General features: G+C 40.8%; 41 protein-coding genes and 2 other annotated features. Of the genes, 6 read left to right on the plus strand and 35 right to left on the minus strand.

Annotated features, from left to right (window positions below; all coding sequences use genetic code 11):
- Positions 1–143: 143 nt before the first annotated feature.
- Together ACFVSW_RS25785 and ACFVSW_RS25790 are read right to left on the minus strand one after the other, a co-directional pair.
- Positions 144–1,229, minus strand: coding sequence for a M42 family metallopeptidase (locus ACFVSW_RS25785; protein WP_387319479.1), 1,086 nt, complete (start codon positions 1,227–1,229; stop codon positions 144–146).
- Positions 1,230–1,304: 75 nt separating this feature from the next.
- Positions 1,305–1,796: a dUTP diphosphatase gene (locus tag ACFVSW_RS25790; protein WP_387319480.1), complete on the minus strand. Its 492-nt coding sequence runs from the start codon at positions 1,794–1,796 to the stop codon at positions 1,305–1,307.
- 88 nt (positions 1,797–1,884) lie between these two features.
- On the opposite strand from ACFVSW_RS25790, the gene ACFVSW_RS25795 reads away from it, so the two are divergent.
- Entirely contained in the window at positions 1,885–2,262 is a 378-nt protein-coding gene (locus ACFVSW_RS25795) for a sigma-w pathway protein ysdB (protein WP_387319481.1), read from the plus strand.
- A gap of 19 nt (positions 2,263–2,281) precedes the next feature.
- Here the strand turns inward: ACFVSW_RS25795 and ACFVSW_RS25800 are convergent, their stop codons facing one another.
- The 18 genes from ACFVSW_RS25800 to ACFVSW_RS25885 form a co-directional block, all read right to left on the minus strand.
- Positions 2,282–2,542, minus strand: coding sequence for a DUF1294 domain-containing protein (locus ACFVSW_RS25800; protein ID WP_387319482.1), 261 nt, complete (start codon positions 2,540–2,542; stop codon positions 2,282–2,284).
- Positions 2,543–2,605: 63 nt separating this feature from the next.
- Entirely contained in the window at positions 2,606–2,965 is a 360-nt protein-coding gene (rplT, locus tag ACFVSW_RS25805; protein WP_387319483.1) for a 50S ribosomal protein L20, read from the minus strand.
- Between the two features lie 38 nt (positions 2,966–3,003).
- The gene (gene rpmI / locus ACFVSW_RS25810; protein ID WP_024028564.1) at positions 3,004–3,204 is read right to left on the minus strand and encodes a 50S ribosomal protein L35; all 201 of its coding nucleotides are present in this window, start codon (positions 3,202–3,204) and stop codon (positions 3,004–3,006) included.
- 16 nt (positions 3,205–3,220) lie between these two features.
- A complete protein-coding gene (infC, locus tag ACFVSW_RS25815; RefSeq protein WP_387319519.1) occupies positions 3,221–3,724 on the minus strand; it encodes a translation initiation factor IF-3 in 504 nt (167 codons plus the stop codon).
- A 134-nt stretch (positions 3,725–3,858) separates the two neighbouring features.
- Positions 3,859–3,990: a sequence feature (ribosomal protein L20 leader region), on the minus strand.
- 243 nt (positions 3,991–4,233) lie between these two features.
- Positions 4,234–6,168 carry a threonine--tRNA ligase gene (gene thrS / locus ACFVSW_RS25820; RefSeq protein WP_387319484.1) on the minus strand — a complete coding sequence of 645 codons (1,935 nt, stop codon included), beginning with the start codon at positions 6,166–6,168 and terminating at the stop codon, positions 4,234–4,236.
- A 72-nt stretch (positions 6,169–6,240) separates the two neighbouring features.
- Positions 6,241–6,492 (minus strand) — a binding site (T-box leader).
- A gap of 87 nt (positions 6,493–6,579) precedes the next feature.
- Positions 6,580–7,461, minus strand: a complete 882-nt coding sequence (ytxC, locus tag ACFVSW_RS25825) for a putative sporulation protein YtxC (RefSeq protein WP_387319485.1) — start codon at positions 7,459–7,461, stop codon at positions 6,580–6,582.
- Between the two features lie 161 nt (positions 7,462–7,622).
- On the minus strand, positions 7,623–8,549 hold the full coding sequence (dnaI, locus tag ACFVSW_RS25830) for a primosomal protein DnaI (protein ID WP_387319486.1): 927 nt from the start codon (positions 8,547–8,549) through the stop codon (positions 7,623–7,625).
- Between the two features lie 12 nt (positions 8,550–8,561).
- The gene (locus tag ACFVSW_RS25835; RefSeq protein ID WP_387319487.1) at positions 8,562–9,950 is read right to left on the minus strand and encodes a replication initiation and membrane attachment family protein; all 1,389 of its coding nucleotides are present in this window, start codon (positions 9,948–9,950) and stop codon (positions 8,562–8,564) included.
- Positions 9,951–10,052: 102 nt separating this feature from the next.
- Positions 10,053–10,514, minus strand: a complete 462-nt coding sequence (nrdR, locus tag ACFVSW_RS25840; protein ID WP_387319488.1) for a transcriptional regulator NrdR — start codon at positions 10,512–10,514, stop codon at positions 10,053–10,055.
- A 100-nt stretch (positions 10,515–10,614) separates the two neighbouring features.
- Positions 10,615–10,995 carry a hypothetical protein gene (locus ACFVSW_RS25845; protein ID WP_387319489.1) on the minus strand — a complete coding sequence of 127 codons (381 nt, stop codon included), beginning with the start codon at positions 10,993–10,995 and terminating at the stop codon, positions 10,615–10,617.
- A gap of 109 nt (positions 10,996–11,104) precedes the next feature.
- Positions 11,105–11,479: an adenosylmethionine decarboxylase gene (gene speD / locus ACFVSW_RS25850; protein WP_387319490.1), complete on the minus strand. Its 375-nt coding sequence runs from the start codon at positions 11,477–11,479 to the stop codon at positions 11,105–11,107.
- Between the two features lie 496 nt (positions 11,480–11,975).
- Positions 11,976–13,007 carry a glyceraldehyde-3-phosphate dehydrogenase gene (locus ACFVSW_RS25855; protein WP_387319491.1) on the minus strand — a complete coding sequence of 344 codons (1,032 nt, stop codon included), beginning with the start codon at positions 13,005–13,007 and terminating at the stop codon, positions 11,976–11,978.
- A gap of 164 nt (positions 13,008–13,171) precedes the next feature.
- Positions 13,172–13,777: a dephospho-CoA kinase gene (gene coaE / locus ACFVSW_RS25860; protein ID WP_387319492.1), complete on the minus strand. Its 606-nt coding sequence runs from the start codon at positions 13,775–13,777 to the stop codon at positions 13,172–13,174.
- A gap of 21 nt (positions 13,778–13,798) precedes the next feature.
- Positions 13,799–14,434: a sporulation membrane protein YtaF gene (ytaF, locus tag ACFVSW_RS25865; protein ID WP_387319494.1), complete on the minus strand. Its 636-nt coding sequence runs from the start codon at positions 14,432–14,434 to the stop codon at positions 13,799–13,801.
- 205 nt (positions 14,435–14,639) lie between these two features.
- Complete coding sequence (gene mutM, locus ACFVSW_RS25870) at positions 14,640–15,467, minus strand: DNA-formamidopyrimidine glycosylase (RefSeq protein ID WP_387319496.1); 828 nt, start codon at positions 15,465–15,467, stop codon at positions 14,640–14,642.
- A gap of 26 nt (positions 15,468–15,493) precedes the next feature.
- Positions 15,494–18,130: a DNA polymerase I gene (gene polA, locus ACFVSW_RS25875; RefSeq protein ID WP_387319497.1), complete on the minus strand. Its 2,637-nt coding sequence runs from the start codon at positions 18,128–18,130 to the stop codon at positions 15,494–15,496.
- A gap of 5 nt (positions 18,131–18,135) precedes the next feature.
- A complete protein-coding gene (gene pnpS, locus ACFVSW_RS25880; protein ID WP_387319498.1) occupies positions 18,136–19,560 on the minus strand; it encodes a two-component system histidine kinase PnpS in 1,425 nt (474 codons plus the stop codon).
- Entirely contained in the window at positions 19,557–20,273 is a 717-nt protein-coding gene (locus tag ACFVSW_RS25885) for a response regulator (protein ID WP_387319499.1), read from the minus strand. Before ACFVSW_RS25885 ends, pnpS begins: the two co-directional genes overlap by 4 nt.
- A 195-nt stretch (positions 20,274–20,468) precedes the next feature.
- On the opposite strand from ACFVSW_RS25885, the gene ACFVSW_RS25890 reads away from it, so the two are divergent.
- Positions 20,469–21,401, plus strand: coding sequence for a nuclease-related domain-containing protein (locus ACFVSW_RS25890; protein ID WP_387319500.1), 933 nt, complete (start codon positions 20,469–20,471; stop codon positions 21,399–21,401).
- Positions 21,402–21,919: 518 nt separating this feature from the next.
- Here ACFVSW_RS25890 and ACFVSW_RS25895 read toward each other — a convergent pair.
- From ACFVSW_RS25895 to citZ, 4 genes are all read right to left on the minus strand, one after another.
- Positions 21,920–22,396 (minus strand): MaoC/PaaZ C-terminal domain-containing protein, encoded by a 477-nt coding sequence (locus ACFVSW_RS25895; RefSeq protein ID WP_387319501.1) that lies wholly within the window; start codon positions 22,394–22,396, stop codon positions 21,920–21,922.
- A gap of 82 nt (positions 22,397–22,478) precedes the next feature.
- Entirely contained in the window at positions 22,479–23,417 is a 939-nt protein-coding gene (gene mdh, locus ACFVSW_RS25900; protein ID WP_387319502.1) for a malate dehydrogenase, read from the minus strand.
- Between the two features lie 68 nt (positions 23,418–23,485).
- Positions 23,486–24,754 carry an NADP-dependent isocitrate dehydrogenase gene (gene icd / locus ACFVSW_RS25905; protein ID WP_387319503.1) on the minus strand — a complete coding sequence of 423 codons (1,269 nt, stop codon included), beginning with the start codon at positions 24,752–24,754 and terminating at the stop codon, positions 23,486–23,488.
- A gap of 129 nt (positions 24,755–24,883) precedes the next feature.
- Entirely contained in the window at positions 24,884–26,002 is a 1,119-nt protein-coding gene (gene citZ, locus ACFVSW_RS25910; protein WP_387319504.1) for a citrate synthase, read from the minus strand.
- A 514-nt stretch (positions 26,003–26,516) separates the two neighbouring features.
- Between citZ and ytvI the strand changes: the two genes are divergently transcribed.
- A complete protein-coding gene (ytvI, locus tag ACFVSW_RS25915; RefSeq protein ID WP_387319505.1) occupies positions 26,517–27,632 on the plus strand; it encodes a sporulation integral membrane protein YtvI in 1,116 nt (371 codons plus the stop codon).
- A 47-nt stretch (positions 27,633–27,679) separates the two neighbouring features.
- Here ytvI and pyk read toward each other — a convergent pair whose 3' ends face one another.
- The 7 genes from pyk to dnaE all read right to left on the minus strand — a co-directional run bounded on the left by pyk (position 27,680) and on the right by dnaE (position 38,137).
- Positions 27,680–29,443 carry a pyruvate kinase gene (gene pyk, locus ACFVSW_RS25920; RefSeq protein ID WP_387319507.1) on the minus strand — a complete coding sequence of 588 codons (1,764 nt, stop codon included), beginning with the start codon at positions 29,441–29,443 and terminating at the stop codon, positions 27,680–27,682.
- 32 nt (positions 29,444–29,475) lie between these two features.
- Entirely contained in the window at positions 29,476–30,435 is a 960-nt protein-coding gene (gene pfkA / locus ACFVSW_RS25925) for a 6-phosphofructokinase (RefSeq protein WP_387319508.1), read from the minus strand.
- A gap of 302 nt (positions 30,436–30,737) precedes the next feature.
- Entirely contained in the window at positions 30,738–31,715 is a 978-nt protein-coding gene (gene accA, locus ACFVSW_RS25930; RefSeq protein ID WP_387319509.1) for an acetyl-CoA carboxylase carboxyl transferase subunit alpha, read from the minus strand.
- Entirely contained in the window at positions 31,709–32,587 is an 879-nt protein-coding gene (accD, locus tag ACFVSW_RS25935) for an acetyl-CoA carboxylase, carboxyltransferase subunit beta (RefSeq protein WP_387319510.1), read from the minus strand. The genes accA and accD overlap by 7 nt, the downstream gene beginning before the upstream one ends.
- A 175-nt stretch (positions 32,588–32,762) precedes the next feature.
- Complete coding sequence (locus ACFVSW_RS25940; protein WP_387319520.1) at positions 32,763–33,350, minus strand: FadR/GntR family transcriptional regulator; 588 nt, start codon at positions 33,348–33,350, stop codon at positions 32,763–32,765.
- A 56-nt stretch (positions 33,351–33,406) separates the two neighbouring features.
- Positions 33,407–34,645, minus strand: coding sequence for an NADP-dependent malic enzyme (gene ystJ, locus ACFVSW_RS25945; protein ID WP_387319511.1), 1,239 nt, complete (start codon positions 34,643–34,645; stop codon positions 33,407–33,409).
- A gap of 126 nt (positions 34,646–34,771) precedes the next feature.
- On the minus strand, positions 34,772–38,137 hold the full coding sequence (dnaE, locus tag ACFVSW_RS25950) for a DNA polymerase III subunit alpha (RefSeq protein ID WP_387319512.1): 3,366 nt from the start codon (positions 38,135–38,137) through the stop codon (positions 34,772–34,774).
- Between the two features lie 156 nt (positions 38,138–38,293).
- On the opposite strand from dnaE, the gene ytrH reads away from it, so the two are divergent.
- Together ytrH and ytrI are read left to right on the plus strand one after the other, a co-directional pair.
- Positions 38,294–38,632 (plus strand): sporulation membrane protein YtrH, encoded by a 339-nt coding sequence (gene ytrH / locus ACFVSW_RS25955; RefSeq protein ID WP_024028593.1) that lies wholly within the window; start codon positions 38,294–38,296, stop codon positions 38,630–38,632.
- A complete protein-coding gene (ytrI, locus tag ACFVSW_RS25960; RefSeq protein WP_387319513.1) occupies positions 38,629–39,129 on the plus strand; it encodes a sporulation membrane protein YtrI in 501 nt (166 codons plus the stop codon). The genes ytrH and ytrI overlap by 4 nt, the downstream gene beginning before the upstream one ends.
- Positions 39,130–39,349: 220 nt before the next feature.
- Here the strand turns inward: ytrI and ACFVSW_RS25965 are convergent, their stop codons facing one another.
- The gene (locus ACFVSW_RS25965; protein WP_387319514.1) at positions 39,350–40,294 is read right to left on the minus strand and encodes a DHH family phosphoesterase; all 945 of its coding nucleotides are present in this window, start codon (positions 40,292–40,294) and stop codon (positions 39,350–39,352) included.
- A gap of 88 nt (positions 40,295–40,382) precedes the next feature.
- On the opposite strand from ACFVSW_RS25965, the gene ACFVSW_RS25970 reads away from it, so the two are divergent.
- Positions 40,383–40,694, plus strand: coding sequence for a YtpI family protein (locus tag ACFVSW_RS25970; RefSeq protein ID WP_387319515.1), 312 nt, complete (start codon positions 40,383–40,385; stop codon positions 40,692–40,694).
- Between the two features lie 230 nt (positions 40,695–40,924).
- Here the strand turns inward: ACFVSW_RS25970 and ACFVSW_RS25975 are convergent, their stop codons facing one another.
- From ACFVSW_RS25975 to ACFVSW_RS25985, 3 genes are all read right to left on the minus strand, one after another.
- The gene (locus ACFVSW_RS25975; RefSeq protein ID WP_387319516.1) at positions 40,925–42,244 is read right to left on the minus strand and encodes a DRTGG domain-containing protein; all 1,320 of its coding nucleotides are present in this window, start codon (positions 42,242–42,244) and stop codon (positions 40,925–40,927) included.
- A 119-nt stretch (positions 42,245–42,363) separates the two neighbouring features.
- Positions 42,364–42,606 (minus strand): hypothetical protein, encoded by a 243-nt coding sequence (locus tag ACFVSW_RS25980; protein ID WP_387319517.1) that lies wholly within the window; start codon positions 42,604–42,606, stop codon positions 42,364–42,366.
- A gap of 87 nt (positions 42,607–42,693) precedes the next feature.
- A complete protein-coding gene (locus ACFVSW_RS25985) occupies positions 42,694–43,374 on the minus strand; it encodes a metal-dependent hydrolase (protein WP_387319518.1) in 681 nt (226 codons plus the stop codon).
- Between the last annotated feature and the right edge of the window lie 119 nt (positions 43,375–43,493).

Here is a 43,493-nt window from a genome sequence, read left to right on the forward strand (position 1 = left end):
CGCAGGCGCTTTAGCGCCGAGGAGGCTCACCGCCCGCCCCGCGGAAAGCGAAGCGCCTGGAACGGAAATCAACATTCACTTTTAACACAGCCTTTATATAAAAAATCCCCGGTCAGAAATTACAGCCGGGGATTCCAAACCTATTATTCAAACGTAATCTTATCAACCGTCTCACGGTCTAGGCGCTTAATGACTTCGACAATTAACTTAACAGCGTTTTCGAAATCGTCGCGGTGGAGCATGGCAGCATGTGAATGGATGTAGCGAGTCGCAATTGTAATCGCAAGCGCTGGAACTCCATTATGCGTCAAATGGATGGAACCAGCATCCGTACCGCCTCCGGGAATAGACTCGAATTGATACGGGATGTTCAATTCATCGGCTGTATCGGTAACTAAATCACGCAAGCCTTTATGGGCTACCATAGACGCATCATAGACCACTACTTGCGGTCCTTTGCCCATTTTACTCATTGCTTCTTTTTCAGAAATTCCTGGTGTATCGCCGGCAATACCGACATCGACCGCAAAGCCGATATCCGGCTGGATTTTATAGGTTGCCGTTTTAGCACCACGGAGGCCAACCTCTTCTTGAACCGCCCCAACACCATAAACAACGTTAGGATGCTCAACACCCTTTAATTGCTTCAATACATCAATTGCGATGGCACAGCCAATCCGGTTATCCCAGGCTTTGGCTAACAGCATTTTTTCATTGTTCATGACCGTAAATTCAAAATATGGTACAACCATATCGCCAGGACGGACGCCCCACTCCGCAGCTTCTTCACGGCTTGATGCCCCGATATCAATAAACATATCTTTAATTTCGACTGGCTTCTTGCGGGCTTCCGCCGACAGTATATGCGGAGGCTTAGAACCGATAATACCGGTTACATCGCCCTTTTTCGTCACGATCGTCACGCGCTGTGCGAGCATAACCTGGCCCCACCAGCCGCCAACCGGTTGAAAACGAAGGAAGCCTTTGTCATCAATTTGGGTGATCATGAAGCCGACTTCGTCTAAGTGGCCGGCTACCATGATTTTCGGGCCGCCCTCTTTTCCTACCTTTTTGGCAATTAAACTGCCAAGTCCATCAGTAGTAATTTCATCTGCAAATGGCTCTATGTATTTCTTCATTACTTCGCGGACTTCACGCTCATTGCCGGGAATTCCTTTGGCATCAGTTAAGTCTTTTAACATCGTTAATGTTTCATCTAAATTTGCCATCCAATAGCCCCCTGATTTATGTATTTGTACGACATTCATTATACAGAAAAAAACTGCAAATTTACAAATTTTCTGCTAATAGTTATTCTGCTGTCTTTGATAATTTACTTCGTTTTTCCGGAAATATGCCTGTTCTATTTCTCCCTCCGTAAATCCCAGCTGTTCCGCTAATACTAAATAGGCGGCAAACAAGTCTATGTAACTCGATAAATTTTTCGCTTGCTGAAAAATATTTACCAGTTCATAAACACGAAGGAACTGATCGGTAGCATCTAAGGACAACCCATGCATCTTCAATTCCATCTGTTCTGCATCGAATCCACATTCAATCCCTAGTGACAAAATAAAATGGATTCCATCCACAAACTCTTCGAGAATCACATCTTTAGCAGAAGATGGCTTCACACTCCAAAATTTAAAACAGCGGGTTTCATTAGCTAATTCACCTATTTCTACAAGCAATGCAACCACCTTTCTGTTAAATAAATCTTCGTTCAGCAGACCATGCTTTTCTTCAATATGGCGATCCAACGCCTTTTGCATTTCGAATAGTTTTTCAAATTGCATATCAATCATTACTCCTTAAAGAAAAATTATTGAAACTTTTTTCATCATGGTTCGTATTAAAAGAAAAATAGGTGTAGGAGGCTTGGCCATGATTTGGTTACTGCGCTTCGTATTGTTGTTTTTCATTTTTTTCTTATTTTATGCTGTCGTAAAAATTCTTTTTACATCGAGCAGAAAACTTGAATCTGCCCGTAAACATAACCGATTTTTATTAATCGATAATGACGATGTTAGAAAAAACTTTATGCTCACCTATAAAGGTGCGGTGTTTGCCGGTGAAAAATACATGGGAACTGCAGATAACACCTTTGACGTTGTCTCGATCTCGATTTGGCCTGAGAGTACGATCTCTCTTAAAGGGCTTGTAAAGGATGACTTTTTTTATATTGATAAAAAAATACTTGAGAACTATCCAAATGCCGAAATCAATTGGAAAAGCCCTGTGAAGGAATTTTTACAGCAATAGCCGCCTGCATCGCGGCTTTTTATATTAGCCATTTAACGAAAAGAATAAGTTCAATAACTGCAAGAACGGGGAAGCCAATTTTAAACGATAAATGCTTTGTTTTATGACGATAAAGCTGCATTCCGGCCGTTGCTCCAACAGCTCCTCCAAATAGCGCCACAAGCCACAAGGTCCGCTCGCGAATTCTGTACTCGTGCTTTTTCGCCCGCTTTTTATCCTCTCCCATAATCCAAAGTCCAACAATATTCATGATAAAAATGACAGCCAACATTACTTTCATATCCTACCGCCCCTTTATGAGAAAAAGCCATCCTCATCATAAGAGAATGGCTTTACTATATAATTACTTGTTGTTTTGTTGCTTTGCAGCGTTCGCTAATTCAGCAAATGCGTTTGCATCGCTTACTGCTAATTCAGCAAGCATCTTGCGGTTTACTTCGATACCAGCAAGCTTTAAGCCGTGCATTAAACGGCTGTAAGAAAGACCGTTCATACGAGCTGCTGCGTTGATACGAGTAATCCAAAGTTTGCGGAAGTCGCGTTTTTTCTGGCGACGGTCGCGGAAAGCATACATTAATGATTTCATAACCTGCTGGTTAGCAACTTTATATAATGTATGTTTTGAACCATAATAACCTTTTGCTAATTTTAAAACTTTTTTACGACGCTTGCGCGTAACTGTACCGCCTTTTACACGTGGCATGTAATTTCCCTCCAATATTGAAATCGATCACTTCTTGATTACTTAACGTAAGTTAACATTTGACGAACGCGTTTGAAATCTCCTTTAGAAATAAGAGATGCTTTACGAAGTTTACGTTTTGCTTTTGTAGATTTGTTTGCGAATAAGTGGCTTGTATAAGCATGGTCACGTTTTAACTGACCAGAACCAGTTCTCTTGACACGCTTTGCAGCGCCGCGGTGAGTTTTCATTTTTGGCATTGGGATATCCTCCTTATTACTTTTCGATTTTAGGTGCTAGGACAAGGAACATGCTTCGTCCATCCATTTTCGGATGTGACTCGATGGTCGCAACTTCCTTGCAAGCTGTGGAGAAACGGTCTAACACACGTTGACCAATTTCTTTATGGGTAATCGCCCGGCCTTTGAAGCGGATTGAAGCTTTTACCTTGTCGCCTTTTTCCAAGAACTTAATTGCATTGCGAAGCTTTGTATTAAAGTCATGCTCATCAATTGTCGGGCTCAGACGAACTTCTTTTGTAGTGATGATCTTTTGATTCTTACGAGCTTCTTTTTCTTTCTTTTGCTGCTCGAATTTAAATTTGCCATAGTCCATAATCCGGGCTACCGGAGGCTTTGCGTTTGGCGCTACAAGTACCAAATCAAGATTCACTCGTCCGGCAATCTCCAACGCTTCGAATTTGGTTTTAATCCCTAATTGTTCGCCGTTTTGATCAATCAGACGAACTTCACGAGCGCGAATACCCTCATTTAACAACATGTCTTTGCTAATAATTAGCCACCTCCAAGGTTTTATCACGAATACTTTCGTCTAGGTCAAGAAACATCTGAGTAAACATCATGACCGAATCGACAGGTATGAAAAACTTTTTATCAGTGTTTTTGCTTAAGTACACAAATAAAAAAGTGCGGATGAATACACCCACACTTTACAGAACATAAGTAAGAAACAAAAAGTTCAAGTAAAACCTGCCAACTGCTCATATGCGTTAATCAGGTGAGAAGCGGGTGCTTCTTCTTTTCCCAAAACAGTATTCAATTTTCACCTTAGTAACTATAACATAAGCAAAGATGTAATGTCAAATAAACTATTAACAAATGACAACGAAATTTAGTTTAACAAGAATCTAAAGAATTTTCAACTGTTTTTTTAAAACAAAAAAAGAGGAGGCCCTCTTTCTTTGGCCGAAAGGAAAGTAAAACTTTCCTTTCAGGCATAAGTGCAACTACGTCTCTGTCTTCGCCAATCGAGGAGTTTTCTATATTTTACTATCCTTTTTTCACTTCAGCCATTATTGCGGCTAAAAATTCAGCAAATGGCTTTGTCTCAGAGTTTTGCTCACCATATTTGCGGATATTTACGGCCTGGTTTTCTACTTCTTTGTCGCCGACGACAAGCATGTATGGTATTTTTTGCATTTGTGCTTCACGGATTTTATAGCCTACTTTTTCATCACGGCCATCCAGCTCAACACGGAAACCTTCGTTTTGCAGCTGTTCTTGAACTTGTTTTGCATAATCATAATGCGCACCCGGCGATACTGGAATAACTTGAACCTGCACCGGAGCGAGCCATGTTGGGAATGCTCCCTTGTATTCTTCGATTAAGAAGGCTACAAATCGTTCCATTGTTGATACGACACCGCGGTGGATAACAACAGGACGATGCTGTTTGCCATCTTCTCCAACATAAGTTAAGTCAAAACGCTCAGGCAACAAGAAGTCTAATTGAACAGTAGAAAGTGTTTCTTCCTTACCTAAAGCAGTCTTTACTTGAACGTCTAGTTTAGGACCATAGAAAGCCGCTTCGCCTTCCGCTTCAAAATAGTCAAGACCCAAGTCATCCATTGCTTCCTTAAGCATGCCCTGCGCTTTTTCCCACATTGCATCATCGTCAAAATACTTTTCAGTGTCTTGAGGATCACGGTAGGATAGACGGAAGGAATAATCATTTAAATTAAAGTCTTTATATACAGCTAAAACAAGGTTAACTACCCGCTTAAATTCATCTTTAATTTGGTCAGGACGGACGAAGATATGGGCATCATTTAACGTCATTCCCCGTACACGCTGCAGTCCTGATAAGGCGCCGGACATTTCATAGCGATGCATGGTTCCAAGTTCAGCGATTCGAATCGGCAGTTCACGGTAGCTGTGAATTGCATTTTTGTAGACCATCATATGGTGCGGACAGTTCATTGGACGAAGGACTAATTGCTCGTTATCCATGTCCATAACCGGGAACATATCTTCTTGATAATGGGCCCAGTGACCTGAAGTTTTATAAAGATCAACACTGCCCATCACAGGAGTATAAACATGGTCATACCCTAGTCGGACTTCCTTATCAACAATATAGCGCTCGACGATGCGGCGGATTGTTGCCCCTTTAGGAAGCCATAACGGTAATCCTTGACCAACTAATTGGGAATTAGTGAACAGGCTCAATTCTTTCCCAATTTTACGGTGATCACGCTCTTTTGCTTCTTCAAGCAGACGAAGGTGTTCCGCTAAATCTTCTTTTTTGAAAAAGGCAGTACCGTATACGCGCTGCAGCATTTTATTATCGCTGTCACCACGCCAGTAGGCACCAGCAATGCTCAATAATTTAAATTCTTTAATTTTCCCCGTTGATGGGACATGTACACCTCGGCAAAGGTCCACAAATTCACCTTGTTGATAAAGTGTGACCGTCTCCCCCTCGGGTATCGCTTCAATGAGTTCAAGCTTATAAGGATCATCCATTTCTTTAAAAAGCTGAACAGCCTCATCCCTGCTTACTTCTTTGCGAATAATCTCAAGGTTTTCGTTGACGATTTTCGCCATTTCTTTTTCGATTTTCGGCAGATCTTCAGGTGTTAATGATTCCTCAAGATCCATGTCATAATAGAAGCCGCCTTCAATGACCGGCCCGACGCCAAGATTGACGTTAGGATAAAGCCTATTAACTGCTTGGGCCATTAAATGCGCCGTGCTGTGACGCAACACTTCTAAAGCATCACTGGAATCAGGAACAACGATTTCTATCGAACCATCCTCAAAGATTGGACGGCGAAGGTCGACCAATTGACCGTTCCATTTGCCGGCAATCGCCTTTTTCTTAAGGCCGGGGCTTATGGAAGCGGCGATATCTTCTGTTGTGGTTCCATGCGGGAACTCCTTTACTGCCCCATCTGGAAACGAAAACTTAACAACGTCTGACATAACAACTCCTCCTTAAATTTGAGCGCCATTTAAGGTCGCTTTTCTAATAAAAATAAAAAAACCCGTCCCAGGAATAGGGACGAGTTTTGAATAACACGTGGTTCCACCCAATTTTTCATTTTCAATAAAATACGTAATTGAAAAAGACTTTGGTCAGGTAACGGCTGTAGCCGTCAACAATTACTTGCCTCACAAAAAGCTGAAGTGTTCACTGCTGAAGTTCAAAGGTGGTAAGTATATTTTTCGTGTTAGGAGACTTTCAGCCGCGGACTCCCTCTCTATTAAACCGTAAAAAAATACTGTTATCCTTATCATTACTGTTGCTGTAATATTTATTATGTATGTTATTATAATGACTTCGAATTTAAAAAGCAAGGTACATAAAACTAAATATTGTCATAATTTTATTCTTTATGCCTGATTTTCTGAAGAATTTTTTTCAGATGCCCATTTCCTTTGCTCACGGAGGGCTGCAAACGTTTTGATGGTCACTCTTTCTTCAAAGATATTTTTGATTGTTCTAACCAGCGGTTCGTCAGGGTCTTTCGTGTAAATAAAAATAGATGTCGGTGCCAGCGATAACAGCGGTGCAATTGATACAGAATCAACATATACAGGATGATTAACTAATAATTTTCGATCAATCATTCTTGTTAATTCCCCTCTTTTTATCTCGACAAAAAGTTCATTATAAAAAGTAATTTCCTCATCAAATAATAAATGAAGAATTGCCATTTTCGGCTCCCGGCTTGCCAAAAACTCCCGCAGCATTTGCACAAACATTTGATATTCCTGTTCCATTTTATATTCATCAATCGCAATCTCTACATAGCTTTCTAAATTCTGCAGATAGGGACGCAGGCGGAATTTCAGGAAAGATTCAAACGAAAATGAGATATCATCGTGAAAAATATGATCGATTGCTGCCATAATATAATCCGGCTCGAAACTTGTTTCCTTTATAAAAACAGCGAGGTCCTGTCTTTGACCATCAAATACAGAGTAAATAATCTCGATTATTTGCTGCTGCTCTTCTAAATCCTCATAGTAAAATTGTTCTTTTAATATCTCTCTAAACCAGTCATCGCGTTTGACATTGGTAATAAAATCATAAAATGCAGTTTTAATCCAATCAAACATATCAATGGAAATGCCGCCATCTAAAATTTTTACTATATGTCGATCTTCTAAAAGAAGAATATTTTGATTATCCGGATTTAGCGGTAAATACTTCAGCAAGTGGTTATAGAACCTTCGTGCCTCCTGCTTGCTTCGGAAGATGATTTCTGCCAACCAAAACCCCCCTTTTCAGCCAATCTCTGTTTTAATATATATGGGGGACTTGGCCAAAATAGAAGTTGGCAGACAGCAGCATTTCAATATTTACTGTAAATAAATTAAAGAAAAAAAAGAAACACTGATATTCTTCAGTGTTCCTGGCTATTATTTTTAACTTATCTGCGATTCGGCCCATCGACCTGCACCGGCTCGCTCAAGGTTCGAATTCGCTCCATAATTCGTCTTGCTTTCATTTTCTCTTCTTCCCCCCGCTGGCTGTAGGTCAAATGATGCTCCAGCCCTTGGAAGTCAAAATTAGAGGTGAAGAATGTTGGCAGGCTCTCAAGCATCCGGAACTGGAGGATTGGTCCCAGTACCTCGTCCCTTGTCCAGCTTGACATGGCTTCAGCACCAATATCATCTAACATGAGGATTGATTCCTTTTTCAGTGCTTCAATTTTTTCGTTTAAAGTGGAATCAGCAATTGAACTCTTCATTTCCCTCAGCAGTTCCGGGACATACACAATCATCGAGGCTATTTGTTTTTTCGCTAGTTCATTAGCAATCGCCCCTAGCAAATAGGATTTCCCCACTCCGAATTTTCCGTAGAGGTATAGGCCTTTTGCTTTTTTACCGGCTTCATAATTCATTAAGAAGGTTGCGGCCTTATCACCGGCATCGAGCCTTCCTGAATCCCCTTCAAAGTCCTCGAAGGTCGCTTCCAAAATATCTCTTGGTACATAAAGGCTTTTAATTAGCTTTTCATTTTTCTTCTTTTCATCGGCCATGACTTTTCTTGGGCAACGTTTATAAATAACATCAATTGAGTTTCGGGCAAACACTAATTCAGGGTGATAGCCCTTCATAAAGTTAATACATTTTTCAAGACTTTCGCAGTGATCGCATTCCTTGCTCTGATTTGTGTATTCAAATAGTTTGCTCATGCTTTTTTCAATCATCTCTTGCGTCATCTCGGCTTGATGCTTAGCTAAAAATGCTTTAATATCCGGATGTTGAAGGACTTGTTGACGCTGCTGCTGATAACGTTTTTGAAAATTTTCATTCGAGGCCAGCCGCTGTAATGTTTTGTTTATTTTCTCCACAATCTGTCACCTCTACTTCCTGAAGGCCTTTAATTTTTCTTCTATGGCACGCTTTTTCGCTTCATCTTCTGTTTTATTTCCTTGTGAAGCATCTTTTGCTGCTGCTTCAGAGCTTTCATCAAACCACTCAGGGATTAGCTCTTTCCTTATAGGCTTTTTGTTAGTACTCTTTCCAGCCTTTTTTCTTTCATTTTGTGCATTTTTATTATCTTTTGCGAGATCCATCGCTTTTTTCACCGTTTTTACCTGCAGCCGCGCCCAAGTACTGGCAACGGCATCGACATAGTTCTTTGAAAATTTCATTTTCGTTTCTATCAGGACAACATCAATTAAAACATTTACCACGCCAGGAGGAAGCTTATATTTAATCATTACTTCTTCCAAAAGCTTCAAATTTGCCTCTGAAGGCTCTACTCCACCTGAGCGATCTTTAAAAACGGTTAGCGGGGAGGTAGTTTCGTAATAACGGATTAATATTTCTTCCTGGGTCTTCGGTTCAGATAATTGAACTTGGAAGGCAGCCGGCTGGGTTCGGTTAATCAGACTCGGCAGCTGGTCATAATTGACAAATTGATACCAATCTCGAGCCCCTTTTCTTAATTCCTCAATATCAATCTCATCATTCGGATTAACAGCGCCTAAAATGAAGTTCTTCATTTCAATCGGATTAATTTTATAAAGAAATGCAAGATTGCTAATCACAGTCTTGACCTTAGTGGTTAGTGCCTTTTTCGGGACAAGCGATTCATTCAGACCTGCTTCTAATAATTCAAAATCGAACGTGCTATGATCAATTTGAATCGGGGTTGCTTCGTTTCGCCCGATAAACTGCTGATTTTCACCCGCTTCAATATCTTTTGAAATATCCTGGAGATACTGAAGACTAGCAGGTGTGGCCGATTCAAACACATCCTGAAAGGCTTTTGTCACATCCTGATATTCTTTTTCCTCTTGTATGAGCTGGTCGGTAAAGAATCGTTTTAACCGAGCAAAATGATTTTTTCCTATCTTTCGATAGAGATATATATTTAGCATCCCATCTAAAAAGAATTGCTCTGGGTTCAATGGAGGGTTTAGCTCGTAAATAAACGACCGCCCATTCTCATCCGTTTTAACAAATGTTTTTATTAACCCAATACCCTCAAGCTTGAGTCTCGCTTCGTAAATATCCTTTAAATTCATTCCTAATAGATTCATCAAAAGATGGTGGGTGGAGGATTCCGACCAAAGCCGATTTTCCTCCAGTTCTGCCCAGAGAGTCATATACAAACTAAAGCAAGTTGAGCCGATCAAAGGCTGATATAGAAACGTCAGCACTTTTCGGTCATACTCGTGCAAGAGCCCATTAGCCGCTACAAGATAACGGTCGATAGGAAGAATTTCCTGCCAATGCTGCGCCATATCCACCCAACCTTTCCCCAATAATTTTAATAACTGTCTAGCTTTACCGCTAAGGCACTTCCGCTTTTCTAATAAAAAAGAGCCAAAGCCCCCTTTAGCTCCTTAGGATTGTTCTCTTTTGATTAATTCTTTTAATTCATCAATAAACACATTGATATCTTTAAATTGACGGTAGACAGAAGCAAATCTTACGTAGGCGACTTCATCTACATGTGCCAGCCTGTCCATCACCATTTCGCCAACTGCTTCACTTTTAATTTCGGAAATCCCCTGGCTGCGAAGCTCCTTTTCGACACCATGGGTGATATCTTCTAATTCCTTTAGGGCAACAGGCCGTTTCTCACAGGCCTTAATTAACCCCCTTAGTATTTTATCACGGCTGAATTCTTCTCTTGTCCCTTCCTTTTTTACGACGATTAAAGGAATCTCTTCAATTTTTTCAAAGGTAGTAAAGCGATAGCCGCATTCTTCGCATTCCCTCCTTCTCCTTGTTGCACGTCCTTCGTCAACAGGCCGGGAATCAAGCACGCGTGTACCATAATTTTGACATGAGGGGCATTTCATTAATAATCAGCTCCAAATCTACACAATCAAACCCGAACAAAATCCTTACCTTTATTTTATGAAAAAGAGGATTCTTATACAAGTAAAAGTGTTATCCGTTTTATCTTGTTCCTAAGGATGTATGCACTCGATTAATCCGCTCGTAATAGGAGATAATCCGCTTTTTTAAGTCGGGATAAGCACCGAGAAGTGAAAATTTTTCAGATGATATATTAAAATCAACTGCAGTTTCCAGCGGTTTTACAGATACTATTGTCACGATCAAGAAGCAGGAAAACGGTTTACTGACTTCGACTGCAATTTCTCCATGCTCTTTCGAAACGGTCGTCACCCGGCAATCGGCATCCTCATGAAATAACTTTTCAACTGATGCAAACAACTGATTGAAGGTTGCCTTATAATAATGCGTTTTCAAAGATTCGTCAGTTTGTCGGTCAGACGTTTCAATTTGCTTCTTAAATCGAGTAAATAAATTAACCATACTATCCCTCCATTATTCGTTCCTTTTCTCTTAGTTTACAACATTATCGGCGAAATATAAAAAGAGGTGTACTATTACATACACCTCTTAGCTACAATTTTTATTAGAATTACAGAGCCTTTGCCTGATTTACATTTACAGGACCCATGCCGCGTGGAATTTCAATATTTTCACGTGTTTCGGCATTTAAAGCTTCAGCAATATAATCAGCCGCTACATTCGGATTTAGATCGCCGCATGTATAGACATCAATGCTTGCATATCCATGTTCCGGAAAGCTATGAATGGTAAGGTGTGATTCAGAAATAATAACCACTCCACTTACACCCTGCGGAGCAAATTTATGAAAAGCTACCTCCCGAATTTCTGCACCTGATTTAAGAGCCGCATCAACAAAAGTTCTTTCAATAAAATCAATATCATTCAATTTTTCAAAGTCGCATCCCCAGAGTTCAGCGATGACATGACGTCCCATTGTTTCCATATTTAATTCCCCCTAACCTTTTTGAGATCCCTCTTGAAATCCGTTATTGACGGTATCTTTGAGCGGCCACGGGGGAAAGTTAGTCCAAAGAGGTCCTAACCCTTTAAGCAGCTAATCGGCACCTAATTTCAAGAAGTTCACGATGACTAGTATACTTTGTTTATATTTATTTTGCAACCTATCAAAAAAAAATTTATACACGAAAAGCGCATGAATAAAAAAACAGTAATTTCAAAACTATTCTATGCATAATTGTCCTAAATGGAACAAAAAAATGCTGTCGATAGACAGCATTTTTTTATTTCTTTTGCTTGTTAAAAGTGCATGTTGATTTCCGTTCCAGGCGCTTCGCTTTCCGCGGGGCGGGCGGTGAGCGCCTGCGGGGTCTCACCTGTCCCGCTGCTCCCGCAGGAGTCTCGCGCCTTCCACTCCAATCAACATTGTGCTCAAAATCAACAATGTTCTTTAACACAACCAATTCTTTTGCCTAATTGAACTATCCGACCTTCACCTGCGTCGTTTTTGCCAGTTTTTCTGCTACATATAGAGTTAGATCAACTACACGCGAGGAATACCCCCACTCATTGTCATACCACGCTAACACTTTTACCTTCCTTGTTCCCATCACCATTGTCGAAAGTCCGTCAATGATAGCAGAATGTTCATTGGTATTAAAATCAACAGATACTAATGGTTCCATTGTGAAGTCTAATATTCCTTTTAATGAACCGCTGGCCGCTTCAATGAAAGCCTTATTGATATCATCAACCGTCACATTTTCATTTAAGTCCACAACTAGATCCACCAGCGATACGTTTGGTGTAGGAACGCGCAGTGACATCCCGTGCAATTTCCCCTTCAGCTGTGGTAGAACAAGTGACAATGCTTTGGCAGCCCCCGTTGTCGTTGGAATAATCGATTGTCCACATGCACGTGCCCTCCGTAAATCTTTATGCGGATTATCGATATTTTTTTGGTCATTTGTGTAGGCATGAATGGTGGTCATTAAGCCGCTTTCAATTCCAAATTTTTCATCTAACACCTTTGCTACCGGTGCAAGGCAGTTTGTCGTACAGGAGGCATTTGAAATAATATCATGCACCGAAATATCAAGCATTTCATCATTAACACCCATCACAATAGTAACATCCTCATTTTTCCCCGGAGCTGTCAAAATTACTTTCTTGGCTCCTGCTTCCAAGTGAAGAGCGGCCTTTTCTCTGGCATTAAACTTTCCAGTAGCCTCAATCACGATATCTACCCCAAGTGTTCTCCATGGAAGCTCCTCGGGATTGCGATTACTTAATAGCTTGATTCTTTTTCCATTCACGATTAACTCATTATCTAAAGGGATCACATCTCCCTGAAAAGGTCCATGGTTTGTATCATATTTAAGTAAATGAGCTAATGTTTCTGCCGGATAGCTCGCATTTATGGCCACAATCTCCAGCTTTTTTTCCAGGATTGCTTTTCTAAAAACCATCCTTCCAATTCTCCCGAAACCATTAATTGCAATTCTCGCCTTCATTTGACGGCCCCTTCCGTATTTATGTTATACTTATGACTTGTTTTGATGGTATTAGTATAACATAATTAGGTTTAATTGTGATGAACAAAAGGCGGATTTTTTAAATGTTCAATAATTCTGATAATAAATAACAAAAAAAGAGATGGCTGAACACCCTCTCTCGTTTATTTCGAATATATTCGCCAGCGATTTAATAAATCGGTGAGCTGTTTTTTTGTTTCTTCTAGTGTTCCATTATTGTCAATGACCTCATCTGCTAGCTTTACTTTATCAGCCAGAGGCATTTGCGAGCGGACCCTTGCCTCGGCATCATCGTTGGACAGTTGATTCCTGTCGATTAACCGTTGTAATTGTGTTTCGCTGTCCACGTAAACAAGAATCGTTTTATCCACCATATAGGTTAATTTACTTTCAAATAATAAAGGAATATCAAGAACAATGACGCTTTCGCCGTTCTGTTTGGCTACTTCAATTTGTTCCGTCATCCTTCTTCTAACTTCGGGATGGACGATTTCGTTTAAGAGGCGTCTTTTCTCTCCATGATGAAAAATAATTGAGCCCAACTTCGGGCGGTCAATTTCCCCATTCTCCATTAAAATCTCCGCACCAAATTCAGCAATGATTTTATTGTAAGCAGGTTCTCCTTTTTCCACCGCCAGGCGTGCTTCTACATCGGCATCGACTACTGGAATATCCATTTCTTTAAACATCTTTGATACGGTACTTTTTCCACTGGCAATTCCGCCTGTTAACCCAATGACTAGTGACATATGCTATTCCTTTCGACATAATTATAATTTCCATACCCCAATAATAATTAGCAGGATCCCTGGTAAGAATGTGAACTTTTGAATCCATTCAAATTTATGAAAAAAAGTTCCGCTTTTGATGCCTAAAAGTACAAATAGTGAGCTCATTATCGCAACAGATGCCGCTAAATAAATCGGAGAGTATCCAAGCATTGCTGCTCCAATTCCTGCACCAAATGAATCTAGTGATAGAGCAAAACCAAGCATCAACGCCTCAATTCCGGTAATCGTACCTGATTGATCAAAATCAGCAGACATAGGTTTTTTCAGGATATTAATCGCTAATCCTAGGGAGCGTATTTCAAAATTCACAATGGTTTTTTCTTGTTTTAAAATTTCCTTTTCTTTCACTGGCCGGAAAAATTGAAACAAAACCCAGGCACCGAGACCTATTAGTATGACTCCTCCCAGGCTTGCTGTGATGCTCGCTGATAATATTTTTTCAAGGCCATGCCCGATTGACACGGCAAGCATTAAAGAAACAGCCGAGCATGTTGCAATAATGAGAACTGACTTAATCGGCATTACCATTTGCCTCAAACCATACGTAAACCCTACGCTAAAGCTGTCAAGGCTGAGAGCAAAAGCTAAAATGAGAAGTGAGAACAACTGAACCATTGCTTATAGGACTCCTTCCTCCACAATCACTAAGATAGTATATGGCAGGAGCCCATCCGATGTTAACAGAAAAGCGAAAGCGCCTTGATCAGGCGACAGGCATAAGACGAGCCGGCGAGAAGGCTGCTTTTTAGCCTTCTTGACGGATTGGCTGTAGACCTGCGAGACCCTAGGCGCTGGAGCTGGACAGTTCTCAAAGTCTGAGTTAAAGTTTCTGGCATGTCGGGCAATAATGGGTGCCTCTGCCCCCTACAGTCGTTTTCTCAAGCGGAGTTCCACAACGTTTACATTCTTCTCCCTTGCGCCCGTAGGCATATAATTCAAGCTGAAACATCCCGATTTCACCTTGAGAATTAACATACGAGCGGATTGTGCTGCCGCCTTTTTTAACCGCCTCAGTTAAGGTAGCAACAATTTCACGGTGCAGGGTGGCAATTTCCGCTTCATTTAATGTGCTAGCAAGCCGCTCCGGGTGGATTCCTGCCCGGAAAAGCGCTTCATCGACATAAATGTTGCCAAGACCAACAAAAACTTTCTGGTCTAAAAGCGCCGGTTTAATTTTCCGGTTCGTTTTTCTCAGTCTCCCAGCCAAATACTTTTCCGTAAATTCTTCTGAAAAAGGTTCCGGACCAAGGTCAAGCAAGGGAGGTTTTAGAAATTCTTCGCCTTTTTTATATAAATGCATCGTGCCAAATTTTCGAACGTCTCGATACCTTAAGTCAGTATCATCTGTAAAGTGAAAAATGACATGGGTATGTTTATCAAATGGCTCGCGCTTTGGGTAAAGTCCGTATTTCCCTTCCATTCGCAGGTGGGACACTAATGCGTAATGATTCGTATAAAAAATTAAAAATTTCCCTCTTCTGCCGACATCTATAATCGTCTCTCCTCTTAAGGCATCAATAAATTGCTCAACCTCTAACGGATTTTTGATGATTTTCGGCCAATAGACGGAAATATTATCAATCGTCTTATTGGCAACTAACTGTATTAATGTTTTCCGGACGGTTTCCACCTCAGGCAGTTCTGGCATATAGAAGGACCCCCTTTGCTGTAAATTTATTTTGCGTCAAACCAGGTTGAACCGTAAGAATAGTCCACTTTCAATGGCACCTTTAATTCAAGGGCATTCTCCATCACTAAAGGAACTAAGCTTTTAAGTATCTCCACTTCATCCTCGGGAGCTTCGAAAATTAATTCATCGTGCACTTGCAGTAACAGCCTAGTTTTTAAGCCCTTATCCTTCAATGCTTCGTCCATGTCAATCATTGCTTTTTTAATAATGTCGGCAGCACTGCCTTGAATTGGGGTGTTCATTGCTGTTCTTTCCGCAAAGCTTCTTATGTTAAAATTACGGGCAGTAATTTCAGGAATGTATCGTCTTCTTTGCATCAGGGTGGTCACATACCCTTTTTGTCTTGCTGAGTGAATAATGTCGTCCATATACTCCTTCACACCCGGATAGGTATCAAGGTAACGCTCAATAAATTGACCGGCTTCTTTCCTTGTAATCCCCAAGGATTGGGAAAGACCATAATCACTAATTCCATAGACAATACCAAAGTTAACAGCCTTTGCCTGGCGTCTCATGTTTGAGGTAACTTCATCCTTTTCAACATGGAACACTTCCATCGCTGTCTTCGTATGGATGTCCAGATCATCCTTAAAGGCTTGAATTAGCTTTTCATCGCCAGCAATGTCTGCCAGTACCCGAAGTTCAATCTGCGAGTAGTCAGCGGCAAAAATGACCCAGCCTTTTTCAGATGGAACAAAAGCCTGACGAATCTTTCGGCCCTCCTCAAGACGAATCGGGATATTTTGCAAATTAGGGTCTATCGAGCTCAGCCGGCCTGTCGCAGTTAATGTCTGTTGATATCGTGTATGGATTTTTTCCGTTTTTGGATTAATTACTTTTAGCAAGCCCTCAATATAAGTAGATTGGAGCTTCCCGAGCTGCCGATATAGTAGAATATGTTCAATAATTTCGTGATCGCCTGCTAATTTTTCTAAAACATCTGCAGAAGTTGAATGGCCTGTTTTCGTTTTCTTAAATGAATGCAGACCGAGCTTTTCAAATAAGATAATCCCTAGCTGCTTAGGTGAGTTAATATTAAATTTCTCACCCGCTAATTCACAAACTTTCTCTTCAATTTCAATTAATCGCTCATTTAGCTCTTTTCCCATCAACTGAAGGCGTTCTCGCTCAACCCTGATTCCGTATGATTCCATATCGGCTAAAATGAGTGATAGAGGCATTTCAAGTTCCGTAAATAATTCATATTGCTCATTACGTCTTAATTCATCTTCGAGTTTTTCTCTTAAATCGGACATGGCAAGTCCTTTACGAATCAGATGTGCAGCAAGCTGAGCAGTTTCAGGAACCCTTCGTTTCGCACCTTTCCCATAAAACGATTCATCCGGCTGGATATTAAAGAGATCGTACCTTTTCGCGATAGCGGCTAGATCTTCAATATTTTCTGAAGGATTAATGAGATAGGAAGCCATCAAAATATCAAAATTTGCCCCTTTTAAATGGATGTCATACCTTCTTAAGGAAACCTCCGAACGCTTCGCATCATAAACCGTTTTCTTAATCCCTTCATCTTCTGCCCATTTTTTAAAAACTTCTGATTTTAACGCAAGATCCGTTGGCAAGTAGAAATTTCCTTTTTCATTCACAAGAGAAAAACCAATAATATCAGCATAATGATAATTATCATCAAGCATTTCCACATAGAAATAATTGTCATCGGCAAACATCGCTTCTGTTATTTCAGTAGGGATAATATAGTCAACCTCTTCAAGCTCCGGCTCCTCTGTTACAGCTGTATCATCGCCTAATTTGTCTAATAACGTTTGAAAGCCTAATTCCTTAAACAAACCGACTAGTTTTTCCCGGGTAAACCCTTCATAGGCAATTGCTTCTATATCGACTTCCACAGGGGCTTGCCGTTCGATTGTCGCAAGTTCTTTACTCATGATTGCCTGGTCTTTAAATTCCTCCAGTTTTTCCTTCAGTTTATTTCCCGATACCTGTTCAATCGAGTTTAACAAGTTTTCCAGCGTTGAAAACTCTTTTAACAGCTTTATAGCTGTCTTTTCGCCGACTCCTGGGACACCAGGGATGTTATCGGAAGCATCGCCCATTAAGCCCTTCATATCGATAATTTGCTCGGGAGTCAGGCCGTATTTTTCTCCGATATGCTTCGGGGTATATTCTTCAATATCAGTAATCCCTTTTCGGGTGATTCCCACGGTTATAGCTGGAGAGGATAGCTGTGTTAAGTCCTTGTCCCCGGAGATCACTTTTACTTCATAGCCATCTTTTTCCCCGGTTAAAGAAAGGGTCCCGATAATGTCATCCGCCTCGTAATTTTCAAGCTCATATCTCGAAATACCGTAGGCGTCTAATAGTTCACGAATGAATGGAAATTGCTCTGATAATTCCGGCGGGGTTTTCTGCCTTCCGCCTTTGTACTCTGTAAAGGTTTTATGACGAAAGGTAGTTTTTCCAGCATCAAATGCGACAAGCATGTGTGTTGGTCTTTCATCCTCCAAAATCTTCATCAGCATCATTGTAAAACCGTATACCGCGTTTGTATGAATTCCTTTATCGTTATTAAGCAGGGGGAGTGCAAAAAAAGCACGGTAGGCTATACTATTTCCATCTATAAGTACAAGCTTTTTCTTTTCCACCTAGTTCACCCTTCCAAAATCTTTTTGTCGAGTTCTAGAATAAACTCACTACCTTCACCGACATCACTTTTTACACTAATTTTTCCATGATGTGCTTCTACTAAATGTTTAACAATCGCTAAGCCAAGTCCCGTTCCTCCGGAATTACGGCTTCTATCCCTGTCTACTCGGTAAAATCGTTCAAAGATGCGCGGAATTTCTTCCTTTTTAATTCCAACACCTGAATCTTTAACATGAATCCGAACATTTCGCTCATAGTCAAGAAGGATGATTTTCACATTTCCTCCAGATGGCGTATACGTAATCGCATTACCAATTAAATTGATAAACACCTGCTTTAAACGATCAAAGTCACCGTTAATGAGTACATGCTTCTGCTTGCTGTAAAATTCAAGGGCAACATTCTTCGCTTCTGCTTTTCCAGACAGAAGGGCAATGACTTCTTCGAGCATTGGATGCAAATCGACTTGCTGGAGTGTTAATTCAAAGCCTTGCTGCTCAATCTTAGAAAGCTCTAATAAATCATGAATGAGCGATTGCAGCCTGTCACTTTCTTTTAAAATAATCGACAGAAATGCTTCTAACGTTTCTTGATTGTTCATCGCTCCATCCAAGAGAGTCTCTGTAAATCCTTTAATAGATGTAACTGGAGTTTTAAGTTCGTGTGAAACATTGGCGACAAAGTCCTTGCGCATTTGCTCGAGCTTTTTTAGTTCGGTAATATCGTGGAAAACGAGCAAAACACCTTTCCAAACATTGTTCGTTCCAATAATAGGAATACCGTAGACAACAAAATATTTTCTTTCGATGATTAATGGAATATGTAACTGCTTGCTTACCATCTGTTCTGTCCGGAACACCTCAGCGACGATATAGCAAATTTCTTCTTGATCAATTACCTCATAATAAAGCTTTGATAAATAATCAGTTGTATTTACTTGAAAAATATCACTATAGCCTTTATTAATGAGATTTATGTACCCGCGGCTGTCGATTAAGACTAACCCTGATCCCATATTTTCAATTAAAGCGGTCAAACGATCCTGCTGCATTTCATGCGCTTTTGTCAGTTCTTGAAGATTCTCAGCCAGCATATTGATAGATGTACCCAACATTCCTGCATCGTCCAAGCGCTCAACTTTTGTTCTGGCCCGGTAATTTCCATTAGCTAATTCGATTGCGACTTCTGTTGCCGCTTTAATCGGTTTTGTATACCTGGAGGTAATTCTTAATCCCAGAAAAATAATGACGACCACTGCAATCCCAAGAATAATCAAAAGGCTCCACCAGATTTCCAATTGGAGAGTTTCATTAAGTGAGTCTAAGAAATCAATTTTAAATATCTGGCCAAGCAATATTCCTAATCCAACTAATACAGTAATAATTAAGGCAATTAGCGTAATTAGAAGTCTAGTTCGGAATTTCGTCATTCTCCTTTAGGCTCCTCCATTTTATAACCGAGACCGCGCATGGTTTTAATATAGACCGGCTTCTTCGTATCTACTTCAATTTTCTCCCGTAAATGCGAGATATGTACATCAACAATTCTAGTATCGCCCGCAAAATCATAATTCCAAACGGAACTTAGTAATTGATCTCTAGTTAATACCCGGCCTTTATTTTGGGCGAGATAAAGCAGTAATTCAAATTCCTTTAAGGTCAACTCCAATTGCTCGGCTTTATAATAGGCTTCATATTTTTCAGGATAGATAGTTAAATTCCCTATTTCAATGTTCCCCTCATTATTATCGTTCTCTTCAACCGCCTCCGTTTGAACCTGGGTTCTTCTTAAGATTGCCTTTACACGGGCAATCACTTCTCTAGGACTGAATGGTTTAACCATGTAGTCGTCAGCGCCAAGCTCGAGGCCTAGTATTTTGTCGAATTCATCATCTTTTGCCGTTAACATTAATATCGGGGTCATGATCCCCTTTTGGCGAAGCTGTTTGCAAACTTCCATCCCATCTAAATTTGGCAGCATCAGATCTAGCACAATCATATCTGGTGACTCAGTTTCAGCTAATTTTTTTCCTGTTTGCCCATCCATTGCCGTGATAACTTCATATCCAGCCTGTTCAAAATTATATTGAAGTAAGGTTACAATCGATTGCTCATCATCGACAACAAGTACTTTATTTTTCATACGATCCCCCGCTATTCAAGATACCTACATTATATCTTTAAGGTATAGGGATTATCTAGTTTTAGGGACCGATATTTGAAAACGGCGTGTGGATTGGAATTTTTTATAAAAGTTAACAAATTTGTCATGCTTCTGTTCGGACCACTGCTATATCTTTTGTAAAATAGACTTAGGAAATTAGGAAGGAAGTGGAATATGGCTTACAAACCACGCACTACACCGGTTGAAATACTAAAATTACGAATTTTAAACACACGAATGGATTTAGCCACAGAGACGAAGAAGTATTATTTAAACAAGGAAAAAGGCTATGAAGGGGAGGTTCAGTTTGACTTATTGACGGAAAAGCTTCAAAGTAATGGCTTAATTTTAAACGACCTGCAGCTCGAGATTGACAACTCGCCTTTCCAACTTGATACCACAATCATTTTCCAAGAAACTATTTTCCCTATTGATGTAAAAAATTATCAAGGAGATTTTATTTTTAAACCCGACAGACTTGAAACGACTTCCGGAAAGCAATATAAGAATCCGCTCGACCAATTAAAACGCAGCAAATTCTTGCTCGGTCAACTCCTCCAAAAGCATGGGTATAATTTTGCCATCGAGGGATACATAGTATTTATTAACCCCGAGTTTACCCTATATCAGGCGCCCCTAAATGAATCTTTTATTTTCCCTACACAGCTAAATGCATTTATGAAAAAATTAGATGCGCAGCCGACAAATTTAACTTATCGCCACAAGGCACTAGCTGACAAGCTGGTTTCTTTACATCAAACGAAATCACCTTTTAATAAGGTACCTGCTTATGATTATGATGGTATGCGAAAAGGTGTTACTTGCAAGGTGTGCAATTCGTTTAAGGTTGATGTTCCTGTTGGTGGCGGTTGTGGTGTTGGCGGTGGCAAGAAGATGGTTTGTGGTGATTGCGGGTGTGAGGAAGGGGTTGTCTTGGCTGTTTTGCGCTCTGTAGAGGAAATAAAGATATTGTTCCCTGATATGAAAATTACTACAAATATTGTTTATGAGTGGTGTGGGGGGATTGTGTCTAAAAAGGTAATTAGAACAATCCTTAAGGAAAACTTTAAAGCAATCGGGGAAAGCAGGCATTGCTATTATGAGTGAAACTGAATAAATGGCATAACTTATGTTCACCACTTATTTTAATAGTGTTACTCATTCTTCTTGGTCACTAAAAACCAGGTTTATTGACCTAAGGAGCTTATCTTTTTTCTGGCATTTCAAACAACACCGGTCTCTGTGACCGGGAGACAGCTTTTTGCCTCTTTCCGGGCACTGAGGTTCGCTCTCTGTGACCGGGAGATAGCTTTTTACCTCTTTCCGGGCACTAAGAACCGGTCTCTGTGACCGGGAGATAGCTTTTTACCTCTTTCCGGGCACTAAGAACCGGTCTCTGTGACCGGGAGACTGCTTTTTGCCTCTTTTCGGGCACTGAGGTCCGCTCTCTGTGACCGGGAGACTGCTTTCTGCCTCTTTCCGGGCACTGAGGTTCGCTCTCTGTGACCGGGAGATAGCTTTTTGCCTCTTTTCGGGCACTGAGAACCGCTCTCTGTGACCGGAAGACTGCCTTTTGCCTCTTTTCGGGCACTTTAAACCGCTCTTAATACGAATAATGGTGGTGCTTAGAAATTCTCCAAAGCCGTCCCATGGAATTCTTCTAATCGATGCGGCGGGCAGACTTTTATATGACCGGTGATAACCGCTTCATTTTTTTCATTCGTACCAGCAACATTGATAACCACAGTATGCTCACCACTATTTACTTCGATCACCTCAAACAAAAACTCAACTGTTCCGTAATGATAGACCGGCTTCGTGAATTCAATTTCCTGACTTAAGATATGACTTCCCGGTCCAGGTAAATATTTTGAGATAGCTGAGCTAATCATCCCTGTAAGCATGATACTTGGAACAATCGGTTTTTCAAATGGCGTCTGTGACGCATAGTCATGTTGTATGTAAAGAGGGTTCGCGTCATCAGTTAATCCTAAATATAGCAGAAGATCCTTATCTTCGATTTTCTCCGTCAAGGATAACTTTTCACCAACCGTTATTTCATCAATCCTTCGGCCAAGCTTTCTTTTTTTTCCTAAAAGCATCCAACACACCTCACTGAAAGCGATTTCATTATTGAATCGAAAAAAATCCGGGGACCCCAGAAAGGCCCCGAATTTCTATAAATTACGCCAATACATTCATAACACCGCGGACGGATTCAACAGACTTATCTAAAGCTGCTTTCTCGTCTGCAGTAAGTTCTAGCTCGATTACTTTTTCAATCCCGTTTGCACCAAGAATGGTTGGTACTCCAAGGTAGATACCTTCATAACCAAATTCCCCTTCAAGGTAAGCAATCGATGGTAACACACGGCGTTGGTCTTTCAAAATCGCTTCACACATTTCTACCAATGAAGCTGCAGGTGCATAGTAAGCACTGCCGTTCCCTAGAAGGTTAACGATTTCGCCGCCGCCTTTTCTTGTCCGTTCAACAATTGCTTCCAAGCGGTCTTTAGGAATTAATGTTTCTAATGGAATCCCACCAGCATAGGAATAACGTACAAGCGGCACCATGTCATCTCCGTGTCCGCCTAAAACAAATCCAGTAATATCTTTAACCGATAGATTTAATTCCTGAGCTACAAATGTACGGAAACGAGCTGTATCAAGAACACCTGATTGACCGATTACACGGTTCTTAGGGAAACCTGATTCTTTGAATACAGTATAAGTCATTGCATCAACAGGGTTTGTCAACACAAGAATCGTACAATTTGGAGAATATTTCACAATTTCTTGCGTTACACTTTTCATTACCTTTTGGTTGGTCTGCACTAAATCGTCACGGCTCATGCCTGGTTTACGAGCGATCCCAGCGGTAATCACAACGATATCAGAATCGCGGGTATCTTCGTAATTAGAAGTTCCCGTGATTGAGGCATCAAAGCCTTGAACTGGACCTGCTTCAAGCATATCTAGCGCTTTTCCTTTTGTAGGGTTTTCCATTGGAGCGATATCAACTAAAACAACATTTCCAAGTTCTTTTTGCGCAAGTAAAAATGCAGTTGTGGCACCAGTAAAACCGCCGCCGATTACAGAAACTTTTTTACGTTTTAATGACATGTGACTCTCCCCTTTTACGCATCTATTAATTATCCAAGTCGGGGCTGTTAAAACAGCCCCAGCTTTTCTTATTCCATATTCTTAATTAGCTCGTCAGCAAACTCTGATGTTTTTACTTCTGTTGCACCGTCCATTAAGCGGGCGAAGTCATAGGTTACAACTTTGGATGCAATTGTTTTTTCTACGGATTTAATAACCATTGTAGCTGCTTCGTTCCAGCCTAAGTGCTCAAGCATTAACACCCCGGATAAAATAACAGAAGATGGGTTAACTTTATCAAGGCCAGCATATTTTGGTGCTGTTCCGTGTGTTGCTTCAAAAATGGCATGTCCTGTTTCGTAGTTGATGTTAGCTCCCGGAGCAATTCCGATGCCGCCAACTTGTGCCGCAAGTGCATCTGAAATAAAGTCGCCGTTTAAGTTCATTGTAGCCACAACATCAAACTCACGTGGGCGAGTAAGAATTTGTTGTAAGAAAATATCAGCGATTGCATCTTTCACGATGATTTTTCCAGCAGCTTCTGCATCAGCTTGCGCCTTGTTCGCAGCATCTGATCCTTGCTCTGCCTTAATGCGGTCATATTGAGCCCATGTAAAGACTTTATCGGCAAATTCCTTTTCTGCAAGCTCATAACCCCAGTTTTTAAACGCGCCTTCAGTGAATTTCATGATATTTCCTTTATGCACGAGTGTAACGGATTTACGGCCTTCTTTTATCGCATAGTTAATAGCTGCACGTACAAGACGAGTTGTACCTTCTTCAGAAACAGGTTTAATACCAATACCTGACGTTTCAGGGAACCTGATTTTATTAACACCCATTTCGTTTTGAAGGAAGTCGATGACCTTTTTAACTGCCTCTGTACCTTTTTCATACTCGATTCCAGCATAAATATCTTCAGTATTTTCACGGAAGATGACCATATCTGTATCTTGCGGACGCTTAACCGGTGAAGGAACACCTTCAAACCATCTTACAGGACGTAAGCAAACAAACAAGTCTAACTCCTGACGTAGTGCAACGTTCAAGGAACGAATTCCGCCGCCGACAGGTGTAGTTAGTGGTCCTTTAATCGCAATCAAATATTCATTGATTTCATCAAGTGTTGCTGATGGGAGCCATTCACCCGTTTGGTTAAATGCCTTTTCACCTGCTAAAACTTCTTTCCAAACTAATTTACGTTCGCCTTTATACGCTTTTTCAACCGCTGCATTTAAAACTCTCTCAGAAGCTGCCCAAATATCTGGTCCGATACCGTCCCCTTCAATAAATGGGATAATTGGATTGTTTGGTACATTTAAAACTCCATCTTTAACCGTGATTTTTTCGCCTAACATAGTTGTTCTCCCTCCTATTATGTACTAACCCTTTGTCATGCTAATGACTGAATCAAAGGTTAGAGTGCCAGAGCCTCTAACCTTTTCAATCAATACTATTACATCAATAATATTAATAAAAGTAAAATATTAACCTCTTTGCTCGATTGGAATGTATTTTTGCATTCCAGGACCCGTGTATTCTGCTCGTGGACGGATTAAACGATTGTTTTCATATTGCTCTAAAATATGTGCCAGCCATCCGGAAACACGACTTACAGCAAAGATTGGTGTCATTAAGTCGTGGTCAACGCCTAAGCTGTGATAAACAGATGCGGAATAGAAATCTACGTTTGGCGGAAGTTTCTTTTCACCCGTAACGATGCTTTCAATTTTCACTGACATATCATACCAATGCGGTTCGCCAGTCAGCTCGGTTAATTTTTTTGACATTTCTTTCAAATGCTTGGCACGAGGATCTCCCTTGCGGTAAACTCTGTGACCAAAGCCCATGATTTTTTCTTTGTTTTCAAGCTTGCCGTGAATATATGGCTCAACATTTTCGATCGTACCAATTTCTGTCAGCATTTTCATAACCGCTTCATTTGCACCGCCGTGAAGTGGTCCTTTAAGAGCTCCAATTGCCGCAGTGACACCTGAATAAATATCAGATAATGTAGCCACACATACACGTGCTGTAAATGTCGACGCATTTAATTCATGATCCGCATGTAAAACAAGAGCCTTATCAATTGCCTCGATTGCAATCTTTTCTGGTTCCTTGCCCGTTAACATGTAAAGGAAATTAGCAGCATAGCTTAAATCCTGTTTTGGAGCGATCGGTTCAAGGCCTTTTCTAACCCGTGCAAATGTTGTCACAATAGCAGGCATTTTCGCTTGGAGTCGAATCGCTTTTCTGAAATTCGCCTCAGTATCCATAACATCTGCTTCATCATCATATAGTCCTAATAAAGAGACTGCTGAGCGAAGTGCTGCCATTGGATGTACCTTTTGAATCGGATACATGTTAAAATGCTCGATTACTTCAGGTGGAAGGGCAGCGTTTTCAGAAAGCTGTTGTTTCAATTCTGCCAATTGCTTTGCATTAGGCAGCTTACGGTGCCATAACAAATAAATAACCTCTTCAAAGCTGGCATTTTTAGCTAAATCATCAATGTCATAGCCAACATATGTCAGCGTGTCATCAATAATAGAGCTGATAGAGGAAGTTGTTGCCACTACCCCTTCAAGACCGCGTGTTACTGTCATAATAAATCTCTCCTTCACAATTCTTAATTTCCCCATTGCTCAATTTGTAAACAAAAAACAACGCAGCTACGATAACCTACCTGTTCCAGAATAGCCTGAAGAATTGGCATATAGTACTGTCCCAGGTATTCCCCACAATGGTTATCCAGTTTAAGCTGACTGAGCGGTTGCTCGAGACATATACAAATTGATTGTATACCCTTTCATTCGCATTAAAAAATTATTTTACAAGTAAATCAGCATATATATATGGTTTATGTAAAAAAGGATACGCTTACAAGCCTATTATAAACAATTATCAAATTTTTGTGAACGAAAAGGAGTTGAAAAATACAAAAAAATTATTATTTTAAAAAAAGGGCGGTCTAAAGATTTTATTGTTTTAAACTGAAACCTTTCCACACTATACATCGTAATAATGATTAGAGCGGGGATTTCCTGTTGGAAAATTATGCAGCTTCATTCATATAATGTTAAACTATAATAACAAAATTATTAAAAAGGAGGACTGTCATTGAATCCTAAGTACATATACCGGACAATAAGATTTTTACTTGTTGTAGGTGGTGTTTTACTCGGACTGTACGCTTTTTACTATTTGTCGACGTTGACCTATCCATTTTTAATTGGGCTGATTATCGCCCTTTTCATTAACCCGATTGTTAACTTCTTTGAAAAAAAGTGGAAAATGCCACGCGTCCTTGCCGTTTTTGTGGCGCTTATAGTTATCTTTGCTGTATTTGCGGGGTTAATAACACTTTTAGTTGCTGAAATTGTCACGGGTGCAAACTATTTAGCTACGGTAGTACCAGAACATCTCGATACGTTGATTGGCTATATTGAGGACTATTTTACAGGACAAATCCTTCCGTTCTATGATCATTTAACAAGTTTATTTAATAAGCTTGGGGCAGGACAGAAAGAGACAATTAGCAATAATATTCAAAATATCGGCCAGAAAATCGGAACAACTGCGGGCTCGTTTATTAAGAACCTGTTCGGAATTATTCCTAATATTTTATCCTGGCTTCCGAATGCAGCAACAGTGCTAGTATTTTCATTGTTGGCTACCTTTTTCATCAGCAAGGATTGGTATCGTTTATCAGGACTTGGCGGCAAACTATTACCTGAAAAAGCAAAAACGAGTGGCAGAACCGTGTTTATTGATTTAAAAAAGGCGTTATTCGGTTTTATTAAAGCACAGGTAACCCTAATATCGATTACAACGGTGATTATCCTTATCGGTTTGCTTGTCCTTCGTGTCGATTATGCGATAACGATTGCACTTGTTACCGGGATTGTTGATGTTCTTCCCTATCTTGGTACAGGGCTAGTGTTTGTCCCATGGATTATTTATACAGCCATTAGCGGCAATATGGGCCTTGCCATCGGTCTTGGTGTTCTTTATATTATTGTTCTCGTTCAAAGACAAGTTATGGAGCCAAAGATTCTTTCTTCGAGTATTGGTTTAGATCCATTAGCGACATTGATTGCGTTATTTGTCGGTTTTAAAACAATCGGTTTTTTAGGATTAATTGTCGGTCCAGTAACCCTTGTCATTATCAGCACTCTGTATCGCGCCAATGTTTTTCATGATATTTGGGGATTTATTATGGGGAAAGAGACATAAATCAAAACGTCAGCTTCCAGGTCGGGAGCTGACGTTTTTTTTAATGCTTATAAAACACTAGCGTGGCCGTTATAAATAACACCTCTAGCAGAATCAACGGTTATTTCTTGGCCATCTTTGAACAAATCTAAAGCGTGATCTACTCCGACAATAACAGGGATGCCAAGATTCAACCCAACAACAGCGGCATGGCTAGTTAGCCCGCCTTCTTGGGTAATGAGGGCAGCACATTTTTCAATAGCTGGAACCATGTCACGGTCTGAACCGATTGTTACAAGAATCGAACCCGGTTTTACCTTATTTAAGGCCTCTTCTGCGTTATGAGCAAGGACCACCTTACCAAAAGCGGATTTGCGGCCAATTCCCTGCGCCTTCGCAATGATATCTCCGACTACATGAATCTTCATCAGATTAGTTGTTCCAGCTTCACCAACTGGAACACCCGCAGTGATGACGACTAAATCGCCACGTTTTACAATGCCGCTATTTAAGCTTTCCTCAACGGCAATATCGAGCATTTCATCTGTAGTCGTGCAGACTCTCCCAAGCTGTGGATAGACTCCCCAGACAAGCTGTAAACGGCGGCAAACAGGTTCATTCGCAGTAACAGCGACAATCGCTGATTTCGGACGATATTTGGAAATCATCCTGGCGGTATGACCGCTTTCCGTAGGTGTAATGATTGATTTGACATCTAAGTTTAGAGCGGTGTGGGCAACAGACTGACCAATAGCATCTGTTAGGTTGTGTTCGGTGTCTTTGCTCCTGCTTGATAAAATTTCCTTGTGTTCTAATGCCTGCTCGGCTCTAGAAGCAATATTGTTCATTGTTTGAACTGCTTCTACCGGATAAAGACCCGCAGCCGTTTCACCAGAAAGCATGATTGCATCTGTCCCGTCAAAAATAGCATTGGCCACGTCGCTTGCTTCCGCACGAGTTGGTCTTGGATTCCGCTGCATCGAATCAAGCATTTGTGTAGCAGTAATGACAGGTTTTCCAAGGGCATTACATTTCTTAATCAACATTTTTTGAACAAGCGGAACCTCTTCAGCCGGGATTTCAACTCCAAGGTCGCCACGGGCAACCATCAGGCCATCAGAGATTTCTAAAATTTCATCAATGTTATCTACGCCTTCTTGGTTTTCAATTTTAGGAATAATATGGGTATATACTGCGTTGTTTTCTTCCAGCAGCTGACGGATTTCTAACACGTCTTTGGCACGGCGGACGAATGATGCGGCAATAAAATCAACGCCTTGTTCAATTCCAAAGAGAATATCCTGTGTATCCTTTTCCGTAATCCCCGGCAGATTAACGGAAACACCCGGAACATTTACACCCTTTTTATTCTTCAAGGTACCGCTGTTTAGAATTTTCGTATAAATTTCATTTGCTGCTTTATTTATTTCTATTACTTCAAGACCGATTAAACCATCGTCTAAAAGAATTTTTGAGCCTACATGTACATCTTCTATTAATCCAGGGTATGTAACAGAAAACTTCTCGACTGTTCCTTCGACTTCCGTCATTGAAACAATTACATTTTCGCCAGCCTTTAGCTCAATTGCACCGTTTTGCATATTGTTTGTCCGAATTTCCGGACCTTTTGTATCCAGCAGGATGGCAACCGTTTTTCCCGTAATTCTTGACGCTTCGCGGATATTTTCGATTCGAGCACCATGCTCTTTAAAATCACCATGTGAAAAATTTAATCGGGCAACGTTCATGCCTGCATTAATCAATTGAGTTAATTTTTCTACACTTTCACTAGCAGGACCAATTGTACAAACGATTTTCGTTTTTCGTAACATTTTAAAGCCTCCTATTTGGTTAAAACAAATAATTAAATAGATAATTCCTTTGAAAGTTTGAATAGGTCAAGATCCAGGGTATGTTTTTTGTTTAGAGCGTCAATAATGTCGTAATCAGCAAGCTGATTCTTTTCTATTCCTACTGCACGGCCGCCTTTTCCTTCAATTAAAAGCTCGACTGCTCTTGCACCTAATCTGCTGGCAAGCACTCTGTCTGCCGCAGTCGGGGAACCGCCGCGCTGGATATGGCCTAATACCGATACTCTTGTTTCAAAGGTGGTTGCTTCTTCAAGCTGACGGGCAAATTCATAGCCGCTGCATACACCTTCAGCAACAATAATGATACTATGCTTTTTCCCGCGTTCCTGTCCGCTGCGCAGCCTTTCTGCCACTTCATTCATATCATAGTTCTCTTCAGGAATTAAAATCGTTTCAGCCCCGCCGGCAAGTCCAGCCCAAAGAGCAATGTCACCCGCGTTCCGACCCATTACTTCGATGACAAAGGTTCTTTCGTGGGATGTAGCTGTATCACGGATTTTATCGATAGCGTCGATGACCGTATTTAAGGCTGTGTCAAAACCAATTGTCTGTTCTGTACCTGGAATATCATTATCAATTGTTCCCGGTACACCGACGCAAGGAAATCCTTGCTCTGATAAAGCTTTAGCTCCTCGGTAGGAACCATCTCCGCCGATAACAACAAGTCCCTCGATACCATGGGCTCTTAGCTGCTCAATGCCTTTTTGCTGCCCTTCTTTTGTTTTAAATTCTATGCACCTAGCCGAATGAAGCATCGTTCCGCCCCTGTGAATGATATCACCAACAGAACCAAGTTCAAGCTTCTTAATATTTCCGGAAATTAATCCTGAATATCCTCCATAAATCCCATACACATCCACATTATGAAATATTGCTTTTCGGACAACCGCCCGTATCGCCGGATTCATTCCCGGGGCGTCGCCGCCGCTTGTAAGTACTCCTATTTTTTTCATGTGTATCACCTCAATCATAGATTAAGAAAACATATTTATATAATATCATTAAAATAGAAAAGATACTGTTTTCACAACTACTTCTATTATTCACATAAAAGCTTCTAATATTTATAAAATAACATGAAGGATTGCCCTTAACAACCGAATCATATTAGTAATTACAAAAGACGTAATACTCAGTAAAATGAAAACGTTTTATTCTCTTTTGAAAGCGTCATCATAAACTATTCAATGAAATTTCTGTGAACATTCATGAACCATACATATTTAAAAATCGTGCCCATGTGAGCACGATTTTTTTAATTTACACCAATATAATCATTTATTAAACTATATTCGCCAATTGTCCTAAATCGATTATAGCGATCGGCAATTAACTCCTCTTCAGAAAGGATTAGGAGCTCTCGCAGTGAAGTTTTAAGTAATTTTTCGATTTCATCAGCCTGCTTTTTCACATCTTTATGGGCGCCACCCTTGATTTCAGGAATAATATCATCGATAACACCTAATCCTTTTAAGTCAGGTGCCGTAATTTTCATCGTTTCCGCTGCGTTTTTGGCGAGGGCTGCATCCTTCCACAAAATAGCCGCTGCCCCTTCAGGTGAAATGACGGAGTAGGTTGAGTTTTCAAGCATGTATATCCGATTGCCAACACCAAGCGCCAGCGCACCGCCGCTGCCGCCTTCGCCGATAACAATACAAATAACCGGTACCCTCAGGCCAGCCATTTCAAATAGATTGCGGGCAATTGCTTCACTCTGGCCGCGTTCTTCCGCAGCCTTACCTGGATAGGCCCCTTTTGTATCGATAAAACAAATAATAGGGCGCTTAAATTTATCCGCCTGTTTCATTAAACGAAGGGCTTTTCGGTAGCCTTCGGGATGCGGCATGCCAAAATTTCTGCGGATATTCTCTTTCGTGTCTTTTCCTCTTTGATGGCCAATAACGGTAACAGGAAGTCCCTTGAATCTCGCTATACCGCCAACAATGGCTGCATCATCAGCGAAGGTTCTGTCTCCATGACATTCAAAGAATCCTTCAAATAAATAGGAAATATAGTCCAGAGTTGTCGGCCGGCTTGGATGTCTAGCAATTTGCACTCGGTCCCACGGTTTAATATTGGAATATATATCCTGTTCCAACTTTTCAAGCCGCGCTTCTAATTTAACAATTTCTGAACTTAAATCAACATCTGTAGTTTTAGTGAACTCTTTTATTTCGTTGATTTTCTTTCTTAACTCTACGATTGGGCGTTCGAATTCCAATTCTCCTACCACTCGAGTTCACCTCCTGGTTGATGTATTTCTAAAATGTTTGTGATTTTATCAACTAATTCTAGTCGTGAAATTATTGCGTCTAACTGGCCATGCTTTAAGAGAAACTCAGCCGTTTGAAAGTCTGCAGGCAATTCTTCACGAATGGATTGTTCAATTACTCTGCGGCCGGCAAAGCCGATTAATGCTTCTGGTTCAGCAAAGTTGAAATCTCCCAATGATGCGAAGCTGGCAGAAACACCGCCTGTTGTCGGATAGGTCATCATAGAAATAATCAAGCCGCCATTTTCACTAAACCTCTTTAAGGCAACACTTGTTTTTGCCATTTGCATCAAACTCAAGGCACCTTCCTGCATTCTTGCACCGCCTGAGGCAGTAAAGATAATAAACGGTACAGAAAGTTCATCGGCTTTTTCTATCGCAAGCGTTATTTTTTCGCCGACTACTGAACCCATACTTCCCATTCTGAACGAAGCATCCATGATGGCCAGGACAATTCTATTACCATTGACAGTTCCAATGCCTGTAACCACTGCTTCATTTAATTTGCTTTTTTGGCGATCCTTTTCAAGCTTTTCAAGGTAATCCGGAAAATCCAATGGATTTTTAGATATCATATTTTCATTTATTTCTTCAAAACTGTTTTCATCAAGAAAACTGTCAATCCGCTCTCTTGAATTCATTTGAAAATGATGTCCGCAATGTAAGCAAACTTTAAAGTTTTTCGCTAATTCCTTCGTATACATGATTTTTTTACATGAAGGGCATTTAGTCATAATTCCTTCAGGTACATCATTTTTAGCAGTTTCTGTTGGAATTGTTGCATATTTTTTCTTTTTTTGATTTGGTTTCACAAAAAGATCTTTTAGTGCCAAAATGTATCCTCCTTTGTAACACTCCTGCCTAACAAGCAGGTTTTTCGTGATAGTCTATTCAGAAGTCTTTCTATCCTTAATCAACTCTATACTCACCTAGTGGTCTGACCACTAGACAATTAAAAATACCCTTACCCAAGGGCTTGTATATCTTTCACTATAAAATAAAATAATTTCAAAATCTGTTAGTATTTGTCGATAAAAAAGACAAATTTCGGAGAGCACAATAAGCAGAAAGTGTTTTTTCCTCATCCTTTTCTGCTAATGCATCTATTAACTTTTGATAGTTCTTACGCTTGTAATCAACGGGCTTCGAGTCTAGTGAATTGTAATAATCCTTTAAAATCAGCCATATTCTGGCGAATAGGTGATTATCTGCCATCTCGATAATCCGAATAAAAAACTCATCATCACTAAAGCTGTCTGAATTTCTTACCCATTCCTGCAAATTGGCCATACTTCTATTGTCCATTCGTTGCAGACTTAAGCGCAGGCAGTCCATCTCAATAATATTTTTGGTTTCAAATACATCCCGTTTTGCTTTTTCATCCTGCAAAATAAAGGTGCTGAGGAGCCGCACAAGCTGATTGCCGCGAAAGTCTCTGATGAACGTCCCTTCGCCCCGCCGTGTTTCAATTAAACCGAGCAATTCCAATGCCCTTAGTGCTTCGCGAACGGAAGAGCGCCCGAAATTCAGGCGCTCAGACAATTCCCGTTCCGATGGAATCTTATCTCCGGTCTTTAGACCATCTATGGTTATCATTTCTCGTAATTGCTTGACAATCTCTAAGTATACTTTTGTATTCGTCACTTACTTAATCACTCACTTTTACCAATAATAGCGAGCCTTTGTGTTTTTTCTTTAATATCTTCCGGATCCACTTTGATGCGGGCTACCCCTGTTTCCATCGCAGCCTTTGCTACTGCTGCAGCCACATTTGGAGCTACTCTAGGGTCAAAAGGTGCTGGAATGACATAGTCAGCATTTAACTCATCTTCACTTATTAAGCTGGCAATAGCTTCCACTGCTGCTACTTTCATTTTTTCATTTATATGCGTTGCGCGAACATCAAGCGCACCACGGAAAATCCCAGGAAATGCAAGGACATTGTTTACTTGATTGGGAAAATCAGACCGGCCTGTTCCAACTACCTTGGCTCCGGCTGCTTTTGCTTCATCCGGCATAATCTCAGGGTCTGGATTAGCCATCGCAAAAATAATCGAATCCGGATTCATCGATGCTACCATTTCTTTAGTTAGTGCGCCAGCAACTGAAACCCCAATAAATACATCAGCGCCTTTAATTACATCAGCGAGATTTCCTGTCAGGTTATCCCGATTAGTAAATTTCGCTACTTCTGCTTTTACCGCATTCATCCCTTGTGGGCGTCCTTCGTAAATGGCACCTTTTGTATCACACATAATAATGTCTCTGACACCATAGCTATATAACAACTTAATGATAGCAATCCCGGCTGCACCAGCACCGCTTGCTATCACTTTAATTTCGGTTATTTTTTTGCCGATAATTTTAAGGGCATTGACAAGGCCTGCCACGGTAACAATGGCTGTACCATGCTGGTCATCATGAAAAATTGGAATATTCGCTTCCTTTTTCAATCGTTCCTCAATCACGAAACAATTGGGAGCAGCGATATCTTCCAGATTCACACCGCCAAATGTAGGCTCAAGCAACTTTACGGTTTCAACAATTTTATCCACATCTGTCGTGTTTAGGCAGATTGGAAATGCATCAACGCCGGCAAAGCTTTTAAATAGAACAGCTTTTCCTTCCATTACAGGAAGTGCTGCTTCGGGTCCAATATTACCAAGTCCGAGAACGGCCGTCCCATCGGATACTACCGCAACCATGTTTCCTTTCATGGTATAGTCATAAACCGTTTCTGGCTTTTCATAAATATCTTTACATGGCTCCGCCACACCTGGTGAATAGGCTAAACTTAAATCATGAGCATTCCGGACAGGAACTTTTGATTTCGACTCTAACTTTCCTTTATTAACTCGATGCATATGTAATGCTTCTTCACGTAAAGTCAAGATATGTCACCCCTTTGATTTGTACAAAAAGAATAGGTACATCCCTCTAAATAACAAGCCGACATTGGTGGTCAGACCACACTTGTCTCTTTATCACTATATCATATCTTCGAAAGTTGTAAAGAATTAATCTTTCAGGACAACGTTTTTAGAACCGAGTATTTTTCTTAATTGCTGCAGTAATTCGGAGGTTGGATTGACATTCATCTCCTTACCGAGTCTAACTGTTTTTCGGGTCGATTCATAATGCAAAATCACGCCTGCTTCCCCCTTATTTTCTTTAAGGAGTTCATTTATTTTTTTCAGTGATGGCTCATCCTCTTTATTCTCAACAATTTTTAAATACAATACTGACTGTTTTACTAATTTTGTTTGAATCCATTGTTCTAAGTCAGATACATGCTGAATGATAAATTGCAGTTCCCCAACACGTTCTTCGATTTTCCCTTCCAGCAGCACAAAATTCCCCTGCTTTAAAAGCTGTATATACCTTTTATAGACCATCGGGAATGCGACTGCTTCCATTTCACCAGTTGCATCACTTATCGTTAAAAAGGCCATTGAATCCCCTTTTTTGGTGCGAATAGCTTTCAATGATGAAAGATAGACACCAGTAAAAACCCTTTTTGCCTCATTTTTCAAATCGAATAAAACATCTGCACCGCACACTTTAAGCTCTTTTGCAAAAATAGAAATGGGATGATCAGAAAGATAGAAACCAAGTGCCTCTTTTTCAAATGTCAGCTTATGCTCCTGACTAATCGGATCGACTTGAACATATTTCGGCTTAGGGACAAATTCATCATCGAATAAATCAATTTGACTGTCATCGTCAGGCTTAAAAATGGTTGCATGCTCAATCGCAACATCTAAACTTGCCAGCAAGACTGCCCGATCCTCACCGAACTCATCAAAACATCCTGAGTGAACAAGGAACTCCAGTGTTTTCCGGTTAATCGCTTTAGAAGAAACTCGAATACAGAAATCAAATAAGTCAGCAAATTTTTTCTTCTTCCTTGCTTGGAAGATTTCCCTCAATGCTTGAGCACCCACACTTTTGATGGCAGCAAGACTGTAGCGGATGGCTCCTGTTTGTTCTACTTGAAATGGAAAACCGCTATGGTTAATAGATGGAGGCAGGACCGTAATTTCCTTTTGCTTTGTTTCCATGATATACTGAGCAATTTTTGTTTCATTTCCAATTGCCGCGGTAAGCAGACCTGCCATAAAATGAACCGGAAAATTGGCTTTTAAAAAGGCAAGCTGGTAAGAAATCATGCTGTAAGCCACTGCGTGACTGCGATTAAATCCATAATTTGCAAAGCGGACAATTAAATCATAAATCTCATTGGCAAGGGATTGGTTGTAGCCCTTCTTTAGGGCCCCTTGAACAAAGTGATGACGCTCTTTATCAAGTACCTCTTTTTGCTTCTTCCCGACTGCCCGCCTCAATAGATCGGCTTCACCAAGGGAGAACCCTGCCATTACCGAAGCAATTTGCATGATTTGTTCTTGATAGACGATTACACCATATGTGTTCTCAAGGATGGGCTGCAAATCCGGGTGGGGGTATTCGACTGCTTGACGGCCATGCTTTCGATCAATAAAGATCGGGATACTTTCCATTGGTCCTGGCCGGTACAACGCATTGACGGCAACAATATCCTCAAAGCGTGAAGGTTTTAATCTGGTTAATACCTTCCTTATCCCATCCGATTCAAGCTGAAAAATACCTGTCGTTTCACCCCTAGCTAATAGTTCAAACGTCTTGTTGTCTTCTAATGGGATTCGCCCGATGTCCAATTTTCTCCCTGTATGGCGGCGAATGGATGATAGGATTGTTTCAATGAGTGAGAGATTTCTTAAGCCAAGGAAGTCCATTTTGAGGAGACCAATCTCTTCTAGATGCTCCATTGAATATTGCGTTAAATAAACTTGGTTAGACCCGCGTTGAATCGGGATTAACTCAATAAGCTGTTTCTCGCTAATGATCACACCTGCAGCATGTGTAGACGTGTGGCGCGGCAGACCTTCCAGCTTTAATGCCGTTGCAAATAGCCGCTTGTTTTGCGGAGTTTCATTAACAAGCCTGCGAAGTCCTTCCGATTCGTTATATGCTTGTTGCAGGTTTATTCCTAAGCGTGATGGGATAAGCCTCGACAATTGCTCCAGTTCCTTTGAATTCAAGCCGAATACCCTGCCGACATCGCGTAATGCAGCTTTTGCCGCAAGGGTTCCAAACGTTACAATTTGCGCAACATGGAGCTCCCCATATTTTTTAGCCACATATTCAATCACTTCATCCCTAAGATGGTCCGGAAAGTCAATATCGATATCGGGCATTGAAATTCGCTCAGGATTCAAAAACCGTTCGAATAATAGGTTATGCTCGATTGGGTCAACATCCGTTATGTACAAAACATAGGCAACAAGCGATCCAGCAGCCGACCCCCTGCCTGGTCCGGTCAATATTCCATGTTCACGGGCATACCTCATGAAATCCCAGACAATTAAAAAGTAATCGCTAAACTTCATTCGTTTAATTACGGCTAGTTCATAGGACAGCCGTTCAAAATATTTTTGGCTTGGCGAGGAAAATCGCTCATTCAATCCTTGTCGGCATAATTTCTCCAGATATTCTTCTGCTTCCAAGCCCTTTTCTGTCGGGAATGCAGGTAAATAGGTCTTGCCCAGCTCGATGTTGACGTTGCATCTTTGGGCGATACGGATGGTGTTTTCCAATGCTTCGGGAAATTCGGAGAGGCAGTCGACCATTTCACTGGCTGTTTTCAAATAGTATTGATCGCTTTGCAATCTTTCTCTATGTTCATCCTGTAACTTATCACCATTTTTTATCGCTAACAAACACTCCTGTGCAAACATATCTTCTTTTTCTAAATAATGAACCTGATTGGCTGCTGCTAGCGGGATATTCATGTCTTTCGACAGCAATTGAAGCTGATTCCTTAGATCCTTTTCTTGTTCAAGTTGATGATTTTGAATCGCAAGAAAAAAATTATTTGCGCCGAAGACGGCTTCAAGCTTTTTTATTAACTCTCTGGCAAATTCCTCTTTGCCCGTTAACAAGGATTGTTCAATTTCTCCTTCACATCCAGGAGTGAGGGCAATCAGCCCCTTTGCATAATGTTTCAGCCATTTTAGGGGAATCCCATTATCGGCTTTCGTTTGCACCGTACTGGAAATTTTCAATAGGTTTTTATAACCAGTTTCATTTTCAGCAATTAAGACCAGTGGATATGATTCATTCTCGTTACTCTCACTTTCCACATCCACGGTTAAACCGATGATTGGTTTTATGTTATTTTTTTTGCACAATTTATAAAACTCTATGGTCCCGTACATTACATTTCGGTCTGTTAACGCAAGCTCCATAAAGCCTTTCTGCTTGGCATTTTCAATTAGATGAGGGACTGAGGCCGTACTTGTAAGCAGACTATACGCACTATATACATGCAGGTGAACAAAAGACATCCTCTTCACACCCTTAATTACTTGATCTTATTCTATATTATAGAACTTTTTTGTGAAAAAGGAAAATATGTTCTCATTTTTTCATCATATTCCTGATTGTTTGTCCATATATTTGATAAAAAGGCCATTTGATTATGTGTAAGGGCGGTTGAAGGGATGAAAGAAATCGGTTTTTTTCCAGCTTTTATTGAAAGCTACTTTATTGCCTTAGGGGTTCTGCTGGGCGGTTCATTAATTGGCGGAATTGCCGCCTTCTTAACAGGTCAACCTCCGCTTACTACCGTTTATCGCTTGTCTTCTTCACTTAGAATTTGGGCAATTATAGCGGCCATCGGCGGGACATTTGATACAGTATATTCGTTTGAAAAAGGCTTTTTGGATGCAGGCACAAAGGATCTTTTTAAACAATTATTATTAATTCTTTCTGCCTTAGGCGGCGCCCAGACAGGTGCACTCATTATTAATTGGCTTACCCAGGAGTATATATCATCATGAGAATTCCGCCATTATACCGCAGACCAGCATGGCAGCGCTTTTTTGCCGGAATGGCTATTGGGGGTGCCATAAGCTGGTGCATCTTTTTATATATTTACGGTGTCTGGCAGGAAGAGAATACGGAATCGCTTCGTAAACAACAGCAAGAAATCGTGGATTTAAACAATGAGAAAAAGATTTGGCAGGAAGAATATAAAGAGATGAACAAACGGAATATTGAGCAGCTTACGGTTCAGAAAATCAATATAAAGATACTCAACGCGGAAAAATATAAGCTGGATTCCTTAAGTGTTTTAGAGACAGAAAACTCGGTTAGAGATGATATCGACATGATGCTGGCAAAGGATTTGGAAACAGTCTACAAATCTAAAGATCTACTGAAAAAAATCATTGAAAACAAACCGATAAAAATCAATGATAAAAGATATAAACTTAAGGTGAATGAATTGGTTATCTATACAAACCTGACAATTCATTTAGAAATACAGTTTGAATAAACGGCCCAATGTCTGGGCCGTTGTTCTTTATTTTAGGCTATGTTAAAAGTAAATGTTGATTTCCGTTACAGGCGCAAGCGGTTCGCGGGGCGGGCGGTGAGCCTCCTCGGCGCTAAAGCGCCTGCGGGGTCTCACCTGTCCCGCTGCTCCCGCAGGAGTCTCGCGCCTTCCACTCCAATCAACATTGTGCTCAAAATCAACAATGTTCTTTAACACAGCCTTATTTTAAATGGTTTTCGCATGCCTCGTCTAGTTCTTTTAAGACGTCTTCTACTTCGTTCCAAGAATAGATTGAAGCACCTGAGGCAAGTGGATGTCCGCCCCCTTTGAACTTTCTCGCTACACCATTTATCACCGGTCCCTTTGAACGGAGCCGCACCCGTATTTGGTCGCCCTCCTCAATGAAAAAGACCCAGGCTTTAATCCCTTTTACATTCCCTAAGGTTCCGACAAGCAGGGAGGCCTCTGCCGGCTTTGCCCCGTATTCCGCTAATAACTCTTTTGTCAGTCTAACAGAAGCAACACCGTTTTTCTGCAGCTCAAATGTTTGGAGAATATACCCGTTTAACTTGATGATATGGGCATCCAATTCGTACATCCTGTCATATAGTTCAGTGCGCGAGAAATGATAGTGGATTAATTCGCCCGCATAGGCAAACGTTTTTTCTGTCGTACTTGGAAAAAGGAATCTGCCAGTATCACCGACAATCCCGGCGTATAACAGTCTTGCCGCCTCATCATTCATTTTCAAGCCTTTTTCTTTTCCGGCTAAATAAAATTCATAAATCATCTCACTGCATGAGCTTGCATTTGTATCGACCCATAATAAGTCTCCATAAGGATCTTCGTTTGGATGATGATCAATTTTGATAAGCTTATCTCCCAATGAGTAGCGGTCATCACAAATCCTTTCGGCATTTGCTGTATCACACACAATCACTAAGGCACCTTTATAGACTTCATCCTTAATTACATCAAGTCTGCGCAGAAAATCTAGCGTTGGTTCCTCCTGGCCAACCGCATAAACCTTTTTCTCAGGGTAGGATGCTTGTAAAACGGACGCCAAACCGCCTTGTGAACCATAGGCATCAGGGTCTGGACGGACGTGGCGATGGATAATAATCGTTTCATATTGTTCAATGGCTTCTACTATTTTCTCTATCATAGGGTCTCCTTCTTAGAACCAAATGTGGCAATTTTTTAATAGAACAGTTACAATTATAAAAGATTTTCGAAACTTGGAGGAACATATTATGTTTGTATTTGTTGTCTTAATTGCAATATTATTTGCTTTCTATTTATTTTATAAAACTAAATACTTCAGAAGCAACCGTCATGTCGAAAAGAAATGGCTTTCAGCAAAAGCAAATATTGCGCTTGGCCTTTTTGTGTTATTATTCGGAATCAATCATCTACTATTCATCTCCGAATCAACGATGACTTATCTTGTTGCTTCCATATTTATTATTTACGGCGCCGTATTCAGCTGGATTGGCTTCAAAAAATATAAACACTACCTGCCATTTGCCATCGAGGAAGCAAAGACTCTCGATGCCCAAAAATAAAAGCGCAAGCGCCCTGGTCAGCGGCGTATGGCCTGGAGCGCTCCAACTGAGATAAAGGAAACACGAAGAGCCGGAGGCGCATTCGTGCTTGACTTATCGTAGGGCGGAGAGCGAGGACATTAGCCGCTAGGGCGCTGGAGCTGGACAATTCTCAATGTTCAATGATATAAATTCTGATAGTAATATAAAAATTGAGCCGCTTCTCAGGTTGGGAAGCGGCTTTCACATTTTTAGCTTCTGTCAATTAACTGGCACATCATCATCGCTTTTCCAACCAAAACTCCTTCATTGAACACTTCGACATCTACCTTGCCAAATTTCCGTCCTACTTCGAGTATCTTTGGATAAATTTCTAATTTACTCTCCATTTGAACTGGTTTAATAAAGTAAATGGTCATGTTTTCGACAACGAGGTCACCTTTTTTATAGCTTCGCAATACCCGGTTGGCTGCATCTGAGACAATGGTCGTAAATACCCCATAGGAAATAGTTCCAAGATGGTTCGTCATTTGCGGCGTCACTTCACAGGAGTAAACTTCTTCCCCTTTTGCCCTGCCCTGCATTAAGACCATTTGATTGGTTACGATGTCATCAATCGTTTCTCCAACCTGCGGCTGCCGTTGGTTCATTTGCAGCGCCTTTAAGACATCCTGCCTGCTGATAATCCCTTCTAACCGGTTGGAGTCATCGGCAACAGGAAGCACTTCAATCCCTTCCCAGACCATCGTATGGGCGGTCGAGGCGACACTTGTCTTCCCATTAACGGTCATCGGATGTTTCGTCATAATCTTGTCGATTGAAGCTTCTAAATCCTGACCCAAAATATCCTTACTTGTCACCATTCCTTGAATCTTCATGTTCTGGTCGACAACAGGATAACGGCTGTGCGTTGTTTCTTGATTAAATTCATGCCATTTTGCCACCTTATCAGACGTTTTTAAATAATAAGTGTCCGCAAGAGGTGTTAAAATATCTTCTACTAAAATAATTTCCTTTTTGATTAATTGGTCATAAATAGCCCGGTTAATCATCGTCGCAACCGTAAAGGTATCATAACTTGTTGAAATAACCGGCAATTCCATTTTATCTGCCAGTTTTTTCACATGATCCTCAGAATCAAAGCCTCCGGTGATTAGCACTGCGGCACCTGCTTTTAACGCCAGCTCATGTGCCTGCGTCCTATTTCCGACAATTAACAGGTTGCCTGCTTCAGTGTATCGCATCATTGCCTCAAGTTTCATTGCTCCGATGACAAATTTATTAAGGGTTTTATGCAAGCCTGTTCTGCCCCCTAATACTTGGCCGTCCACGATGTTTACTACTTCGGCAAAAGTAAGCTTTTCAATATTCTCTTTCTTCTTCCGTTCAATTCGAATCGTGCCAACTCTTTCGATCGTGCTGACATACCCCTTATTTTCCGCTTCCTTAATCGCCCGGTAAGCTGTGCCCTCACTTACGGTCATTGCCTTGGCGATTTGCCTGACTGATATCTTTTCTCCAATCGGGAGTCCATCAATGTATTGTAAAATTTGTTCATGCTTCGTAGCCAAGACCTTCACCCTCTATTTTCAAATTCCACTTTATCTAGTCATTTCTTAACCAGCTTTGTCTAAATTTAATTATAGAGTGTAAAAGACCTTGATTCAATGCGGTATCGCACAAAGTCATCTTATTCCCGTAAAAAAGAGCGTGATTTTGTTTTTTTGTGCTGTCTCTGAGGTCTTTTCCCTTGTTTTTTCGGGCTATAAAGCAAACCAGTTAGATTACCAGCGATCACCATCAATGCAAACACAAGCCAAGCAATCGAAAATATCCCCTCCGCACCAGTTGCATGAATCGATAATCGCGGAACGGCAAAATAGAGCATGAAGGCCACAAGCAGCAGACAAAGCAAATATCTATTCTTCTTCAACTTCTTTTCCTCCTTTTAAAAAATACTGCTTGTTCCATCTTTATGCACATAGGAGGTAAAAAAGTATGATATCGCCTAGAATCGTGCTTAAAAATCGATTGCTTCACCAGGAACTAACACTTTCCCATTTTGATTTTCAAGCAATTCAATAAATTGATATGGATCCTGTTTAATAGGCGGGAATGTATTGTAGTGCATCGGTACAACCGTCTTTGCATTTAACAGTTTAGCGGCATAGGCTGCATCTTCAGGTCCCATTGTAAAATTGTCGCCAATCGGCAAGAAGGCTAAATCAATCGGATGGCGATCTCCAATCAGTTTCATATCGGAGAATAGACCCGTATCACCCGCATGGTAAATGGTTTTACCTTCGCTCATAACAAGAATTCCTGCCGGCATACCGCAATAGATAAGTTCATTATTTTCGGTTTCGTAGCCCGAGCCGTGGAAGGCTTGAGTCAGCTTTACTTTACCGAAATCAAACTGATAGGCACCACCAATGTGCATGCCGTGTGTTTTGACTCCTTGCCAGGACAAGTAGGTAGCAAGTTCGTAATTTGCAATTACAAGGCCATTATGCCTTTTTGCTAACTCAACAGTGTCCCCGACATGGTCATCGTGACCGTGCGATAAGATAATCACATCTGGTTTTACCTCTTCAAGGGTTAAGTCTGTTAATTGATTGCCTGTAATAAAAGGATCAATTAAAATTGTTTTCCCATTTGTGTTAATTTGGACAACTGAATGTCCGTGATAAGAAACTCTCATCATCCCATCTCCTTTTTTATTGTAATGGCTGTGTTAAAAGTGAATGTTGATTTCCGTTCCAGGCGCTTCGCTTTCCGCGGGGCGGGCGGTGAGCCTCCTCGGCGCTAAAGCGCCTGCGG

The organism is Neobacillus sp. NPDC058068 (assembly GCF_042885335.1).
GTDB lineage: Bacteria > Bacillota > Bacilli > Bacillales > Cytobacillaceae > Neobacillus.

Bases quoted from the DNA above. Each gene is read 5' to 3' on its own strand.
- ACFVSW_RS25845 (WP_387319489.1), bottom strand. From the start codon at position 10,995: ATGGTTAATTTATTTACTCGATTTAAGAAGCAAATTGAAACGTCTGAC.
- pyk (WP_387319507.1), bottom strand. From the start codon at position 29,443: ATGTTACGAAAAACGAAAATCGTTTGTACAATTGGTCCTGCTAGTGAA.
- ACFVSW_RS25970 (WP_387319515.1), top strand. From the start codon at position 40,383: ATGTTTGTATTTGTTGTCTTAATTGCAATATTATTTGCTTTCTATTTA.
- speD (WP_387319490.1), bottom strand. From the start codon at position 11,479: ATGGAAACAATGGGACGTCATGTCATCGCTGAACTCTGGGGATGCGAC.
- ytrI (WP_387319513.1), top strand. From the start codon at position 38,629: ATGAGAATTCCGCCATTATACCGCAGACCAGCATGGCAGCGCTTTTTT.
- ACFVSW_RS25965 (WP_387319514.1), bottom strand. From the start codon at position 40,294: ATGATAGAGAAAATAGTAGAAGCCATTGAACAATATGAAACGATTATT.
- ACFVSW_RS25940 (WP_387319520.1), bottom strand. From the start codon at position 33,350: ATGATAACCATAGATGGTCTAAAGACCGGAGATAAGATTCCATCGGAA.
- ytrH (WP_024028593.1), top strand. From the start codon at position 38,294: ATGAAAGAAATCGGTTTTTTTCCAGCTTTTATTGAAAGCTACTTTATT.
- pnpS (WP_387319498.1), bottom strand. From the start codon at position 19,560: ATGACGAAATTCCGAACTAGACTTCTAATTACGCTAATTGCCTTAATT.
- rplT (WP_387319483.1), bottom strand. From the start codon at position 2,965: ATGCCACGTGTAAAAGGCGGTACAGTTACGCGCAAGCGTCGTAAAAAA.
- mutM (WP_387319496.1), bottom strand. From the start codon at position 15,467: ATGCCAGAACTGCCTGAGGTGGAAACCGTCCGGAAAACATTAATACAG.
- ACFVSW_RS25835 (WP_387319487.1), bottom strand. From the start codon at position 9,950: ATGGCGCAGCATTGGCAGGAAATTCTTCCTATCGACCGTTATCTTGTA.
- coaE (WP_387319492.1), bottom strand. From the start codon at position 13,777: ATGTCACTAGTCATTGGGTTAACAGGCGGAATTGCCAGTGGAAAAAGT.
- ACFVSW_RS25795 (WP_387319481.1), top strand. From the start codon at position 1,885: ATGATTTGGTTACTGCGCTTCGTATTGTTGTTTTTCATTTTTTTCTTA.
- ytaF (WP_387319494.1), bottom strand. From the start codon at position 14,434: ATGGTTCAGTTGTTCTCACTTCTCATTTTAGCTTTTGCTCTCAGCCTT.
- rpmI (WP_024028564.1), bottom strand. From the start codon at position 3,204: ATGCCAAAAATGAAAACTCACCGCGGCGCTGCAAAGCGTGTCAAGAGA.
- ACFVSW_RS25790 (WP_387319480.1), bottom strand. From the start codon at position 1,796: ATGCAATTTGAAAAACTATTCGAAATGCAAAAGGCGTTGGATCGCCAT.
- pfkA (WP_387319508.1), bottom strand. From the start codon at position 30,435: ATGAAAAAAATAGGAGTACTTACAAGCGGCGGCGACGCCCCGGGAATG.
- ACFVSW_RS25885 (WP_387319499.1), bottom strand. From the start codon at position 20,273: ATGAAAAATAAAGTACTTGTTGTCGATGATGAGCAATCGATTGTAACC.
- ACFVSW_RS25895 (WP_387319501.1), bottom strand. From the start codon at position 22,396: ATGCTTTTAGGAAAAAAAAGAAAGCTTGGCCGAAGGATTGATGAAATA.
- infC (WP_387319519.1), bottom strand. From the start codon at position 3,724: ATGTTGTTAAATGAGGGTATTCGCGCTCGTGAAGTTCGTCTGATTGAT.
- ACFVSW_RS25985 (WP_387319518.1), bottom strand. From the start codon at position 43,374: ATGAGAGTTTCTTATCACGGACATTCAGTTGTCCAAATTAACACAAAT.
- ACFVSW_RS25890 (WP_387319500.1), top strand. From the start codon at position 20,469: ATGGCTTACAAACCACGCACTACACCGGTTGAAATACTAAAATTACGA.
- icd (WP_387319503.1), bottom strand. From the start codon at position 24,754: ATGTTAGGCGAAAAAATCACGGTTAAAGATGGAGTTTTAAATGTACCA.
- thrS (WP_387319484.1), bottom strand. From the start codon at position 6,168: ATGTCAGACGTTGTTAAGTTTTCGTTTCCAGATGGGGCAGTAAAGGAG.
- nrdR (WP_387319488.1), bottom strand. From the start codon at position 10,514: ATGAAATGCCCCTCATGTCAAAATTATGGTACACGCGTGCTTGATTCC.
- ACFVSW_RS25800 (WP_387319482.1), bottom strand. From the start codon at position 2,542: ATGAAAGTAATGTTGGCTGTCATTTTTATCATGAATATTGTTGGACTT.
- dnaE (WP_387319512.1), bottom strand. From the start codon at position 38,137: ATGTCTTTTGTTCACCTGCATGTATATAGTGCGTATAGTCTGCTTACA.
- ACFVSW_RS25785 (WP_387319479.1), bottom strand. From the start codon at position 1,229: ATGGCAAATTTAGATGAAACATTAACGATGTTAAAAGACTTAACTGAT.
- mdh (WP_387319502.1), bottom strand. From the start codon at position 23,417: ATGTCATTAAAACGTAAAAAAGTTTCTGTAATCGGCGGCGGTTTTACT.
- citZ (WP_387319504.1), bottom strand. From the start codon at position 26,002: ATGACAGTAACACGCGGTCTTGAAGGGGTAGTGGCAACAACTTCCTCT.
- ACFVSW_RS25855 (WP_387319491.1), bottom strand. From the start codon at position 13,007: ATGAAGGCGAGAATTGCAATTAATGGTTTCGGGAGAATTGGAAGGATG.